This window comes from Paraburkholderia panacisoli, from assembly GCF_008369935.1.
Taxonomy (GTDB): Bacteria; Pseudomonadota; Gammaproteobacteria; order Burkholderiales; family Burkholderiaceae; genus Paraburkholderia; species Paraburkholderia panacisoli.
The window spans coordinates 1-56,503 of sequence record NZ_VTUZ01000043.1; the positions used below are offsets into that span (position 1 = coordinate 1).

Genomic DNA, 56,503 nt, shown 5'->3' on the forward strand with positions numbered 1-56,503 from the left:
CTCGCACCAGTGGGTTGTCGGTCATCGCGGCGCTGCTACCCACGTTATAGCTCGTCGCCATTGTGAAATCGTTTCTTCAGGAACACCGTACCCGGCACGGGTTTGGGAAGCTGAGTATTCGTTATCGGACGCAGGCGCACCCGTAGACTCGAAGCTAAAACGGCAATCGTCTAGCGTTTGGGTCGACTTATTCGTAGTCCACGGGTGCATGTCCCGCCTCGACTGGCAGCTCGCTGCCAGTCCCACAGTATCGATGAAAGCGGGACGGACTATCTATACAGGGTCGATTCCGGCGACTCGTCGGGAGCCCAGGTTCGCCCGTCAGCGGATCGGTAACTCAGCTGTCCGGTGAATGGCATTGCGCATCCGTCGGCATTCGCCGGCCCCAACCGATTGATGCCGATTCCCTTTATCCATTACTCTGGCGAATACCTGCTTATCGCGATCGGCGGTTGTGATGAATCTGGATTTTCGGCTGGCCGTCCCCGGAGACTCGGAATGGCTATTTGACACGTACCGGCGAACGATGAAACGTTTCGTTACCTCAGCGTACGGCTGGGACGACGACGTGCAGCAAGCGGGGTTTGCAAAAAGCCTTCGCCAAGGCTCTTGTCAAATAGTTACATGGGAAGGCAGTCGATGCGGGTTCATGCACTGGGACGTCGAACCGGATCTCATATGGCTGAGGATGCTGTGCATCGTGCCGGAGATGCAACACAAGTCGATCGGCAGTGCGGCGCTTGCCAAGGTCATGTCGTTGTCCAGTCACTTACAAAAACCGCTGTACTTGAATGTCTTCGTATGCAACCGGGCTGCCTATAACTGGTACAGCAGAATCGGGTTTGTCGAAATCGACAACGACGGCAAGGTTGCCACTTTGGTGCTTGCTCCTTCGTCGTCACCGGCTCTTGTGGAACGGCATGCGTAGTTTCTCAAGCACCGTGTCTCCATCGGGAACAGCCAGGTTCGGCCCGATTTAAGACGTTCGGCGTCGCTGCCCGGGTCGTTGATAATCACTTGCTTGTTGCGAACCGCCGCGCGTATTCTTTTGGGCTCACCCCGAAGCGGCGTGTAAAGGCCTTCCTTAGTACGTCGACGCTGTGGTAACCACTCCGACGACAGATCTCTTCCATCGATCGCTCCCCGAGCTGAAGCGAACGACAGATCGCTTCGAGCCGGACGTCTTCGACGTATCTCGCGGGAGTGGTCTGCAATTCTCGCTGGAACATGCGTATCAGCGTCCTGACGCTGGTTGAAAGTCGGGCTGCCAGTATCTCGACGGTAAGGTCCCTCTGCAGATGCTCACCGATCCAGAGGCACAATTCGTCCAGACTTGAATTGTGTGTACGCTGTGACTGAAGTGCGACGCTAAACTGCGCCTGTCCGCCGGGACGGCGCAAAAACAGAACCAGATTCCTGGCAATCTCCAAAGCGAAGTCATTTCCCAGATCTTCGCTCACCAGGGCAAGCGCGAGGTCTATTCCCGACGATATGCCCGCCGACGTGTACACGTTACCGTCTTTCACCCAGATCGGAGCCGGATCAACCTGCACCTGGGGGTAGCGCTCCGCCAGGCGCTGTGCCGCGCCCCAATGAGTCGTCGCCCTGCGTCCGTTCAGAAGGCCTGCTGCAGCCAGGGCAAACGCTCCGACACATATCGAGCACACGCGCCGTACTGTCTGCGAGCGCGTTCGGATCCACTCTATGGCTGTCTGATCAAGCTGATCGAACGTCCTGGTGCCCGTAGTCACGAGCAACGTGTCGATCGGCTCGTTCGCGCGACGCTCCTGTTCGAGGGTGCGATGCCCCCTGAGCCCAATACCTGTTTCGCTCTCCAGGTGCACATCGGCAGCCGAGCAAACCAGTTCGAGTGCGTATGGGGCAGTTTTACCACCGTGCAGCTGATTCGCCCACGCGAATACTTCCGCTGGGCCGATCACGTCGAGCGCGTCCACCGGGGGCAAACCCAATATCACAATCCGCTTGGCCGTTGCACCCGCAGGCGGGTCGAGCGGCTTCGTCCGTTTTCTCATAGAGCCGCATTCGCATGTTCAGGCATAGGGCAACCCATTGTGGCATAAATCGTCCATAAGCTGTCATTTATGCCATCCTCGAACTGGCTAGACTGGGCTGCTATGCAACTTCACATGTCCTGGAGGGCATGCCATGCGTGAACCTGTGATTATCGGAGGAGTTCGGGCTCCTGACTCGGATATCGCCTCCAAAGCCGCTTCGCTCGTCGAAAGAGTCCATTCCACGGCGATGATGCATCACGTGCATCGGACATGGTGGTTCGCCGAATTCCTCGGCAAGAAGCGAGGTCTGAAATACGACCGCGAAGTGGTGTACCTCGCCTCCCTGCTTCACGATCTGGGCCTGACGGATGAATTTGCCGCAGACCAACGCTTTGAAGTAGACGGCGCCGATGCGGCCAGCCGCCTTTTGCTGGCCCATGGCTACCCGGAATCGAAAGCGGAACTTGTGTGGGATGCAATCGCGTTTCACTCCGCTGGCGGCCTCGCCGACCGCAAGCAGCCAGAAATCGCCCTCGTCTATATGGGCGCCCATCTCGACGTCTTCGGGCTCTTTCTGGACGAAGTCACGCCCTCACTGATCGATGACACGCTTACGCTTTACCCGCGCGTTGGATTCAAAGCGGCGTTTACCGAAGCGTTGGCTGAAGTCGCCAGAAAGAAACCCCATACGACTGTGGGTACAGGCATCGCCGATATCGGGCGTCGCCACGTACACGGTTTCGACATTCCGAACGTGTGCGACCTGATCCATGATGCTCCGTTTGAAAGCTGACATAGCGCTTCGCTAGCACGCATGCTGCTTGGGCCACTACAGATGTGGCGCGCGAAGCATGTTTCTGCGCTCCTCTCTTTCAGTGGCCGGCCACCGTGTCAGTTGATGTCGGAAGGGCGCGCTTATGAATGAAGGTGCCTGCCCTGAACGTTATGGAAGATCCGCTCATGGCAGCGGTCCGTCTTTACGGAGCGCAAACAGGTAACAGCCGAAGGGCGGCCATTGCCCTGGAGGAGGCTGACATTCCGTATTCCGTCATCCGGGTGGATCTGAGAGCCGGAGAGCACAAGACTGCTGCATTTCGAGCACTTAACCCGCGTGGCCTCATCCCGGTTATGGTCGAAGAACGCGAGGAGGAGGCGGATTTCATCCTCACCCAGTCGAACGCGATCATGCTGTATGCGGCGAGTCGATCTCGCGAAAGGCTAATGCCTGGATCGGGCCCGGCAGCAGGCCTGTTTTTCGATCGCCTGTTCTATTTCGTCACTGAAATTATCGCACCCAACGGCAGCGCTTTCGCGCTGACACAAGAAGGCCACGAACACAGCGCCGCATTTTTAGCCGGCCGCTCGCTCGAGGCTCTCGTTCAGGCCGAACGATTCCTCAGAGACGCGCCATACATGGCGGGCGACAGCTTCACAGTCGCCGACACCGCGGCCTACACGAGCGCCTTCGCCGAGCGGCATGCCCTCGACTGGTCCGGGTTGCCGCTGCTCAACGCGTGGTACACGAGGAACAATGCGCGGCCCGGCGTCGTCCGTGGCATGGGCGCTTTCTAGCGCGGCCCTCATTCAGGACCGGGAGGGTCGAAGGATGCCACCCGGGTTGCCTGCGGAGCCCTCATGTCAAAAAGAACTTGCAACTAAGAGCATATGCTCCTATATTAACTGGCAGGAGCATATGCTCTTAACTTTCTGAGGATCAAGATCATGAACGAAACGACCATTCTTGTAAGCGGCGCGACCGGCCGTACCGGTGGTGCAGCCATCGACGAACTGCTCCAGATGGGCAAGCGTGTACGCGCTTACGTGCGCTCGGACGACGAGCGGGCAGCGGCGCTGAGGGCGCGCGGCGTTGATATCGCCGTCGGGGATTTCTCCGACATCGATGACATCCGTGCGGCCATGGAGGGTGTCAGCTCCGCCTACTTCCTTCACCCGATCGCACCGGGGATTCTCGGGGCCGCAGCCTATTTCGCGCAGGCCGCGAAGGAAGCCGGCGTCACTGCGATCGTCAATATGTCGCAGATTTCGGCGCGGCGAAGGTCGACCAGCCATGCGGCGCAGGACCACTGGATTTCGGAGCAGGTCTTCAACTGGTCGGGTGTGCCTACGACGCATCTGCGGCCCACCTTCTTTGCGGATTGGCTGGTCTACCCGCATTTTGCAAAGCAAATCTGGGCCAGAAAGAAGATCGATTTTCCGTTCGAAAACGGCCGTCACGCTCCGATCAGCTCGGACGACCAGGGCAGGGTCATCGCTCACATTCTGGCGAATCCAGCAGACCATGGCGGCAAGACTTACACTCTCCACGGCCCGGTCGAGATGAACCACAGGGAAATCGCTGCAGCCATGAGTGAGGTGCTCGGCGTGACGATCGAATACGCCCCGGCTTCGATCGAAGATTTCAAACGCCAGATGGAGCAGGTGTACAAGTTCCCTCCGTTCCTTGTGCAGCACCTCGTCGAAGTCGCGCAGCACTATCGGGAAGGGGTGTTCCAGGGTACTAACGATGCCGTCGAGAAAATCACCGGGACGCCGGCGCTTTCTGTCCCGGCTTTCATCGAGAAGTATCGGAGCGCTTTTGCCTGACGAACGCGCGAGGCAGCCTGGGCAATTTGATCAACATTGAGGAGGACACGAGATGCTGCCGGAAAACCAACCCATCGGGGTCGATCAATGCAACTGCTTTACGGTGAGGAAAGCAGCCCGTCAGATCTCGCGACTTTACGACGCCTGTCTCCAGCCGTCCGGCCTTCGCATCACGCAGTTTCTTATCCTGGCGACCCTGAATGAACAGCAGAGCGCCTCGGTCAATGCTCTTGCCGAACGCCTCGACATCGAACGGACAGCGATGGGAAAAATGATCGGTTTTTTGGAGCGCGATGGTTTTGTGACGATGCGGCCGTCTCCCACGGACGGTCGCATCCGTATCGTCGAACTCACTCCGGAGGGAACGGATCTTTTTGAACGGGCGGCGCCGCTTTGGCTTGAAGCGCAGCATCAGTTCAGCATCATGAACGGGCCAAAAAATGTGGCCGTGATGCGCCGGAGCCTTTCGCAGATGAAGGTCGACAATGGTGCGACATCTTCCGCCGAATAACCGCTTGTCTGTCTGTTTCGTCGACTGTGCAGTTCGCATCGACAGTACCCAGTGGCCGAAGCGTGCCAGGAAGCGGCCCGTCGTAATCCGACTAACCCGAGGTCCCCTCCTATGCCCGTCATCGTTTCACAGAGACGGTAAAACTCACCGGGGCGCCATGACACGCAGCACCGGACGTCCGTCGACGTTTTTCAGCGGGAAATAGGCACGATGCGTCGATGGATCGACACTAACCACATGCGCGTTGGGCCCGATCCGACCTTCGCCGATTTTCGACACGGTTGAGAGACCCACGGTAAACATCGACACGATGCCTGCTTCGCCAGCAACATAGAGCGTGCCCGGACCTGGATCGAAGGCGAGCACATCGGGATCACCGCCAACGTCGAATGACTGGACGAGATGCCTGGTGAGCAGGTTCAGCGTCAGCAGTCTGTCGTTGCCTTCGCACGCGACGAACGCGAGGTGTCGTTGCGCAACGATATAGAGGCCGTGGTTGCCGCGTGCGCCCGGCAGATCGATCCGGGCGACGATTGTGTCGGTCGATGGATCGATTTCGACGAGTTGTCCTCGCGACTGGACATTGACGAAGATGTGACGGGACGCTGCATCGTACTGGGTGTTGCCGACTTCGCCACCCAACGGGATCGCGTTGGTGCGGCGATTGGATCGGGTATCGATCACAGTTTCGGTCCCACCCGTCTCGTCCGATACATAGAGCTTCCGGGTGTCCGGTGCATATGCCATCCCGTCCGGATAAACGCCACCCTGCATGCGTGCGGTGATTTTCAGGGTGGCCTCGTCGATGGCAACGACTTCGTTCGTGCCGGTCGCGGACGCGTACACGCGCAACAGTTCAGGTATCACCAGGACGCCATGAACGGCAGCGATGTTGCCAATGCGGGCAACGACACGTGAGTTTTTCGTGTCGAAGACGATTACTTCGTTGTCGCCCAGGTGTGCGATGAACAGCAGATGCCGGTCGGGGTCGTAGCTTTCGTAATCGAGCCGGGAGGCGCGACCCGGCAGCGGGATGTCGGCGACATGCGTCAGCGGCAGTTCGACCATGGGTGAAGTGCCAGCAGCGGTCGCACTGTGATGGACGACGAGTGCCGCCGCAATCGCGACCATCAAAGGAACGACGAATAACATTGCAGCGTAGTGACGGTTCGTGTCGATTCGATCGTTCATGACGAGCCTCCGTCGGGCCTGACATGACGAAATGCGACGAGCAGCGAAAGATCGTAGGCAATCTTCAGCGCACCGCACGCGACAAGTGGAGCACCGAGCCACCCAAGGCCCAGCAATACGCCTGAAAGGGTGGGCGCGAGCGCTGCAGCCAGGCTTCGCGGAACCGCAGTAAAGCTCGCCGCCGCCGGACGCTCCCCGGACGTGACGACTGACATCACGTAGGCGCTGCGTGTGGGCACGTCCATCTGCGAAAGTGCACTGCGTGCGAGAAGCAGCGCGAGGGTCAGCGTGAGGGTAGGCGCAAACGCTGCGGCAATCAGGCATAGGCTCGAGGGGATATGCGTGAACACCATTGTGTTGAGCAGGCCGATGCGGCGCGACAACGGTGCCGCGGCCAGTTGAGAGCCGGCGCCAAGCAGCCCGGCCCAAAAAAAGAACTGACCGGCCGCGCCGAGCGAAAGTCCGAACCGCTGGATCAACCACAGGGTCAGCAGCGAGTTGACGAGAAGTCCGCCCGCGAAGGCGTCAACGCTAAAGAGCAGCGCAAGGCGGATGACAATCCCGCGTGAAGGACCAAGCGGTACGCGCGGCGCGTCGGTCCTGGACTCGCGTGCCGGCAGACGCCGGTAGAGCAGCAAGATAACGAATCCTGCCGTCGCGTAGACGATGAACATCACGCGTATCGCCGTGAGTGGCGAAGCACCTGAGTGGGCGCTGATTGAACCGGGCAGGCCAGCCGCGAGGGCGCCGACAGCGGCGGACAGTCCACCGACCAGGCTATACCGTGCAAACAGGGCGGTCCGTGCGTCGCCCGTTGCGGCTTCCGCGAGCCTTGCATGCTCGAGCGGAAGAAACAGGCTGACATCGCCGGAACTCGGGTTCAGCGTGCCGATGAACGCGACGACGAGTAGCGGCCACAGCGAAGACAGTCCTGCGAAAGCAAGACCTGTAGCCATCATCAGCACCGCCGCGAAGAGCAACAGGCCCCGCTGCGCAATGCGATTGCCTACGAGACCCACCAGGGCCGTCGCGATGGCCGACCCGAACAACGTGGTTGTGCTGATGAGCCCGACAGCCAGTTGCCCAAAGCCGAGCACCAGCAGATAGCCGGGTAGCAGTACTGCGATAAAACCATCGCAGATGCCGCGCAGACCACGGGCAACAAGCAGGATCGAGGCGCCCTCGTCGACTCCTTCTGGAAGGAGCAATGTAGACAACCGTGCCCTGACTGCTCGCTTGGCCATGCATCCAGGTATGCGCATTGTCCTTGCACCATGTAAAGAGTGCGTCATGGAACAGCATGCCATAACGCAGCTGTTCGTGACTGTTCGCAAAGGTGCGTGACAACCCGATGTATATCGCGAAATGGCCAACTGCTTCCGGGACAAGGTTTTTGGATATCGAGCGCATTACCTTCAAAAGGCGCGGGGCTGACAGGTTCAAAAGCGATTGGATGTCTCGTGTACCCGAGTGGCTGCAGAGGGGCGACACCGCTCTGATGACTCATTGATTTTTCTGTTGCGGTGATAACCGGCCCATTACCCCGTCAGTTTGTCAGACCCACGCGCCAACGTGACAGTGCCATCAGGCGAGTAGCCGCCGCATCTAGCCACCCGCACATGGGGCGCGAGCCCGTTCTTAACTTTGCGCGATTCCTCGGGTTCGACTCGTAGTCGAATGCGTGTATCGACCCTCGCAGCCGCACGTTTTTTAGCGGGCACTCCAACTGAATTGACGTCCCGTCATCCGGGCCGGGGTTGCAGCGACAGTAAGCGCATACAGGAATTTACCCGGTGCAACTCCTTCGTCAAGAATGACGCATTTAAGGAAATAAAAAAGCTTGCATTCCGCCAGCGGAAAACTATCTTGAGTTAACAAAATGACTCTTGGCTCGGCACCGGAGGAGACCCATGCCGGCTACACGTATGATGATTGCGCGTCGCGCCGGCGTCAGCGTTGCCACGGTAGACCGTGTGCTACGCGACGACCAGGGGGTTCGCCCCGAAACAGCCGAACGCGTCCATCTCGCGCTTGCGACGCTGCGTGACGAGCGTGCAAGCCGCGGCCGGCCCGCGAAAACCACTTCGTTCCGGGTCGCGTTCGTTTTGCCGCAAATCAACTCCCGCTTTCTTGATCAGGTCGAGCGCGATATCGCGCTGTCGGCCAGCTTCTTCCGCGAGCACCGCATCGTGCCGTCGTTCTATCGCTGCGACCTGTCCAGCCAGCGAGACGCCATGTCATTCGCCCAGCAACTGATCGACTACGATGCGCTTGTACTCGTGCCGCTCGATTACCCGTGGGTCGAGCGGATGATTCAGGACATGACGGATGCGAACGTGCCCGTCGTCACGGTGTTCTCTGACTTGCCGTCGAGTGCTCGTGCTGCGTACGTCGGCGTCGATAACCGCATCGCGGGACGAACTGCCGGCCTGCTCATGGGGCGCTTTGTCGGTTCGCGCATCGGCACCGTTGCAGTGTTGTCCGCGTCGTCGCGGCTGCACGATCAGCTCGAGCGGCGCACCGGTTTCTCTCAGGTTCTCGAAGAAGATTTCCGCAACCTGCGCTGGGTCACCGAACCCGATTTCGCCGAAGACGACGATAGCGCGGGCCTCGCCGTGCAAGGGCTGATTGCCGGACACCGCGATCTGGTCGGCGTGTATGTGACGGGCGGCGGCATTTCCGGCATCGCGTCCGCGTTGCAGGAGTCGGGCGACAAGGCGCGCGTCGTCCTGATCGGCCACGAATGCACCACCGACACGCGCGTGCAATTGTCCGGGCGCGCGATCGACGTGATCCTCGATCAGGACGTGCGCGGCATCGTCCATTGGGCGGGCCTTGCGGCGATCAATTTCCTGAACGACGTGCGTGGTGTGCTGGTCATTCCGACGCCCGAAACCCGAATTTATCTTCGTGAGAATGCGCATGCCTGACGCTCGCGACACGCGGACCGCGTTCTGAATCCGCCAGAGCCCAAATACAGCGCCTGGCGCATGGGTGCTGTCTGTCATCAGGTTGGAGACCCGAGAGAGACAAGGAGAAAACAAATGTTACGTCTTACGTCAGCAAGGGTAGTCGCGGCGGTTCTAGCGTCGATGGGGCTTTGCTTCGGATCGGCTGCGCACGCGCAAGGCAAGCAGTTGACGCTGTGTTGGGCCGCGTGGGATCCGGCCAACGCACTCGTCGAATTGTCTAAAGATTTCACAGTCAAGACCGGCATCGCGATGAAGTTCGAATTCGTGCCATGGACGAGCTACGCGGACCGCTTCATCAACGAGCTCAATTCGCATGGCAAGTTGTGCGACCTGATCATCGGCGATAGCCAGTGGATCGGTGGTGCGGCCGTCAATGGGCACTACGTGAAGCTCAACGATTTCTTCGCGAAGAACAAGATATCGATGGACGATTTCGTGCCGGCAACGGTTGTCGGCTACGCGGAATGGCCGAAGAACACGCCGAACTACTGGGCTTTGCCAGCGATGGCAGACGCGGTGGGATGGACGTATCGGAAAGACTGGTTCTCAAGACCTGAACTACGCGCCGAGTTCAAGCAGAAATACAAACGTGAACTCGAACCGCCGACCACGATGGCTGAACTCAAGCAAACCGCCGAATTCTTCCAGGGGCGCAAGATCGACGGAAAGACGGTATACGGTGTGTATATCTTCACTGAGCGCGGCTCGGAAGGCATCACGATGGGCGTGACCAACATGCTCTACAACTATGGCTTTGAATATCAGGATCCAAAGAAGCCATATCACCTCGATGGGTTCGTGAATTCGGCTGGAGCAATCAAGGGGCTTGAGTTCTATAAGGCGCTTTACAAGTGCTGCACCGCGCCGGGCATGACGAACGCCTACATGCAGGAAGGACTCGATGCGTTCAAGTCCGGTCAGGTCGCGATGCAGATGAACTGGTTCGCTTTCTTCCCCGGACTCTATAAGGACCCGAATGTCGGTGGCGACAAGATCGGATTCTTCGTCAATCCAAAGGACGTCAAGCAGTTCACGCAGCTTGGCGGGCAAGGCATATCAGTCGTTTCGTATTCGGATCACAAAGCGGATGCGCTCGAATACATCAAGTGGTTTGCGCAAGGCGATGTGCAGAAGAAGTGGTGGCAACTCGGCGGTTATTCGGCGGCGAAGTCGGTTGTGGATGCACCGGACTTTCCAAAGAGCGCGCCGTTCGCGCCGGCCTTCCTGACGTCGATGTCGATCGTGAAGGACTTCTGGGCAGAGCCAGCCTACGCCGAGTTGCTGCTCGACATGCAAAAACGCGTGCACGACTATGTGGTGGCCGACAAGGGTACCTCGAAAGAAGCGCTTGATTTGCTGGTCAAGGACTGGAACAAGGTCTTCAAGGCGGAAGGGAAGAACTAATACTCAAGGGACCTCAACGCGCGGAGCTCCGGGCTGCCTGAGATGGGCAGTCCGCGCAAAGGAGTCAGTCATGTTGGCGAACAAGCCTTTTCCTCCGGAAGGGTTGCAGTCGAAATCGCAGGCGCGCGCGGCGGCGCGCCTGCGCGGGCTGTCCGACCGGACAATCGCGTGGCTGTTCATCCTTCCGACCATCGTACTGCTGCTTGCGATCAACATCTTTCCGTTGATCTGGGCGTTGCGCCTATCGTTCACGAACTTCAAGTCGAACATGCCGAGCGTACCGGCGCGTTTTGTCGGCATCGACAACTACACGGACATCCTGACCGACGAAGACATCTGGTACGCGATGCAGGTCACCGCGCGCTTTGTGTTCTGGTCGGTCGGACTCGAAGTGTTGCTCGGGTTCGGGCTGGCGCTTCTGATCAACCGGCAGTTTCGCGGCCATAGTTTCTGGACGACGCTGATCCTGCTTCCGATGATGTTGTCGCCCGCCGTCGTCGGCAACTTCTGGACTTTCCTGCTGCAACCTCAAACGGGCCTTTTCAACGACATCGTCAGTTTCTTCACAGGCATTCCGCCCAACTCGTTCCAGATGATCGGCGACGTGGCGCTCGCTCCGTGGACCATCGTCATGGTCGATACATGGATGTGGACGCCCTACGTCATGTTGATCTGTCTTGCCGGCCTGCGTTCGATTCCCGACTACATCTACGAGGCGGCCGAAGTGGACCGTGCTTCGCCGTGGCGCCAGTTCTGGTCGATCACGCTGCCGATGACGCTGCCGTTCCTGATGCTGGCGGTTCTGTTTCGCGGCATCGAGAACTTCAAGATGTTCGACATGGTGAATCTGCTGACGTCGGGCGGTCCTGGTTCCGTGACGGAAACCGTGTCGATCACCCTCAAGCGCGCGGCGTTCGAGAAGTGGCAAACGGGTTATTCGTCTGCGTTGGCGATCATTCTGTTCGTCGTCGTGTTCGGCGCCGCGAATATCTATGTGAAGGCACTCAACAGGGTGAAACAGCGATGACAGACCTGGCCCTTCAACAATCGGTCGTAGCCGCGTCGCCGCGCGGCAAGACGTTTGCGGCCATCGTCGTGGTCGCGTACGCACTCGTTGCGACGTTGCCCATCGTGTGGATTATCCTGACGAGCTTCAAGACGCAGGAGGACGCAATTGCGTATCCACCCGTCGTGATGTTTCAGCCATCGATGGAAGGCTACGTGAATCTCTTCACGATCCGCTCGCGGCAGACGCCGGAGTTCATCGCGAGCCTGCCTCCGGCGCAGACCTGGTATGACCGTGACGTCCGCAAGCGCAGTATGGTGATTGCGGGACCGTCGAAGGTCTTGCCGCGTTTCGTCAATTCGCTCGTGATCGGCTTCGGCTCGACGTTTCTCGCGGTGTTTCTCGGCACGCTGGCCGCGTATGCGTTCTCGCGTTTCAAGGTGCCGCTGGCGGACGATCTGCTGTTTTTCATTCTATCGACACGGATGATGCCACCCATTGCCGTTGCGATTCCCATCTATCTGATGTATCGCGCACTCGGGCTGGCCGATAGCTACCTGGGCATGATCGTGCTGTACACGGCCGTGAATGTGTCGCTGGCAGTGTGGTTGCTGAAGGGCTTCATCGACGAGATTCCGCGCGAATATGAGGAAGCCGCGCTCGTCGACGGTTACACGCGGCTGCAGGCTTTTATCAAGGTCGTGTTGCCGCAGGCGATCACGGGCATTGCCGCAACCGCGATTTTCTGTCTGATCTTTGCCTGGAACGAGTACGCGTTTGCCTTATTGCTCACAAGCGGCGACGCGCAAACCATGCCCCCGTTCATTCCGTTCATCATCGGCGAGGGCGGCCAGGACTGGCCAGCCGTCGCGGCCGCGACGACACTGTTCGTGCTGCCGATCCTGATCTTCACCGTCGTGTTGCGCAAGCACCTGTTGCGCGGCATTACTTTCGGAGCGGTGCGCAAATGAAAGTGCAAACCACCTTGCCAAGCCGGCGCTTTTTCCGTCGGCGCTACTGTGAAGGCGCTTCGACGGTGCTCATCGGCGTCGGCATCGCGATGCTTGTTCAACCGTTCACGGTCGATCTCTATACGTGGTCGTTTCCTGTGATCCTGGCGGGCGCGCTGGCTTTCGTCGTGACCAGCCACTTTCCGGACTGAGCCATGTCGACGATCGTTCTTTCAAATCTTCACAAACGTTTCGGCGATTTCACGGCCGTGCGCAATACGAATCTGACGGTGAGCGCTGGCCGCTTCGTTGTGCTGCTCGGACCTTCCGGCTGCGGCAAGACGACGACACTGCGCATGATCGCCGGGCTCGAGTTGCCGACGTCGGGGCAGATTCATATCGACGGCAAAGATGTCACGGCGCTGCGCGCGCGTCAGCGCGACATTGCGTTCGTGTTCCAGATGTTCGCGCTCTATCCTCACATGAGCGTGCGCAACAACATCGCATTTCCGCTGAAAAACGAGGGCATTTCGCGGCGGGAAATCGCAACGCGCGTCGAATCCGCCGCCCATATGCTGCGCATCGAAAGCATACTCGACCGCAAGACGGGCGGACTCTCGGGCGGCGACCGTCAGCGTGTCGCATTGGGGCGCGCGATCGTGCGGCATCCGAAGGCCTTCCTGATGGATGAGCCGCTCGGCACGCTCGATGCCGATTTCCGCGAGCTGATGTGCCTCGAGCTGCGCAAGCTGCACAACACGCTTAACGCAACCACCGTCTACGTCACGCACGATCAAAGCGAGGCGATGGCGATGGCCGACGACGTCGTGGTGATGAATCAGGGCGAAGTACTTCAGTCCGCGTCGCCGCATGAGATTTATCACTTTCCTGCCACCGTTTTCGTCGGCAAGTTCATCGGCAGTCCGCCGATGAACTTCCTTTCTGTCGACGCCGGCGTCGAAGCGGGTGCGGAACGGGTGTCGCTTGGCGGTGCGCCGGTCCCGGTGCCGCGCGTTGAGGCCTGCGCCGCAAAGGCGCTGCTGGGCATCCGGCCCGAGCACGTCCTGATCGACGCGCGCGGTGCCTTGCGTGGCCGCGTGATCGCCGACGAGTATCTCGGCTCGCATCAGATCCTCGTCGTGGATACATCGCTTGGCATTGTGCGCGTGAGGGTCGGCAAGGACGAAGGGCGGGCGGCCGGGGCACAGGTCGGTCTGTCGTTTCGCAAGGAACGCACGCTGCTGTACGACGCAGCGAGCGGCAAGATGCTCCCGGGCGCGGCGCGGCAGATGGCTGTCAATGGGAACGGCAATGGGGACGCTTATGTCTGAGATCCGTTTGCACCACGTGACGAAACGCTTCGGCGATATCGTCGCCGTAGACGACGTGTCGATCGACGTGAAGGAGGGCGAATTCGTCGTGTTGCTCGGGCCGAGCGGCGCAGGCAAGACGACGACGCTGCGCCTGATCGCCGGGCTCGAAAAGCCCGACGCTGGGGAAATCTTCATCGACGGCAAAGCGGCGACGGATTCGCATCCGGCGGATCGCGACGTTGCGTTCATCTTTCAACAGTATTCGCTGTATCCCCATCTGACCGTGTTCGGCAATCTTGCTTTTCCATTGCGTTCGCCGCGGCGGCGCGTGAGCGAGGCGCAAGTCACCGCGCGCGTGCAGGCGGTGGCCGAGATGCTGCACATGGAGTCCAAGCTCGGCAACATGGCGACGCATCTGTCGGGCGGCGAAATGCAGCGCGTTGCGATTGGGCGCGCGCTGGTGCGCGAGCCCAAAGTCTTCTTGATGGACGAGCCGCTGTCGTCGCTCGACGCAAAACTGCGCGAGGAACTGCGGATCGAACTGAAGCGGCTGCATCGCACGATCGGCGCGACGATTATCTACGTGACGCACGATCAGGTCGAAGCGACGACGCTCGCCGATCGCATCGGCATACTCGAGCATGGCCGCATCGTGCAGATGGGCGCGCCGCGCGAAGTGTATGGCAATCCGGCTTCCCTCAGCGCGGCTCGCCGCCTCGGCTCGCCGCCCATCAACTTGCTGCCCCCCGCGCTGTTCGATGCCGCCGCGATGCCGGCGGGCACGTCGACGGTCGCGATCCGTCCTGAAGATATCGTGCTGCACGCCCCCGATGCGCGCGACGTGCTCAACCTTCGCGTGCTCGAGTATTCCCCGCTTCGGCATCTGCTGATTCTGGACCGCGATGGCACCGCAATTGTCGCGACGACGATGACCGAACGCAATTTCGCGCCAGGGCAAACGGTCGGCGTGTCGCTGCCGCCGCGCAGCCTTCTTTATTTCCGCTCCGATGGCAGGAGGATTCCGGCATGAACGGCAAAACGGTCATGGCGTGCATCGAGGCTGCGCATGCCACGCTGAAGGAACACACCGACGAAATCGCGGCGCTTGATCAGCAGATTGGCGACGGCGATCATATCTTCAACTTGTTACGCGGCATCGATGCGCTGCTCGCGATGCGCGCGGAGATAGAGGCGCAAGCGTTCGCATCCGCGCTGGACCTTGCGGCGTCGAAACTGCTGTCGACGGTCGGCGGTTCGTCCGGGCCGTTGTTCTTTTCGTTGCTGCACGGAATGGCGAAGGCCTCGGCCGAAAGTGCGCACGCGCTGAGCCTGGAGGACGCGGCGCGGATTTTCGCCGCAGGTGTCGATGCCGTCGCTCAGCGCGGCAAGGCGGGCATCGGCAGCAAGACGATGATGGACGTGCTCATCCCCGTCGCGTCGCGTTTTGCAGAACTGGCTGACACCAACGCGGCGCCGGAAGCCGTGCTCGATGCGTTGCCGCTGGTCGCCGAAGCGAGCATGCTGGCCACGCGCGACATGCTCGCGACGAAGGGGCGCGCGTCCTTTCTCGGCGAACGCTCGCGCGGTCACATCGATCCGGGCGCGCGTTCGAGTCAGTTGATGATCGAGGCGGTATGTGCGCGGCTCGCGCAAGACAGAGAGTGAAAGGAGCGTAGGCCATGAAGAAATTTATCAATCACGTCGACGACTTTTTGACCGAGAGCCTCGCCGGATTCGCCGCCGCGCATAGCGATCTTGTCGTGCTCAATCAGGAACCGGTATTCGTGCGGCGCAAGACACTGAAGCCGGGCAAGGTTGCGCTGGTCTCAGGCGGCGGCTCGGGACACGAGCCTTTGCATAGCGGCTTTGTCGGCTACGGGATGCTCGATGCGGCGTGCCCTGGCCAGGTTTTCACTTCGCCAACGCCCGATCAGATGATGGCTGCCGCGAAGGCCGTCGATACCGGCGCGGGGACGCTCTTCATCGTAAAGAACTATTCCGGCGATCTGATGAACTTCGAAATGGCGTCGGAGATGTCGGAAGTACCGAATGCAATGGTGTTGATCAACGACGACGTCGCCGTCGAAAACTCCAGTTACACGACGGGCCGACGCGGTGTGGCGGGTGCCGTGATCGTCGAGAAACTGGTGGGCAGCCTTGCCGAAAGCGGCGCGGACCTCGAACAATGCAAGGCGTTCGGCGACCGCATCAACAAGAATACGGCGTCGATGGGCGTTGCGTTCTCGAGCTGCACGGTGCCCGCAGCGGGCACATTGACGTTCAAGATCGGCGACGATGAAATCGAAGTCGGTGTCGGAATTCATGGCGAGCCGGGGCGGCGGCGCGCGCGTTTTGCCGCGGCCGACGCGATTGCGGGAGAACTGCTGACGGCGATCGTCGCCGATCTGAAACCGCGGACTGGCTCGGAATTGCTGGTCCTGATCAATGGGCTAGGTGGCACGCCGCTCGGCGAACTGTATCTGTTGTTCAATTCCACGCGCTTATGGCTGCAACAGCGCGACCTGAAGATCGCGCGCGTGCAGGTCGGTTCGCTGACGACCTCGCTGGAAATGGCCGGTGCGTCGATCACCGTGTGTGTGATGAACGACGACATGACGCGGCATTGGGATAGTCCGGTGCATACGCCGTCGCTGAGGTGGGGGATATAGCGCGTCCGGCCGCGTTCGGGCCAGAACGTGTCAAAACGCCTGGCCACAGGGAATTGACGAGACCAGTCTCGGCGCAGGTCGCGGCGTGTGAATTGCGGGAACACAAACCTCTAATCACAGCCGCACATATTGCAAAGGCTCTACAACCGCGTGCGGGTATCACGCCGCATCACCTTCATAAGGGTTTCTGAACCGGGTAGCTTGATCACCGCTTCATGTTGTTCCAGGCGCCGCGTTGAAGGGTTAATACCCTTTCGTATAGAGCGACAGATGGTTACTCACCGACGTTACACCCGGCACGCCCTTCGCCACGTCCGCGGCCTGCTGGATCTGAGGACCGTCCGGCACGCTGCCGGATAGTGTCACGACACCTCCGCGCGCCTTGACGAATACGTTCGACACGTTGAAGTTGGGCGCTTTCGATAGCGCCTTGCGTACATCGCGAGCCAGCATCTTGTCCGCTGCCGTCGCCTTGCCTGAACTTGCAGCCGGACTCGACGCCATCGGCATGGCGTTGCTGGTTTGCGCGTAGACATTCGACGTCAGCGTCACGCATCCCACGACGATGAGCAGATTCACAACGTTGCATGCTTTCATGATTGCCTCTCTTGTTCGGTTTGGCAGATCGTGAGTCAAAGATAGCCAACATTCCGCTACTAACAAAGCCGCTTGCACGATTAAGGGAAAACCCGTATTCAGGCGGGCGCCCGTTGCGCAGGGCGATCATCCGGCGAGTTCCCGAATGCTGCCGGTGAGCGTTGCCGCGGAGTCCTCGGAGGCGACACCCGCGAGCCACGAAACCAACTTGTTGTCCCCGGGGCGCGTCTGTGAGATCGAATTGAATCGTGCACGCGTTCGGATCTGCGGTGAGGTCTCGCCAGCGATACTGCGGCTGCTCGGTCAATTCGAAACAGCCGCTGACCGCGCACCAGCTCGAATGGCCGGAGAGGGGCGGAAGTCCTCGGGCGTGCGTGAGTCGCGAACGAAGCGATGTTTCGTCGCCGCGACCGTTGTTGCCGTCAGTTACCTTCGTTGCGTGGCTTCGCTCAATGCGACGGATCGAAGTCATATTGCACAGCGGCAGTGCGCGCATACCGAGTGCCGCCGCATAGTAACGCTCGGCTTGGTGACGATGTAATTGCCGATCTTCGTTAGGATGCACGCGGCCGCCGCACGGAGCCACACCGTTTTGGGCGACTAGCGTACCGGAAGACCCCAATGTTCAGGTGCGGAAACCATTCGCTCGAAGCACACTGTTCATCGGAACGTCACCGTCAAGACATGAGCCCCGATCGGCGAGAAGCAGCGGTTCAGTCGCGGAGTACCAGCGAACTGGCGCTGCGCGAACAGACTCATCAACCACCGCGATACATTGGGTCGATGCTATCAGCGGGGGCACGCCGGCCAGATTGCGACTTGCCCGATTCCGCACCGCCGACGCCACTGCGGCTCCCGTCAACCGCGCTGCCGTGGGCTTTTACCGCGGCCTTCGTTTGAACGGCGTGACCGCGATGCGATACTGGCGAACCGACATCGGCGCGATAGAGGGAAGTCTGCCCGTCACCGCCCGCGAACGCGGGGGCCGCCAACGATGCGCAGCTTGCGACTAACAGAACGGCGAGAGATTTCGCTTTCATGACGACTCCAATATGCTTGTTGAGCGTTCGAATGCAGCCGGATCAAGTCCGTTGCGGCGCGCTATGGTCAACGGTGATGGGACGATGTGTGGGGCCGTGCCGCGCGCTAACAAAGAAGCTCAACGAACAACACATTTCTCGGGAGCTGAGCAATGCTGCCGACGCCGTCGCGGTAGCAACAGACCGGTCGTGCCCGCAGCGACACGTGCACGGGTTATGCCAAGCCTGATTCGCGCGCCCTCCGAGTGATGCTAACCATCGGAAAATAAACAATATTTTCCCGACCACGAGGGTTACCACAGCTCGATGAGGAGCGGCAGATGTCAGTCTGTCGACAACTTTTTTTGAGCCTCTGTGTGCGGTCACCCAACAGAACAAACACTGCGCGCACAAGCGCGAGGAACTCGAGATTGCGAGCGATGACCTCGGCTGGTCGGGGGAAATATTGCGTCGCCTTGAAACAGGCGTTTTCTATTGAGCAACCGGTTCAGGACCCAAACACTCATGTATTCATCAGCCTAACTAAACAGATGCCGTGCAGGAATTGGGTCTTCACGTGAAGAACGAAGGGTAGTGTTTGCCACGGAGGATTGACGGACTCCGAACGATCTTTTGAAAGCGGACCCAGGCTCGCGCCCGAAGTGCGACAGAGCAGACCTTCGCAACATGACTGTTCAATTTGTCCCGCTGTGCCTAAGATTGCCGCAAGAGCAAGAAGGAGGCGCATGGACAGCTTTGCTACCGACACTCGCTTCGCCGGCTCGATCCCCGAGCTCTATGACAGTCACCTTGTTCCGCTGATCTTCGAACCGTACGCCGCAGATCTCGCGAAGAGAGTAGCTGTGCAACATCCGTCGCGCGTGCTTGAGACCGCAGCCGGCACTGGCGTAGTGACCCGCGCGATGGCGTATGCGTTGCCCATGCATGTCGACCTGGTTGCGACCGACCTGAATCAGCCGATGCTGGATCGTGCGGCCGCAATCGGCACTCCAAGGCCGGTAAAGTGGCAACAGGCGGACGCGACCCGGCTGCCTTTCGACGATGCGAGTTTCGACATCGTCGTCTGCCAGTTCGGGGTCATGTTCTTTCCGGACAAAGCGCGCGCGTTTTCCGAAGCTCGGCGCGTACTTCGGCGCGGCGGCGTGCTGTTGTTCAACGTCTGGGATCGCATCGAGGAAAACGAGTTTGCCGATACCGTTACGGCGGCGCTGGCGGGTCTCTTCCCTGCGGACCCGCCACTTTTCATGGTGCGCACGCCGCACGGCTATTTCGACCCGCAAGTGATTTCACGCGACCTCGCGGATGCGGGCTTCAGCGCGGCGCCACGCTTCGAGACGATTGCGGCGCGTAGCCGCGCGGCATCGGCTCGCGTGCCAGCCGTCGCCTATTGCCAGGGAACGCCCTTGCGCGGTGAGATTGAGGCCCGGTCTGGCGCAGGTACGGAGAACGCTACGTCAGCGTGCGCAACTGCGATCGCTGAGCGATTCGGCACGGGACCGGTCGACGGCAAGATCCAGGCGCACGTGGTCATCGCCCAGCGCTGACAGGCCCAGCATTGCCGCCCTTGGGGCCTTCAGTCATAGAAGACCCAAACCACTAGCGCCTGCTTAGTTGTCCTTGTCCGGAGTGGTCAGGCGTTTCTGGACGGCGAGGCTGCCTGGGATCACCTGCATCCTCATTCACCTTGGGCGCGCGTGAAGCGCAACCTGGCTTCAGGCTGCACGGGCTGCGTAACCCTGAAACGACCATGCATCGTGCGGAATGGATTGACGGGTATGACGCCACGCAGCGATAACGCGGGCTCGCGCTGGTTCGACTATCCGCGGCTGCGGGTCGTGGGCCGCGCATCCTTGGTCCGTGATTGCGGCGTTGCGTGCTCGGGCTCTTCGAGTCCGGGGAGCACCAACTCTTCCATCAACGCCAGCGTGCGCAAGCAAAAGGCATTGCCGGCGGCGCGCTCTTCCTCGGAAAAATGCGCCATCGCCGGTGCGATCGACGATTCCTCCGCGAGCTTCACGATCGCCTTCTCGACGAGGTCGAGGCCTTTCCTCGTCAGGTGCACGATGAACCCGCCGCCGTGGCTTGGATCGGCCTGCCGTTCCACCAGGCCGAGACTGGCCAGTCGGTCGATCTTCTTGGTGATCGCGCCCGAGGTCACGAGCAGCGCCCGATACAGGTCGGTTGGGCGCTTCGCGTACGGATGACCGCTGCGGCGCAGCGCGAGCAGCACGCGCATGTCAGATCCGCTGATCCCGCCGAGACGCTGGCACATTTTGTCAAAGGCCTGTTCGACGAGCGTGCCCAGGCTCATGAAGTAGATCGCGAGCAGGAAGTTCGACAGGTCGAGATCGCTATGTTCGCGTTGCCACTGCAAGGAAATGAACTCGATGTGGCTGCTGCCGGGACGATTGGGCTTCCTCGCGGATTCCCCCGGAGCCGTTGGCGCCTTCTTGCTGGCTCGGGGACGCGCGGGTTGCTTGGTGGCGGCAGTGCTCATCTTGTTGACTTCCTTGCGATTCATGCGATCTCGGCCGATGGTAGTGGGTGGGCCGCCCATAGGTAGCGGGCGGGCCGCCAACTATTGTACGTAATTCCCCGACGCGCACGCATCGGGCGTCGCCGGCGCGAACCGCCTCGGGGTCTCGGTGAGTCGAACGATCGCGATGGCACCGCGCGTCGCGCGGGTGCCTGATCGGCATGGTCAGGCTGCCCGCACCGCTGCGCTCAGCATATCGGCCACCTGACGCTGGGCCAGCGCGGCGGCGCCAACCTCACCCCGCATGCCGTAAAACGTGTGCAGCATGCCCGCGTACCGCACGCTGGTCGTCGGGACACCCGCTTCGGCCAGTTTTTGCGCATAGGCCTCACCGTCGTCGCACAGAACGTCGCACTCGGCGGTGATCACGAGGGCCGGTGGCAAGCGCGAATGGTCGTCCGCGAGAAACGGCGAGAGTTTCCACGTCGTCGGCGGCACGCCGTGATCGAGCGCATACGTGCGAAACGCGTACGCGACGTCGGCTGTGCGTTGCATGAAGCCTTCCGCGTAAGCCGACATCGATGCGCGTTGCTGTCGAGCGTCCGTCGCGGGATAGACCAGCGCCTGCGCGAGGATGCGCGTGCTCGCGTGCTCGCGTGCGAGCAGGCACACGACGGCGGCGAGATTGCCCCCCGCCGATTCGCCGAACACTGTCAGGCGCGACGACGGAAGCCCATGCTCATGACCGTGCTCGGCGACCCAGCGGGTCGCCGCCCACACGTCCTCCAGCGCCGCGGGGAACGGATGCTCGGGGGCGAGCCGGTAGTCGACGCTGATCACGGCCAGCCCGGAATCGTTGGCCAGATGCCGGCACACCGAGTCGAAGCTGTCGAGATTGCCCATCAGCCATCCGCCGCCGTGAATTGCCATCGTCACCCCGGCAGCGCCTTCGGGATGATAGACGCGCACCGGGATGCCGCGGCCAGGGCCTGGAACGGCGAGATCGAAAACTTTGTCGATGCGCGGGCCGGGTGCGCGTGCAGCCGTGCGCGCGGCGACGCCGGCGCGCGCTTCTGCGGGGCTCACCTGCGCCATGCTCGGTTGCGCCGCGGCCGCCGCGGCGATCGCACGAAGCGACGGGTGGATCTGGCTTTGAGAGGAAGAAGACATCGTGAATCTCAAGGAGTCGGGGTTGCCGAGGGCGCGAACGTGATGCTGGGAATCGCGGCCAGCACGCTGAGGCCGCCATCGACGGTGACGATTTCGCCGGCCATATGGGCGCTCAGGTCGGACGCCAGAAACAGCAGGTGGCCCGCGATTTCCGCTGGCGTGGCCGCCCGTCCAATCGGGATCGCGGCGCCGACTCTCGTCCACGTCGCTTCATCCAGACGCTGATTCAGTCGCGGTGTGCGGACGAAACCCGGTGACACCGCATTGATGCGCACGTTGTGCGGCGCATACTCGACGCCCGCGGTGCGCACGAGGTGATGCAGCGCCGCCTTCGACGCCGCATAGGCGACCTCGTTCGGCACTGCGCGATCGCCGGCGAGCGAGCCGACGAACGCGAAGGTGCCGCCGCCATCGGCCTTCATCATCTCGCCGCCGATCTGAATCGCGAGGTACGCATGGCGCACGACGATGTCGAATTGCTGGTCCCACGACGCATCGTCGACGGCGGCCAGCGGCTTGATGCCCGCGACGCCGATGATGTCGACAACGCCGTGGATGCGGCCGAACTGCTTGCGCGCCGTGTCGAACACGCGCTGCATGTCCTCGCGCGAGGTCGCGTCCGCCACGCAGGCAATCCCGTCCACGGCTGCGGCGATGTTGTGGGCGAGCTGCTCGTCGCGGTCGACGCAGAGCACGCGCGCGCCGGCCTGTGCAAGCGCATGGACTGTCTGCTCGCCGATACCTTGACCGGCGCCGAGTACCACGAAACCCCGGCCGTCGAGCCGCAAAAGAGACAGGTAGTCCGGCGTGTTGCTGTGAGTTTGATTGATGGTCATGACTATTCTCCTTAGGCTTCGATCGCTTTGCGATGCGCCGGCAGCAGATCCTGCCAGGCCGTTCCTTCCTCGAGTTCCCGGTCGCAGGCGCTCACGCCGCGCAAATCGAGGCCGAGTGCCGGGGGCTGCTGGTTCTCCATGACGCGCTTGATCGATTCCAGCAGCACGCGGCGCACACGCACGACGGCCTGGTCCGCGGGCACCAGGTGCTCGCGCGAACGATCGTAGAGGGGGCCTTGGGACAGTCCGATCGTCGCGTCCTCCACCTCGACGCCGCGCAGTCCGGTCCAGTTCTCCTTCATCAGCTCGCGGTTCTGGCCGAACGAATCCGCCCAGCTGGCCGTGAAAGTGCAATTCTTGCGGTCATAGTACTTGGGGTCATTCAGGCCGAGCAACTCGATGATTTTCTCTTCGGTCACCGGCACGTCTCCGTGAACGACGATGTAAGTGCTCGTGTGCGTATCGTCTTCGGGCACCTCGAGGACCGTGAACTGGAACGCCGGAGCAGGGATGATGCGGCCGTACGGCACGATGAACGGGACCACGCGCGCGTTGCGGACCTTCGCGTCGGTCGTCTTGCGCAGCGCGACGTAGTGGAAGCCGAACGCCGTATCCTCGATTTTCAGCGCCGGCTCCAGGTCGTTGGAGGCCAGCGCGGCGGGATTGACCACGTCGGGGTTGGGCGTGAACTCGTTCTCTTTCCAGCCGGGGCGTGCCATGTTGGTGTGCAGCACGCCGACGTGCGAGCTGTCCTCGCCGCCTTCGACCAGTTGCAGATAGTTGCACGAGACGTTGATGCGCAGCACGACGCGGTGGCTCGGTTCCGCGTCCATGAACGCGTAACGCGAGAACGCCGGCAGCAGTTCCTTCGGCCCGACGTACGCCCATACGATGCCGCCGGCCTCGCGCGCGGGAAATGACGGCGCCTTTAGCCGTGAGGCGTACTTGGGATCCGCATGGTTCGGCGTTTCCATCACGTCGCCCGACGCGCTGAACTTCCAGCCGTGATACAGGCAGCGAATGCCGCCTTCCTCGACGCGGCCAAGCGCGAGCGACGCGCCGCGGTGCATGCACAGCTCCTCCAGGAAGCCGACGTTGCCGTCGGTGTCCCGGAACGCGACATAGTTCTCGCCGAGCAGACGAACGCGCAACGGCGCGCAGTCTGGATGCGGCAATTGCGCTGACGTGCACACCGGATGCCAGAAACGTCGCATCAACGCGCCGCCAGGCGTACCCGGGCCGACGCGGCAAATCATTTCATTGTCTTTTTGGCTCAACATATCGGAACTCCTGTCTCAAGCTAAGTTATCGGTTGCGCTGGGTGCGGGCGCCGGCGGACGAAATGATCCGATGGTGCGGAACCAGCTGTCGCCAGTCTTCGTGGGGGCCAATCTCGCCGGATCTGCCGACTGCACCGCCCGCGTCCGCGTGCAGCGCCGGGATGTCCTGCTGATCCCGTTCGGCGCGGGCACAGGCGAGCAGGGTGCGATGCAGGCGGCTGATCGCGAGGTCCGCGCTCGTCAACATTTCCTGCGACCGGTCGCGGATCGGGCCGCTCGAAATGCTGCACGCGGCGTCTTCCTGGGTGATGCTGTCGAACCCGGTGAAGTGGCCGGTGCGTTGCAACTGGCGATCCTGGCGGTAGCCGTTGACGAACGACATGGCCGCCGGCGAGTCGCATGTGTCGAGCGTCATGCCGTATTTGCGGAGCGTCGGCTCGTCGAGGCCGACGAAGGTGAGCTGCGCGCTGCGCAGTGGCTCTTCGCCGACGGGCTTTTCGGCATCCCACCACACGTGAAAGAAGTAGCAGCGCTCGTCGTCGATGGGGACCGCGGCAAGCCACACGTCGCCGTTCGCATTGGCGATGAAGCATGGCGCGATGAACGACGTGACGCGAGCGATACGGCTCTCGCCGCTCTGGCGGATCGCCGCGTAGTGAAAGCCGAAGTCCGTCTCTTCCGCCTCGATTGTCGGGGCCGCATCGAATTGCATGTGCGTGATCTTTCCCGCGTAGTCCAGATCGGAGCTACTGGTCTGGGCCAGCGCGGAGCTGTGAAGCACGGTCAGATGCGACGAGTCGACGAGCCCCTCGATCACCTGCACGAAGTTGCAGTTGACGATCGCGCAGACGTTGATGCGATGGGAATCCGGCTGGTCCATGAATGCCCGGTGCGGGAACGGCGGTTCCTTGCCCTGCGGACCCAGATAGGCCCAAATCAGGCCACCCGCCTCACGCACCGGATAGGTCCGCGCCTTGATGCGGTCCTTGAATTTCGGGTCGGCGACGTTCGGCGTCTCGAGCACCGTCCCGTCCACCGCGAATTTCCAGCCGTGGTAGATGCAGCGCAGACCGTCGCCGTCCGCACGGGCCAGTTGCATCGACGCGCCCCGATGCAGGCAGCCCTCGTCGTAGAGCCCGGGCCGGCCTTGCTGGTCGCGCCAGACCACGAACCGCTGCCCGAGCAGCTCGATCGTTTTCGGGTCGGCGTTCGGCTGCGGCATATCCGACGACTGGATCACGGGCAGCCAAAAGCGGCGCATCGCATTGCCCATCGCGGTGCCTGCACTGGTACGGCACATCATTTCGTTGTCCTGCTTGGTCAACATATGAATCCCCTGGTTGCGGATGTCGGCGGAGAGTGAAGGGTGGCGTCAGAGGTCGAGCAGCAGTCGCGACGTCTTCGCGCGCGAACAGCACGGCATGAAGCAATCGTTGCGCGTGCGCTCGTCGTCGGTCAGGTAAAGGTCCCGATGGTCGGGCACGCCTGCCAGCACCCTGGTCATGCAGGTGCCGCAGACCCCCTGCTCGCACGACAGCGGCAGGTCGAATCCGGCGTCCAGAAGCGCATGCGCGACGCTTTGATCGGCAGCCACCTCGATCACTTCGCCGCTGCTGTGAATTTCGATTTCTAACGGACCGTCTTCGTCCGACGGCTCGATCGGCGCGCCCGCGAAATATTCGCGGTGCAGATGCGTTTCTTCCCAACCGAGTTCGCGCGCGGTTTGCAGGATGTGATCCATGAAGCCCGTTGGCCCGCAGACGTACAGGCGCTTGTCGGCAGACGGCGCACCGATCGCGGCTCGCGCGTTCAGTTGCTGCTCGGGCGGACCGTCGTCGGCGTGCACATGCACCTGCGCTTCGTCTCCGAGCGACATCTGTTGCGCACGGTCGACAAGCGCCATGCGCGACAGGGAACGGCCGCAGTAGTGCATGTCGAACGGGCGGCCCTCGTGCGCCAACTGCTGGGCCATGCAGATGATCGGCGTGATGCCGATGCCGCCCGCGAACAGGATCGACCGTTCAGGACCACTATGTAGTGCAAAGTGATTGCGCGGGACGCTGATCGTGAGCGTATCGCCCGCGTTCACGCTGTCGTGAAGCGCCACGGATCCGCCGCGGGATTGAGGATCGCGCAGCACGCCGATGCGGTAGCGCGGGCGTTCTGTCGGCAGGTCGTACAGCGAGTATTGGCGTACCAGCCCGCCGGGCAGATGCACGTCGATATGCGCGCCGGCTTCGAAGTCGGGCAACGGCGTATCCGACAACGGCGTGAATTCATAGCCGACGATATCGTCGGCCAGCCACGTCCTCACCGAGACGCTGACCTGCAACGTGGCGTTGATGCTGATAGGGGGCTTTGACGTTTCCATGATGACATCCTGATAGAAGAGGAGCGTGTCAGGCGGCACTGTTCAGACGACGCCGAATGACGACCGGGGCTGCACCCAGTTGCCGCTGAATGAGCCAGCGCGCGAGACCCTGGTCCATGACGCGCACGTGCTCGGGAAACCAATCGATCAGCGCGCGGGCAAACGAGCGAACGACCTGGGGCCGGCCTTCGGCCAGCGCGCTGCGCACCTCGTCGAGCGACCGGAGCACGGCCGCATGCTCGTCGATATGACAGCCGGCCGACCCATAGGCTGTCTCGCGCATCGCGTCGTCCTCCTCGCCGAAGTGGCGCAGTGCGTGCCCGGCAAAGGCTTCGAGCGCGGCCGCGAGCTTGTCGTCCGTCGTCGTGAGCAGTGCGTCGACACACTCGACAAACTCGCGATGCGTGTCGTCCATCGACAGATGCCCGAGCGCGTAGTCATCGTCCCAGACGAAACTTGTTTCCGATGTATTCATTTTCAACGTAGGTCCAATCAGTCAAGCTTGTCGATTAAATGCCTTCCATGGAAGATATATATCGAAGATGATGATGTCGAGATAGGGAAAACGCTGATCGGGTAAAAGTGTGATGAATTGTCGTGTACGGTGCGAAATGCCTGATTTATCGTGAGAAATTCGGTCTCGGTACGCGAAAAATGAGCCGGACTCAGGGAAACTCCGAAGTTTGAAATCAATTGACGTGGAAGATGATTCGCGTATCTTCCACGGAAGATGATAATGATTGACCATATCGGAGGAGATCTATGAGTTCGACGTCGAAGTTATCCGGCCGCACGTTTCCGTTGCGCAAGGCGATCTGTTGGGGACTCGCGTCGCTTGCGGCATGCGCGTCGGGCGCATCGCACGCACAGAGCTCTGTCACCCTGTACGGGATCATCGATACGGGCGTCGAGTGGGTGAATAACGTGGGCGCTAAAAAGTCCAGCGTCGTGCGCGTGCCGACGCTCACGGGATCGATACCGTCGCGGTGGGGGCTGCGCGGCAAAGAGGACCTGGGGAACGGCCTCAGCGCCGTCTTCGTCCTGGAGTCAGGTTTCGCTCCGTCGCAGGGCACGCTGAACCAGGGTGGCCGTCTGTTCGGCCGACAAGCCTATGTCGGGCTTTCGGGGCAGTGGGGGACGCTGACCCTCGGCCGCCAATATTCGCAGATATATTGGGCTATGACGGGCGACACGATGGGGCCGAACATTTATGCGGCCGCCGATCTGGATCCCTACCTGGCCCAGCCGCGACTCGACAACGCGATCGCGTATTCGTTCACTACATCCGGTCTGACCGTGGGCGCGACGTATTCGCTCGGGCGTGACGCGGTGGATCCGGCGGAGGCCGGCGGGTGTGCCGGCCAGTCGCCAACGGACTGGCGAGCCTGCAAGTCGATGTCCGCAATGGTGAAGTATGACGCGGCGACATGGGGCGTCGCGGCGGCCTTCGATCGCAACTACGGCGGCGGAGGCACCGGTTCGCCGCTGCCCAGCAGCTCGCAAACCGACACGCGCGCCGTCATCGACGGCTACGTCAAGTTCGGTCCCTCGACGATCGGTGCGGGATTCCTCCATCGGATCAATCACGGAGTGCAGACGCCGACTCTTTCCGACGCGGTCAGTAACTACTGGTGGCTTGGCGGAACCTATGTCCCCCTGCCACAAGTTGTCCTTGATGCCCAGTTCGGCCATATATCGGTGAACGGTGGGAGTTCCGCGGGAGCCTCCTTGATCGCAGCGCGCGCGACGTACTTGTTGTCCAAACGCAGTTCCGTCTACATCACCGCAGGGCATGTGTTCAATCAGCGCGATGCAGCGTTCACGATTGATGGCGGCGTGATCCCGCCCGCCTCGTCGCCATTGCCCGGCGTGGATCAAACCGGTGTCATGGTGGGTATGCGCCATCAGTTCTGAACGGGTAACGATCGCTCGCCTGGCGGGCGCCGTGTTTGGAATGACACCGAGTCCGGGCAATGAACCCTTTCACCCACGTCACACACTAAAGGAAACCCCAAATGAAATCCGTCCGTTTCGAGCGTCATGATTCCGTTGGCCACATCGTGCTGGGGAGCCCGCCGCTCAATCTCATCGCCACCGAGTTCTCCGAACGCCTGAGCGAGGCCATCCAGGAGGCCAGCGAATCGGAAATCCGCGTCCTCCTCATCCGGGCAGAAGGCCCGAACTTCAGCCAGGGTGGCGACATCCTCGACTTCATCGACAAGGAATTCAACGCCTGGCGCACGTTCATCAGCGATATGCATCATTCATATCGCAAGATCGAGGCGCTGCAGATTCCGACCGTTTGTGCTGTGCGCGGCCGGGCTTGGGGCGGCGCGTTCGAACTCACGCTCGCGTGTGACTTCATCGTGGCTGCGGATAACGCATCGTTCCGCTGCATCGAGCCGTCAGTCGGCACCGCACCCGTTTGCGGAGGCGTGCAACGGATCGCGGAACGTGCGGGACCGGCGCGCGCGGCACGCTACGTCATGCTAAGCGAGGAGATGTCAGGCACCACCGCTGGCGAGTTGGGTATCGCCGCGTTCGTGGCCCCGGAAGCCGATGTGGAAACAACTGCATTGGATCTGGCGATACGGCTTTCTCAAGGTCCCACGCGCTCGTATGGGGCCATTCGTGCGCTGCTGAAAGCCTGGTCGGCGGGCGGCGTGGCGGGCGCGGACCAGGTTGTGCTCGATCTCACGATGCCCCTGCACAATACGGAAGACGCGCGGCGCGGACGCACGGCGCGCGTCGAGGCAATGAAGCGGGGCGTGGAACCGGAACCCGTTACCTTCCTCGGCCGCTGAGCCGAGGCCGAATTGCCGATAGCGTGCGAGCTTTGAGCAATCGCCCCTCGCATCACGGGGCGCTCCCGGCGGAATGAACGGCGAGCCAGCCGCTGCGGGCCCGTCACGAGCTGTCTGACTTTAAACGGAAAATCGACCGCACACCCGCACCAGAACTGGCACGTTTTTTAGTCAGCAAGTTAGACAAAGGCACGCAATCCAGTGATTTCGTTTCGATGCGCAGCGACATGGGGTGCAGGCGGGCGGAGGTTCAAATCCTCTCGCCCCGACCAGATAAATCAAGGCCTTATGGATGTACGTCCATAAGGCCTTTTCGTTTCACGCCACGGCCGATCACCGACCCTCAGACCCACAATCGTCGCCGCCCATCGAATCCACAGAATCCTGCCTCGCTCATGGCTGCGTGCCCGCCTGCTGGTTCCGGAACGCCGCTTCTCCGGCATCCGACACCTCGACCCACTTCCTGTCGGGCGCCGCGTCGGCGACGTAGCTGTCGTGCCAGTTCCACCACTTGTAGGGCGGGCTCTGGGGATAGCCCTCGGGCGAGTCCTCCCAGACCTCCTGCCGGCCCAGGGGCGTGATATCGAGGTAGTTCCAGGTGCCCCCCATCTGCTCGTCGCCGCGGTTGTTGATGAAGTAGGTGCGAAACACCTGCTCGCCGTCGCGATAGAACACGTTGGTGCCGTGCCAGTCCTTCACGCCGAAGTCGGCGTCGAAGCTGTCCGTGAGGGTGAACCAGGGCATCGTCCAACCCATGCGCGCCTTCAGCCGTGCGATGTCCGCCTGAGGCGCACGCGCGACGAAGACGAGAGTGGTGTCACGGGCGTTCAGGTGGGCGAGATGGGCGACCTGGTCGGCCACCATCGAGCAGCCCCGGCAGGCCTGCTCGGGCCAGCCGAACACGCCCGGTTCGAAGAAGGCGCGGTAGACAATCAACTGACGCCGACCGTCGAACAGGTCGAGCAGGCTGGCTCTGCCTGCGGGTCCCTCGAACGCATACGTCCGCTCCACGGCCATCCACGGCATGCGCCGGCGTTCGGCGGCCAGCGCGTCACGGGCGCGGGTCTGGGCCTTTTCCTTCACGAGTAGCTGCTCGCGTGCCGCCTCCCAGGCCTGCGGCGACACGACCAGTGGTGTGCGCATGGCGGCTTGTCCGTCTTTCCGTCCGTTCTCGGTTGATGTAGTCATGGCTTTTGCAATCTCCTGATTAGGGCGAATTCCGGCGCCATCCGTTCGCGGCTCATCGCGGGTTGTTCGCCGTGAGATAGTCTGGCACTGGAAATCGAACGTCGGGAGTAACAAGTGTGGCGGCATTCCGAATTGCCGGGGGCCTCTCCGCCCGAATGGAACAGTCTTCCGTCGAGTTGTGGCGCTGGGAAGATGCGTACGGCCTGCGCTTCTCGTCCGAGTGCGTGTCGAGTTCTGCGCGGGGGTAAGGGGCGGCGCCAACGCATTGGCTGTGTTTCCGCGTCGGGGAGCAGCGCTGACCTGCGCGCCAAGCGCTCCCTCGCATACTGTTATGGCTGAGCGAATACGTCCGTGCGATTGCCAAGATCCCCCGAGTTCGTTTACACGAAAAACGGCACGAACCACGAGCCGATCGCGGCCAACCCTTGATAGTCCCCGACGAAGAAGCCCTCGGCGTTCGGCGCGGTCTTGAGGTTGAACGACCCCGCCAGATGCACTTCATTGGCGAACGTCACTGTCTCGGCCGATGGGGCGCGGACAACGGGATTGGGTCGATGACGGAAGTTGGCTGACGGGTCGAGGTCGCAAGAGCCGTGGCCAATGTTAATGCGGGTGGCAGGCTCGTCGTGTCTACACCATGACCAATCCGTACCGCATACCGAGCATCACCGCTTCGGTGCGATTGGTCGCGCCGAGTTTACCGAAGATGGAGGAGAGGTGGAATTTCACCGTGTTGTCGGAGATGTCGAGTTGCCGCGCGATCTCCTTGTTGCCGAGTCCGTCGGCGAGCATCGCTAGCACTTCGATCTCGCGTAACGTCAAAGCTTCGAACGGTTCGCCGGATGCCGTCTGGCGCGACGGTTTTCGTCCGGCTAGCAGCCTTGCGAGGATGTCGGGCGATAGCACGCAAAGGCCCGCGGCGACGGCTTCGATGGACGCGACGATTTCGCCAGGCATCGCGTTGCGAGGCAGGATCGCCGCCGCATCGGCCGGCAGAACATCGAGGATCCCGTCGTTGTCCGGGTCATCGCTCAACAGGACGAGCGCCGGTAGCACGTGCCCGAGTGCGAATAGCGTCTTGAGCGGGTCGCTCGCATCCGGCTCGATGTCGGCCACGACGACATCCGGCACCGAACCGGCCAGGCAATCGACGAGCGTTTCGGCGTCGGCTGCGCTACCCACGAACCCAAGTGCCGGGTTCGCCTCGACAAGCATTTGCAGGCTTGCACGCACCTGCGACGATGCCGCAATCACCGCGACCCGCACCGGCCCCATATGTACCCTCTGTCCATCCGACATTTCGCCGCTTCCCGGACCTCACCTGCACGAATTCCGCCGGGGGCGTTCGCTCACTGTTACCGAACTCACGTGGCGTTCGCCACCTCGGATCAACGCGATTTGCAACTGCTGTCCAATGCTTGCGGAGCCCAGCGCGGCGTACACGTCGTCCATGTCGCGGCAAGGCTTGCCGTCCAGTTCGATCAGCACATCGCCTATCAGCACGCCCGCCTGTTGCGCAGGACCGCCCGGCGCAAGCGAATTGATCAGCAAACCGCTACTGAACGGCAGGTTCATTTCGTTGACCCACGCATCCAGCAGGCTGACCTGCTGCGCGCCGACGCCGAGGTAGCCCCGTGCGACGCGCCCTTTAGCCAGCAGTTCATCGGTGACGCGCTCCACGGTCATCGCGGGAATCACCATGCCAGCACCGCGCACAAGCGCCGATGTGCAGATGCCCATGACCTGCCCGCGCATATCCGCGAGAGCCGCCCCGGAGAAACCTGGGCGCAGACCGCCGTCCAGCCGCACGAACGCATCGAGCTGTCCGCCTCTCCCCGTGCGCCAAGGACCCCCTGTGCTGCCGATCACGCCAAAATCAGCGCTGGTGCCGAGCTCGTCTGCACGCGCGACGGCGAGCGCAAGATGACCCGGCTTCAGTGAGCGGGCATCGCCAGAATCGATTGGGTCCAGGTCCACGCCGTCCAGTTTCAGCACGCCCAGGTCGGTGCACCAGTCCAGGCCCGCGAGGACTGCGGTGACCGTACGGCCATCCGTCAATGTGACTTCGATACCGTCCTCACGCCTGATCGTGTGCGCAGCCGTCACGACGACGCCATGTCGCCAGATTACCCCACTTGACGGCATGCGATGCCGTCCGTGTATTGCCACGATGCTCCGCCCGACTCGCTCGACAATGTCTGCCAGATTGTCCGAGAGATCCATCAAAGGATTTCCGCTTGCAGATGTAGTTTCCATTTCAAGTCTCCTGCCATTTGCGATACGACCTACTTGTGCCTCGCGTCGTCGATTCCTGACCTATCCTTGGCCGGTAGCGTGGTGACGACGGGTTCACAATGACAGAAGGACAGGGGGTGCGCACCACCCAAACGGGTAGTCGGGTAGATGCAGTGCGAACTTCACGATGCGGCGTGAGGCAGAGATCGGGCTGCGGATTCAACCGGCGGATGCAATAGTTTGCTGGAATCGTTCGGCCACGGAAGGGAATGCACCCCTTGCGGACTTCGTGCGAAATCTCATATTCTCTCCGAAATATCAATTTGATATAGAACGAAGCGATAGCGTATCATTTTGTGTAGATCTATATTGGTCAAGCGATCGAAACCGGGCTTGAAAGGGCGCGATTGCATCAGAAGTGCATCGCCGCTCGCTATTACGTCAGGCCTGAGATTGCCCGCGGCGTAAAGTGCGAGCGTCGTTTCGATCGTGATTGCTGAGGTCACGTTGGCGCCCGGATTGGCGCGTGGCCAGGAATGACGAATTTACCCATCGGCCGACAAGCTGTGGCGCACGCGGTGCGCTTCGCGCAGGCGATGTTTCACATCGGCAGCGGTGATGGACCCAATCATCACAAAGGAGGCGACTCACGATGTCAGTTACTCAACCACCCAAAGCAGCAATCGAGTTTGTTTCAAAGGTTTATGAAGCGATTGATTCGATGAACGAGCAGGGGTTCGCGAACTGTCTGACTGAGAACTGTACATTCGTCTATGCGAATAGCGATCCTGTCATCGGTCGCGCAAACGCCGCTGCGGCTTCACAGAATTTTCTGAAGCTGCTTGCGGGCATCAAACATCACCTCGTCAATGTATGGGCGTTCGAGGATGTCATCGTTTCCCAGATATCCGTGACTTACACGCGCAAGGATGGATCGACGCTGACGATTCCGGCCGTGACGATCTGGAAGTTGCAGGACAAGTTGATCGATGAATGCCGCATCTACGTTGATATTTCCCCACTGTTCGAGCGTTGATCTCAGGGGCGCAGAAATGAATCTCGAACTTGAAGGGAAGACCGTCATCGTCACCGGTGGTGGCTCGGGTATCGGGCGAGCGGCGGCGCTGGCGTGCTCCGTGGCCGGGGCGCGCGTAGTGGTTGCCGATATTGGTGTTGCGGCGGGAGAGGAGACGGTCTCGGCAATTCGGCGCGCAGGCGGTGACGCATTCTTTCTGGCAACGAACGTCGCCGATGAAGAACAGGTCGAAGCACTCGTGGCTGCGGCATTGAGCAAGTATGGGCGGCTCGATGGCGCATTCAACAATGCGGGTCTTTCTCAGACGAACGTCCTGCTGCACGAACTGACTGCCGAGCAATGGCGCCGAATTCAGTCAGTCAATTACGACGGTGTGTTCTTTTGCATGAAGCACGAGATACGCGCCATGCTGCTAACGGGTGGCGGCTCCATCGTCAATACTTCGTCCACGCTGGGCCGCGTGGCGATGCGCAGTGCGGCAGACTACTGTGGCTCCAAGGGCGGTGTTTTGGGGGTGACAAAAGGCGCAGCAGTCGACTACGGTGACAAGCATATCCGAGTCAACGCCATCCTCCCAGGTGCGGTGGACACGCCAATGGTTCAGGCGCTGGTGTCCGATCCGCAATTTGCCGATTTGATCGAGAAGGTTCGGGCCAGTCATCCACTGGGAAGAATTGGCGTTCCGGAGGAGATTGCTGCCGCCGCCGTCTGGCTTCTTTCGGACAAAGCATCCTTCGTGACGGGAGCCGAACTGGCGGTCGATGGGGGATTCCTCGCCATTTGATGCTCCTGGCCGCCTGATGCGGCCGTCCTGTCAAGCGTGGGCGGGCAGTCTTCCGCGGAACTCTCAGCACATGCAGGCGTGCCGCTTGCTGCAACCGAAGCCATGATCGCGGCCCTATGCCGTTCCTCGCCTCGCCGTCCGTAGAGGCCGCGCTAATCCTGTTGTATGATTTCGCTGCGTTTTGAATCCATTTTGAACAGATAATACCGACCGATGGCTCGATCCCATGGCGAGGAATGAGTGAATGCCCAAATCTAATCCATCTGCAGTCAAGGCAGCCGCGAGCGCTTCAAAGTCAGTAGAGGCAACAGCGGAGAGACCCCTAGACGTTTTCGATGATCGTGGCAGAACCATTCCGTGGATCGCTCGAACGGTTCACCGACTCTACGATGCCCAAGGGCAGAAGCTCCTCGACAGGGAGAGCATTCCGATTGCGTATTGGTACTACCTTCGTGTGCTGGCCGAACGCGGCGAGATCAATCAACTCGAACTCAGTAAGCGCGTAGGCATCGCGTCGACGACTGCGGTCCCCGCGCTCGACTATCTGGAGAAGCGCGGCCTCGTGAAGAGAGTCCGCGATCCAAATGACAGGCGAAAGTATTTCGTCGTGCTACAGGACGAAGGCAAGCGTCTTGTCGACGAAATGCTTCCCGATCTGACTGACATGATTTCGGGGTCGCTCGACGGAATCTCGCAGAAGGACATGCGCGTTTTCTGGAAGGTCATGCACCAGATCGAAACGAACCTGATTCAGATGGCACAAGGCGACACGATCGTAGACTGACTGATTGCGAGTTTCGACGGCGGCATTCCTTCGCGCAGGCTATACGCGTCGCGTTTGCCTGCCACGGCGACATGCTGCTGGCGATCGGGTTTATAGCGGTGAGTGGACCACGCCACGGGATCACGGCACCGACAAGGCCATGATGCATCGCCGCGCGCCGTTCCTGAACTGGCGAGAAGTGATGGTCCCCGCTCGAATTACGCGGCAAGGCGTAGCCAATCTGTTGGCTTCGCTTGATCTCAAATCATCCTTCGCACCTGCGGCGATCCGTTCGTGGATCGTTTCAATGTCCTCCACCGGGAGGCGCCCTCGACTGGCAGGCGTGCCCTAGGCCCTGCTGGACTGTCTCAATCTTCCTGCACTATTGAATATCCTGCTCCGACGATCTGTTCGATCAACGTTGGCGGGATGTTGTATGATTTTCAAGAAGCGGATTATCTTTCAAAAGATAAATCTATATTTGATCGATGTAAGTAGAATGATGTGTTTTGGGATAAACAAAGTCAAAAAGCACCGGAGAATTCCTGGATCGAGCGCATCGGGCATGCCGCCCAGCCCGGTCCGTCCGTTGCCGGCTGTGTGACCCCAGTTGAGGAACGGCCAATGTCAAAGTCGAGTTCAAATGCAGTGCACGAAACGGCTGAAGGGCTGGATGCAGCGAGTGGTCAGCGCTCAGACGTTTTTGACGACCGCGGTCGAACCGTGCCATGGATGGCACGCACGGTGTACCGCCTCTACGACGCCCAAGGCCAGAAGCTGCTGGACAAGGAGGGCGTTTCGGTTGCGCACTGGTTCTATCTTCGGGTTCTGGCCGAACGTGGCGAGATGAACCAGCTCGAACTCAGCAAGCGGGTAGGCATTGCATCGACCACGGCCGTACCGGCGCTCGATAGCATGGAAAAGCGCAATCTCGTGCAACGGACGCGCGACCCTAAGGACAGAAGAAAGTACTACGTCAGCCTGCAGGATGAAGGACGACGCCTTGTCGACGAATTGCTGCCTGAGGTCGCCGGGATGATTTCGGCTTCGCTCGAAGGCATCTCGGCGAAAGATCTCCGGGTTTTCTGGAAAGTCATGCACCGGATCGAAGACAACCTGACCCTGATGTCTCAGGACGACTCCGTGATCGACTAGCCGCCGGCCGGTCGTTGGTACGACGACGATTGCGTGGGGTCATTGCTGACAGGTGTGCGGAGAAGGCCGGCGCGCGGTCGCGCTCACACCGCGCGCATGGTCGAGCGCTCCCGGCTCGGCGGGGAAATACACCAGAGTCCGTCCTTGCGACGAATGAAGAACATTGCTGCGGTTCCTGCGGCCCTGCGTGCCTCGACGCACACATAGTATTGCCGTGTCGCGCGCTGGTTCTTGAATTCGACCACATGCACCATGTCCATCGAGGTGGAAGCAAGCCAATGTTCTACCATCGAGCATAACGACTTTCCTGCGCTAGCCATCATCTGCTTATCACGCTCGTCTCTCCTTTGACCCTTCACCTGTAACCTACCTGCAGAACTCAGCTCCCGGCCCCGGCCGATCATGGACCGGATGGGACGCTGCACACGCATGTTTGCGCGCCTCACGGGCGTGTGCAGCGCATACGAGAGCCGCACACGCTTGCTACTTGCGCACCTCGATCCGATTGCCGGTTTCACTCGACTGCTCGATTGCATAGAGCACTTCGTGAAGTGCGCGTGCGTGATCGAAGCTGGGCGCCTTACGGGTGCCGTGGCGCAGGTCATCGGCGATCAGCCGGTAAATGCCGGCGACATTGCGCGCTGCAACGGCATCGTCGGCATCGATCGGGAACGGATCCGGGACGTCGAGTTCCTCGTAGCCGTTCTGGCCTTGGCGTCCGAACTCGACACGCAAGGGGGAGATGTTGACCGCCGGGACATATTCATTCCTTGCGGTGACGCGCAGATCGCCTTCGCTTCCGTTGATCTCCCACAGCAGCTTCGTCCCGCGCGGCAGGCCACCGCGGAGTTCCAACGACAGCGGCGCTCCGGAGCGCAGAATCGCGTTCGCCATGAGGTGGTCGGGCGTTTTCATCTCGACGGTTTCGCCCGTCTCGATGACGCGCACGGTTTGCCTGCGTTGCGAGAGCACCGCGCCGATCTGTTCGATATCGCCGAGGACGGCATCAATTGCCGAAATCGCGTGCCCACCGATCACGGAAAGCAGTGTGGCGCCGTTCCGGTTGTCCATGGCGTAGGCGTCACCCTGCAGGATGTCGTCGCCCCAGCTGAAACCCGATCCGACGTACGTCGAAGACAGGACATCGCCGATCTTGCCGTCCGCGACGAGCTTGCGCATGAACTGCACTTCGGGGGAGGCGATCGCCTGTGCGCCAACGACGGCCAATGCCTTCTTCTCGCGCGCGAGTTCGGCAAGTGCGATGGTTTCTTCGAGTCCATTGCCAAGCGGCCATTCGCTGTACACGCTCTTGCCCGCGTGCAGGGCCGCCGTGACGACTTCTTTGTGGTGCTGAACCTTGACGGTGACGACGACGATGTCGATGTCCGGCGATGCGGCCAGCGCAGCGGCACTTTCGAATGCCCGCGGGATGCCGAACGCGTCGGCCGCTGCTTGCGCGCTCGCGAGGCTCGTATTCGCTACGCCGGCGAGCTCGAAGACGCCGGACAACGCCCGCAGGGCCGGAATATGAGCTGTCGCCGCCCAACCGCGCCCTGGGCTTAGGCCGACAATACCAACACGATATTTTCCTTCCATTGCTTCCTCTAACCTTTAGGTAACTGCAGTAACGTTGAGCGCCTGATCTCAGAGGTTTCCCCTCTGGAGCCGGCCACAGCAGCCGGCCGCACCCGTCATACGATCTGGTATTTGTACGACGGGTCTTCCTTGTCACGGCGCCCGACAGTGAAATTTTCGAGCGGTGCCAGATCTCCGGGAACCGGGTCCGATCGCTGGGAGTCGAGCACGACCACCCGATCGGCAATGCGCCATTCACCGTTTCGCCGCTCCATGCGGTCCACGTAGCGAATGTTTACCACCCAATCCATCGCAGGCTTGTCGCCGTCGGGTTTCGTACGATGGCTTGCCTGCGCATAGTGTTCCGCAAACGCCACATCGCCGAGGACCTCGACATACTGGTTGCCGGTGAAGTGCTGCGTCGATTCGAAGCTCGGCAACAACTCGGCTGCCCAGTCGATAAAACCTTCGACACCGCCGTTGTACGCGCCGTGCCTGTCGATGGCATCCGGGTGATAACACGACCGCACGAGATCCCAGTCCATCCGATCAATGCCGCGGCAATAGCGGATATGAACGCGGCGAATCTCCGCTTCATCCAGTAGCTGCTGAAGTTTCGCTTCCAACTTTGGTCTCCTTGATTGAATCGTCGCGGCTGAAGTAAATCGATGCCACGCCGCTGGGGTCAGTGGATTGAAGCCGATCGCGAGCGCAATCCACCTGGGAATCCGGAACGTAACCTGACGATCGAGTCGCACTACGCGCCAGCGGTCACTTCGCCGTACTCGGATGCGGTCTGTATTGGCCCGTCTCCATCAGCTCCGAAGCGGCAATGGCCTTCGGTGTCCAACGCATCGTCGCGCGTGTTTCCAGCAACCAGGCCTGATAGCCTTCAGCAACGTCCTCCGACGGCCCGTGGTGGATGACCCCCTTTGGCACACAGGTCAACGTGCCGGGTTCCGTACAACCGCCCCAGGCGCCCGGGCCTCGTACGTAGCAGATCACCTCGTCGAAATCGGCGTTGATGTGAACCGGTGGCCGCCCGCCGGGACGCGCGCTGAGGTTGAACATCAGAAGGTCGCCCGTGCTGGATGACAGAAACTGGCTGGGCGGACCGCCCTCGGGCAGGTAAGCATGCACCTGGATATTGGCCAGATTCAGCTTCCACACCGGGACGGAGTCCGACAAGCGCACACCAAGCGCAAGCGGATCATGCGGCATCGTGAAGACCGTGTTCTCGGGGTCGAGGGTTTTCAGCACCAGCCGCGTCGGGCCGCCCGCCGGCATGGTGGAGTCGACATCGGCAAACTTCAGATCCCGCGCAACGTTGAGCAGGCCACTTGGCGCAGGCGGCGCGAGCTTCAGGGCCGCAGGACTCTCGACGATGATGCTTCGCATGGCATCGCCCGTCGGTGCATAGCGATACGCGACGGCTCGGGGAATGCAGACGAAGTCCCCTTCCGTCGCCGTGAGACAGCCCACGTCCGTTTCGAACCGGACCGTGCCGGATTGGACGAAATGAATCTCGTCCGCTTCGACATTGCGCACCACGTACGGCATGGGCTTGCGCCGTCCCGACACATGCAGTTTGACGCCGAGCCTGGAAGTCGCCACGGTGGTCGGAAGCGCCTCAGGGTCGTCCTGATCGTCAGGCGTCAAGCGCTCAAGGACGGCTCGCCGCGGTGCGTGCGGCCCCTGCACGGAAAGATAATCAGGCGCGTAGGTCGGCCGGGTCACCACCGACAGGGCCCCCTGGAATCCGTCACGGGTCCAGAGTTGCACCGGCGGGGGGCCTGCATCATGCGGCTTGCCACTCATTTGTCACTCTCCTTTTGCTCTCGAACGCTCACATTCGCAATAGACCTGATACTGCGCCCGCCATGTGCTTCCCGGGCAGGGATTCGATCTGCACGACCCTTCATGCGCAAACCATCCCGAAGACGCCGAATGGGCGGACCAAGAGGCCGAAAGGGCGACGGACTCGCGCCGCCTGGGCGTTCGGCGTAGCCGTATCGCACCTTTCTGCATCAAATATTCTATTCATCACGCTTGCCGGTGTGAGAGCGATGTCACTCGCCAATCAGAACAGGATTGCGCTACTCGAAAGCCATCGCCGGTCGCGTGCGTGTTCATCCCGGAGGACCTGGCGACCTCCTTCGTGAGCCACGAGGACGTCGCCCCGTGTGCAACGCGGTACAGCGGTTTCGGCCATGCGGAAAGGGGTTCGTCGGCGTTGATCTTCGCGTCCGTCGCCCACTCCCGCGTGCCTGCGCCGCTGTCCGCTTGCCCGGTCATGGCCGTGCGATCTTTTTAAGTCCGGGCCGGCTTGCCGATCAGTTGCCGGTACTCATTGGCCGTTGCCGGCTTGCGCCCGAGCAGGCCAGCGATGTCCTTCGCCATCTGAAACATCTCGAGATTGCTCTGAAGGCGCTCGTCGCTGTTCGGGTACTTCCACGGCGTGTCTTCCGTGCCGACGCGGATATGCAGACCCATCATGGTGGCGAGGGTGGTCATATAGAGCGATGCGCGGCCCGCCGCGCAGACGCTGATGACCGAGGTCGGATCGATCTTGCGAATCTGGTCGACCATCAGGAACATGTGTTGCGTCATGTCTTGGGCGTCGCTCACCCAGGTGCCCGACACCAGCGTGCGGCCGACGTTGAACGGCAGGCCGTAGAGGATCAGCCAGTTGTACGGCTTCTGGAGAATGCCGGTATCGATCAGCTTACGCTTGGCAAGCTCGATTTCGCCGGAGCTGTGGACCGCCAGCTCTGGCTTGACGCCCAATTCCTCGAGCGTTGTGACGGCCGGCAACGCAAAGGCTTCAGGATGGCCCGGCGCGCACGGTGCCACTTCGGTCAGGCCTTCGCGAGCGGGACTCAAGCACATATCGAACGTCGTGCCGTTCAGCACGTTCACGTTGGGCACGAAATCGTTGCCGAAGCGGGCGCGCAGCGGCTCGATAACCTGCTTGTAGGCCTCGACCGGCAGGATGTCACGATCCATGCGGCGCCCCTGTGCGTCGGTCATGAACGAAAAGTCGATATGAACGCCGCAGGCGCCGGCCTCGATCACGCTGGTCGCTTCATCCACGTACGCCTGAAAGGACGACGTGTCTTCAAAGCGGCCGGAGACCGCGGCGTTGATTGCGACCTTCTCCGACACGTCCCACTTGGGCTGCAGCTCGGCCCCTGCAATGAACTGGTACTCCTCCAATTCGCGTTTGGCGGCTTCCCAGAGTGGCAGTTTTTCCATGATAAATATCCTCGACACAGGTAGTGAATTTAGGTTCGCAAAACTTCCGAACCCACGGCAATCAATTGGAGAGGTTTTGGCGGGGCGGTCCGGAGAAGCCGCGGCCCGTCTCCGCCATGCACGAGACGCGAAACGTTTTGCGCCGCGTGGAGGATTCCCAGGTTGTCCGCATAGGCGCTTCGAGCCGCACGTCGTTGGAGGGGGAGCCCGAAACTCCGCGGCCGGAGTGCTTGCACACCACGGTGACCTCCTCACCACGTCCATATCCACGCATTCGAGATCCTCGAGACCGCGTCTGCCCCCCGCGACCCTTGAGCACTAAAAAGCGCCGGGATGCAAGGAGCTGGTTTCTCTCGCAATAAAATCGCTTTCGACAAGATCATTTCTAAAGCGATCGATTTATAAAGAATCATGCGATATAGAATGAATTAAGTCAAGGGAGCCAGGGAATGCCCTGGTGAGCGGCGCGTGGGCGATGGTCCTGTGTCGCCCGTCGGTGGCGAGTGTTGGGCCAGCGGCGTAAGCGCGAGCCGGGACATCAAAGTGCCGCTCGCCTCATCGTTGAAATCGTCAAGGCGCGGTCGGCCCGGCCCACGGTCCCTGGTTTTTGAAGAGTCGACCGAACACTTGTTTGCGGAAGACGTCGAGCGTTTGTTCGAACGCATCCGCGGCCACCCAGGTTGTCTCGCCACTAATGACGACGTCTCCACTGTCAGGGACGAGGGCGTCCCACCCAAGAGCCGTGAGGGTGGATTTGCCCGCGCCGTTTTTCTCCGACGAGACCCTGTGTTCCTGCGAGCACCGAGAATGTAACGTTGTCGTGCCCGCACGCCGGGAAAGGTCGCCGTGACCGCATCGATCTGCAGCAGGGAATGCTGTTCGTTCACGTCATCAGCTATCAATGCTCGAACACGGCCTTCAGCTTCTCCGGCGGGAGCGCGGAGGTGAGGTCGGCATCCGGTGGTGCCGCGGGGTCGCACTTCGGGTCGACACCCTTCGCGCTGTCCGCATACGGGTACGGAAGGATCGAAGGGGACTCCTTGTTGACGGTTCCCTGGTAGGCAGCTACGCCCTGACGTACCGCAAAGCGCACGTAAGTCGTCGTGCCGTCGAGTGTGTAATAGGGATATGGCTTGCCCGACTGCTTCGCCGCGACAAAGTGGCAATTCACCTGGTTGTCGCTTGCGATCGTCGCAATGGCGGGGACTGGAAGGTGAGCCTGTTCGAATGCTTTTACGGCGGCCAGCGCGGTTTCGCCACCATCCGTCACGATGGCGTCGATCTTCGGATACTGCGCGATGAGACCGACCGTGGCCTTCTGGGCGTCGACGGGATTCCAATTCGTCACGATGTACTGCTCGTTGAGCAACTTCAGACCCGGGTATTTCTTGAGTCCGCTTCTCAGACCGTCCATGAAGTTTTGGGAGGTGGTCGCTCCGGGCGATCCACCCATGAACACAACATTTCCCTTCTTGAGTGTGGTTCCGAGCCAGTCAGCCCACATGACACCGATCTGCTGCGTATTGCCTACTACGTTGACAACGTAGTCACGGCCAGGTGTCCCAGAGAGCTGAGCCGAGTACGGGACGACCGCGACGCCAGCCTTCATGGCCGCTCGCATTGCCGGAAGCTGCACCGCACCGAAGTCAGGAAGCAGAATGAGGACGTTGACGCCCTGCGCCACCATGCTGTTGATGTCGGAGTTCGCCTTCTGGGCATCGCCGTTGGCGTTGCTGTAGATGATCCGCGTGACGTTCTTACACCGACTGAGCTCGTCCTTGACTTCCGCGAGGCCGGTCTTGCGCCACGTATTGCCGCCGTAGCCGTCCGACACACCGACGATCATCGGCTTCGTGCCGCACATCGGCGTGATGTCGCCTTGATGGTTCGTGATGGAATTTTCCGCCGCGTGGGCAACGGTACAGATCAAACCCGTGGAAAGAAGCAGGCTGGCGCTAATTTTCGCAGTCGAAACGAGCATCATTCCTGGCCAGTATCGAAGATCGCGCCGGTTCTTGATGCCGCGCTGATGAGCGGGCATAGTCTCTTGCGCAACGAACGGACTTTGCAGTTTTTGCACTGCGGCTTGTGATGCGCGAAGCTTGAAGAACATGGTGATCCTCGCCGTGGCTGATTGATGAGTAACGGAAATGGGCCGACTAGAAAAATGAACGTTCCTGCGGCGTAATTGATACGCCTTCCTAATTGAAGCTGTGCGCTGTGAGATAGATTTGTATCGAATAATGTTGTTTGGGATGAACGAAGTCAAGCCCCCTTGGGGAAAGTCCCTAACAAGGGCACACGTGAACGCGACGGGTGCGGCTGAATGCGCTTCGCGTGGAGCGGTGAGGAAGGGGCGGCGGGTACCGCGGACCCGCCCGCAGCCTGAAAATGAGACAAGGCAATGACCTGCCATGATTCTTGACATGTTTAATGCTTGATGGGATGATACGATGCAGGATAAATTTATTGCGATCGGACCGGCTTCCAGCCCGTTTCGCTGGCCCGTGCTGACGCTTTCGTTTCGATTGTTTCGCAACAAGGAGAAGAGGCAATGGGAAATCACAAGCTTCGGCTGTCTATCGCCGTTGGCAACTACGACCGCATGCGGCCGCTCGTCGATGGGGATGTTCAGATCGACGGCGTAGATCCGGTCTTCATGCTGCAGGAGCCTGAGGAGATCTTCTTTCGCGCGTTTCGGCACGCCGACTACGACATCTGCGAGCTTTCGCTCAGCAGCTACTCGGTCAAGACGGCTGCGGGCACGTCGCCCTATACGGCCGTGCCGGTCTTTCCGTCGCGGGCCTTCCGGCATACGTCGATCTACGTGCGAGCGGACCGGGGGATCGAGAAGCCTGAAGACCTGAAGGGCAAGCGCATTGGCGTACCCGAGTACCAACTCACCGCTAATGTCTGGGTCCGTCTCTTTCTCGAGGAGGAGTATGGGGTCAAGGCATCGGACGTGACCTGGGTCCGCGGCGGCTACGAAGATCCGGCCCGAGTCGAAAAGATCGCGTTGAACCTGCCCGGCGACATCAGGATTGAAGACGCTCCCGAAGGCGAAACCATCTCCAGCCTTCTGGCGGCGGGGAAGATCGACGCCGTCATCGGGCCGCGTGCGCCTTCCTGCTTTGACCAGGGCCATCCGCAGGTTCGATATCTCTTTGACGATCCACACAAGACCGCGGCCGATTGGTATGCGCGCACCAAGCTGTTTCCGATCATGCACACGCTCGGTGTCAGAAAGACACTCGCCGATGAGCATCCGTGGCTGCCAGGTGCACTCGTCAAGGCATTCGAGAAATCGAAGGCCCTCGCGCTCACGCGGCTCAGCGAGACCGGGGCGACCAAGGTGACCTTGCCATTCGTCGAAGACCAGTTGCGGGCGGCGCGCAAGCTGATGGGTTTCGATTTCTGGCCGTACGGCTTTGCGGAAAACGAGCGGACTATCGACCGCTTCCTTGCCCGGCATCATGGGGAGGGGCTCTCCAGCCGCCGCTTGCAGCCGCACGAGCTGTTTCACCCTGCGAGCCTCGAAAGCTTCAAGATCTGATTTTTACACCTGCTCTCATTCGGGGCGGCGCGTTGTAGGTGCGCCTGCCCCGGCACGTCGTTTTCGCCCCCGAACCGTACACGGTCCGGCATCCTGTCGCGAGTCGCGCCGGCCACGCATCACGCAGCGTGTCAGCCAGCCAGCGGGCGGGTGAGCAAACGCGAGTCAAGGCAACTGAACGCGCCGCTTTCCGCTTGGACAAGCTTGAACTTTCGCGCGAAGAAGGCTGGGGGAATCCGATCTGTTGGCCTCGTGCGGTTCACTATTCCGCGCAAGTGACATGGCGGCCAGGTAACCAAACGTCAACGCCGGGCCTAGCGTGATTCCCGCGCCGATCTATTGGCCACCCACAGGCGAGTTCATATCATTTCCGCAGGCGAAGAGGCCCGGAATGGGGCGATCGTCTTTGTCGAGGACTGCGCCGACAGCGTTCGAGTCCGCGTGGATCGACGCCAATTCTTGCCGCGAGTTCGGTCAGTGTCCGGCCACTAAAAAGGTAACCAACCTCTCAGCGCGGCAGCGAGCTACCGGGCAGGATGACGCCGATCCCATCGCTCTTGACGGCTGACGCGTCTGCGATCAGGTAGGCGCGCCTCAGCCTCGAACATGCCGAGGGTGAAGGCATGGTACGAAGCCGCCTCGTTGGTGAACCGGTTTCCATCCTTGTCGACCGCGATGAAACCGGGTTTGGGGAGGTCGAGCATGAAGTGTCCCCATCGCACCTCATGGTCCGCTTTATGCAGAGACTGACATTGGAACGAAGTAGGCGGGTACTGGAGCCGACGGTTGCGGCAAAGAACTGGCGTGCCGATTCGGTCGAATCCTTGAAGCCCGCCGCGTGCATTGGCGATCTGTCGACGAACCAGATCACGCCGAGGGACCACGCGCTGGTACCCTCGACCTGGTCCGTTTTCTCCAGCAGGAGAGGCTCGAGCCCCTCGTTCTTCGATACGATCGCAGCACTCATGCCAGCCGCGCCGCACCAATGATGATGAAGTCAACCTCGTTATCCCGGTGTCGCTTCGCAGCGGTATTCAAGGTGTATGGCCTGTAATTAGCGCTCACTCTGGAGGACCCGGTTTCAAAAAAGTAGCGTGCCGAGGTTGACGCTTCCAGCACGGTCTCTTGTAGCGAGGACCTTTTCCGTTCCATCCTTTCTCACCCGCAGCTCGATACGCGAGGACGGCGCAATCAGCCCGGAGAATCGGAAGTCGCCGAAATGGTCGGTCCTGGTCTTGCGTTCGCTCCCATCGGAGGCGTCGCGCAGGATGACTTCGGCGCCTTCCAGATTGCGCAGTTGACCACCGCCCACGTCCTCGCAGACATTGCCTGCCACCAGGTGGCTGAGCGCATCGTCCAGATTCTTGTAGAAGACGCGCGGCTTGGTGCCGAACTCGGGGTGAATGACGGACAGGTGCTCTTTCTCGACCATTTCCGCCAATTGGGCGTCCGCGACATTCAACGCGCGGATCGCCTTGGTGGGGCAGGCTTGCGTGCAGCGCGGCTCTTTCCAGCCGGCGTCGAGCAGGTGCGCGTCGAAGTTCCAGTTCTGCGGCACCTGTTCCTGTTCGTTCCATTCGATCATGTCGTAAGGGCATGTCCGGACCAGATCGCGCCGGCCACGCGACTTGACCGGGTCGATCACGACGACGCCGTCCGGACGCTTGTAGATCGCGCCGTCCGAAGCCGCCTTGACGCAGGGTGCGTTGTCACAGTGATTACAGGTCTTCGGGATATAGGTGACATCGACGAGCGAGCCCTCTCCGCGAACGTGACGTTCGATCCGGATCGTTTCCAGGCCTTCCGGCGGATGGGGCGCGGAATAACCCGGAAAAGCATTGCCGGAATACTCGTCCTTGGTCGCGAGGACGCAGTTTCTGCAATTGATGCAGAGTGAAACGTCAACGACCAGCGCCCAGCTGCTCACGCTGCTTTCTCGAGTTTTTGGTCCCATTTTTCCACCTCCACCCAGCAAGTATTGGGCATGATTCCGTCTGCGGTCTGACTCATTTTTCCACCCGGCGTCAGGAGATTGAGACAGCCTCCGCGATCTACCAGGCCCATCGAAGTCTCGATCAGGTCGAGCTCGGCACACGACTCGTTGCCGCGCGTCACCCCCGCCTTGACGAGCTGAGAAACGTCCACGGCACAAATGACCGACGCCTGCGCGTTGTAGACCCGAACCAGATCGCCACGTTGCAGGCCTCGAGTCTGCGCATCCTGGGCACTCAATCGCAGGACCCAGTATCGATATCCGCCTACTTCCATCCGGTGTTCGTCGATCGTGCTGATGTGACTGTTCTTTCCGTCCGCATGCGTATGGAAGCTGTAGACCGGATGATTGGTCACGAGCTGCAGCGGAAACGGTTGTTTCACGGTGCTGGCGCGGTTCATGTATCGGTTGACGGCCGGCCTCGCGGGATCAATCTGTTCGATGCGACGCAGGCTCGACGGCACGAACTCGAATTTGCCTGACTGCGTCGGCAGCCCATCGCCGAAGCCGACCGAATACGTGGCAGGTAGCGGATTCGGTTCGGGCAAATCCTTCAGACGGCCTTCTGCAAACCAGCGCATGTCGACAGGCGGCTTGTCGTCGTCCTTTGGCGGCGGCACTACGTGATAGCCTTTTTGCAGGAACTTCTTCCAGGTGGTCTGCTTGGGCAAGTCCGTTGAATTGAACATCCGTTCGCACCAGGCCAATTCGGAGCAACCGCCTTCCGAGAACATCCCGCCGTATCCGAGTCTTGTCAGGATGTCCAGAAAGATCTGATAGTCCGACTTCGATTCGCCCAGCGGCTCGATGCATTTGTGCTGCATGGTCACCACTCGATGATTGAGCTGGCTCTGTGCATGCTGGATGTAGCCGCCGCAGTTCGCCCATTCGGAGATGTCATCACGTTCGAGCGCGGTACACGCAGGCAGAATGAGGTCTGCGAACTGGGCCTCGTTCTCCATCCAGATCGACTGGTTAACGATAAATTCGAGCGACGGATGACGATACGCTTCAACGAGCCTGTTAGATCCCGGAGTTGTGCCGAACGATGACGAGCCGTAGCGGTACAGCATGTGGATGCGGGAATGGCCCGGCCTCGGATACGAGTATTCGGCAAATTGTCCCTCGATCGAGAAGCCGTCCCACGCGTAGCCTTGCGCGCTTCCCTCCACGATGGCTTCGGCAAGCCGTTGCCGGGGGACGGACTGCTTCACTGGGTTGATCGTGATGATGTGAGGCATGCGGCAGTAGTTGTTGGCCGCGCTCGCCGTGTTGTTCAGATCACCCGAGATTCCGCCCTCGGCGTACCCAGGAAAGTAAAAATTGAGGTCCTGCGGTGCACCGATCTGCAAATTGCCAAAGTTGATCCCGGGTTTCCCCCAGCCCTGCATCGCCATCATCATGACGACGCTTCGCGCCCATTGAGCACCCGTCTCGGTGCGGCATGCGCCGCCAAAGCCCGCGCCCAGTCCACCGGCCGCGAGATAAGTCTTCTTTGACGCCCACAACCGCGCAAGACTGCGGACGTCCTTGGCGGGCACACCGGTTTCCGCTTCTTGCCACTCCGGCGTCTTCGGTATGCCGTCCTCTTTGCCGAGGACGTAAGCGCTCCATTCATCGAATCCCGTCGTTTTCGATGCCACGTACTCCTTATCGTAGCTGCCGCTTACCATCCACTCGTGCATGATGGCGATCGCCAGCGCCGAGTCAGTGCCGGGTCTGATCGGCAGCCATTTCCCGCCAAGGAACTGAGCGGAGTGCGTCAGATAGGGATCGATATGCACGAACTCAATGCCGAGCTGCTTGGCCCACAGCCGGCGCTCGGTGCCTTCGAATCCGCCGTAAACACCACTGGTCGATTCGGGATCGCTCGACCAGAACACGATCACCTCGGCGTGCTGAAGGCAGTCCTCGGTCGTGCCGTAAAAGCTCGGCGTGCCCAGGCGCAGGCTGTTGCCGTAGTGATGCATGGCTCCCCAGTACCAGCCTTCCCAACTGATTGGACTCGGCTCGACGCGGGTAAAGCCGATCAGGTTGCCGAAACGCAGCATTGCGCTCAGGTAGTAGTTGATGTTCCCCCACTGGTGATGTGCGCCCGTGACCATGGCTATGGCCCCGGGGCCGTAATCCTTCTTCATGCGGCGGATTTCTCCCGCCACGATATCGAGCGCATCGTCCCAACTGATACGTTCATATCCCGAGATCCCGCGATTCTGGGGATTGCGTTCACCGTTGGGGTCGAAGTCGACGCGCTTCATCGGATAGAGGAGGCGCTTTTCGGAGTACACCAGCGATTTGAGGGAGAGCGCGTGCGGGCTGACCGTCGCACGCCGTGCCGGCGAAAACCGGCGATCTCTCGCCGTGATACTCCAGCTCGGTCCATCGTCTTCTTGGAGATCGATGGGCGTGGTGCGGACGATCTTGCCGTTCTTGACGAAGACGAACACGGGTCCGCCATTGGTGAGGGTGACGTAGCGCGTGGTTCCGTCCTTCATTTGCATGCCCTTGCGCCACGCAGCCGTCTTCATCGTATTGACGAGTTGGCCGAACCACACGAGCTTCTGGTCGCTTCCGCCTTGCGTGATCTTGAAGTTCTTGAGCGCATCGATCAGGAACGCATGATCGGTGTTCGGCGCGAGCATCCGGCGGGCCGTCGCCACATCCATGAAGACAAGCTCGGCGTCGGGTTTGGGATTCACCCCCCAGCTTCCCGACACGGTGCCGTTTCGGAAATGGAGCTGCCTCGAGAGGGTGTTGTCTCTGAGCCGCAGCTGGATGACTCCGCTTCCGTTGGCGAGATGCGCGCGCATGGACGGAAACTTGCGGGCCGCCATACGCAGGACGGTCGGCATGAGCCAGAGGATAAGTACGAGTATTTTTCGCTGCATGAGAATGTCACCTCGGAGCAGAACTGCGCTTTGAATGGACACGACGAGTGTCGGTCAGGCATCGGCCGACCAGCCTGCTACCGGTGCCGGCCCGAGGCGTCGTTTCCGATAGGTAAAGATTTGCTTGCGCGAATAGGCGTAGGCGGATCACGAAGTCCACGCCTGTTTCAGGCGGCCGTGACATCGCGCGGTCTTTCGGTTCGCGGCTATGCCGTGAGAAATTGGCGATCTTTCTCATTTATAGATCCACCTGTGTCTCCATGTTTCCGGAACGATCCGCGGCGTAGGTCCAGTCTGTTCCGAATTCCGCCTCGATGAGTGGATTTCGCGGAGCGGCGCGACGCAGCGGTCGATTGCGTTGTATGATCTTACCTGCAGCGGATCATCTGTATAGCAATGATACCACTGAAAATAAACCTATATCGAACGATATTATTTGGTATAAATAAAGTCAAGGGTTCCTATGATGGGGTTACCCTGAGTTCCGTCTGTCTGTTCGCGGCCCGGAAATCTGCCCCGTTTGCCCATACATAAAGGAATGAGGAAATGCCCAAGTCGACTCCCGGCGTCACCAGGACAACTTTGGATCGCGAGCCGCCAGGCGAGGCAGCCGCGAAGCTGTCGCCCGAACTATTTGATGAGCGTGGCCGAACTGTGCCGTGGATGGCCAAGACCGTGCGTCGCCTCTATGATGCACAGGGCCAGAAAATTCTCGATCGGGAAAACCTCGCCATTGCGTATTGGTATTACCTCCGCGTACTGGCCGAGCGCGGCGAGTTGAATCAGCTCGAATTAAGTAAGCGAGTGGGGATTGCCTCGACGACCGCAGTGCCGGCACTCGACAACCTGGAAAAGCGCGGGCTGGTCCAACGGATTCGAGATCCTAAAGACCGAAGAAAGTATTACGTCAGTCTTAAGGAAGAGGGCAGGCGTCTGGTCGACGAAATGCTGCCGCAGCTCGTGGACATGTTCTCGGCCTCGCTCGACGGAATTTCTCCGCGGGACATGCAGGTGTTCTGGAAGGTCGCGCACCAGATTGAAAAGAATCTGATTCAAATGTCCAAGGACGATGCGACCTTGGACTGACTGAGGGCTTCGAGCGGATAATTGCGTATGCGACATGGGGGCGCGATTGCCGTGACGGGAGGGTGTTCAGAAGTAGTGTCTGGTCCCGGAATGGCCTTCTTACCGATCATCCCGAAGCAGCGGCGCCAAATCTTCGGTCTCGGCCGGGAAGGCTGCATTCCGGCACACGTCCAGAGCGCCGAATACAGCAGCCCCTGCGATCAGCGGCCCGGCAATGCCACCCAGCCGGCCGATGCCTCGCGCCCAGCCCACGCCGCTCGAGCGCGGACTGCTGCTGGCTCCTTGTTTTGTACTGTGGCAACGTCAGGAACTGGCGAGCACGGGCGCGGATTCAGGCGTGTCACCCCGTATGGACGAACGCGTCGCTGAAGAAGTTGTCTTCGGGTAAGCCGGCCTTCACGAAGGTGCCGCGCGCGGCGCTCGTCATCGAGGGGTTGCCGCATGCGTACACCTCATATTCCGCGAGCGAGGCGAAGTCTTCGAGCACGGCCTCGTGCACGAAGCCGTGCCGGCCCGTCCACGCCTCGTCGGCTTCGGACAGTACCGGCACGAACTTCACGCGGCCACTGTCGTGCCATTTCTGCGCGAGTGCCGTGAGATAAAGGTCTTCCGCGCGGCGTGCGCCCCAGTACAGATGCAGCGGTCGTTCGAGCCTGCGCTTGATGGCGTCCTCAACGATCGACTTCACCGGCGCGAACCCCGTGCCTGTTGCAAGCAACACGGCGGGCCTGTCCGATCCTTCGCGCAGCGTGAACTCTCCGAACGGGAGCTCAATGCGTAGCTTATCGCCCTTCGCGATGCGGCCCAGCATGCCTTCGGAGAACCGGCCTCCGGGCACGTGGCGCACGTGCAGCTGCACGCTGTCGTTTTCGTGCGGCGCATTCGCCATCGAATAGTTCCGCCGCGTGCCGTCCTCCAGCTCGATCTGCAGATACTGGCCGGCACGAAACTTCGCGCGCACGCCCGCGGGCAGCCGCAACTGCAGGATGCTGACGTCGGCGGCCGGCTGTGTGATGCGGTAGACGGAGGCGTCGAGCGTCCTGCGCGCGACGGGGTCGCGCCTCTCGATGCGACGCGGCGCGATCGTCAGGTCCGTGTCGGGGCGCAGGCAGCACAGCAGCGCGCGCTCGGCCGGCGCCACCACTGTGCCCTGGACCGGCGAGCGCCCCTCGCCCGCCACGAGGTGTCCTTCGCAGGACGCGCAGACGCCCTTGCGGCACGAGTACGGCACCGCATAGCCGGCGCGTTCGGCCGCGTCGAGCACGGTTTCACCGGGCGCACACGGGAACGTTATGTCGCTGTCAGCGACGGAAATACGAGTATCCAAGATATGAACTCCATGCGTTGTCAGCCGGTATCGGGCCAAGTTCGGGTCGGTTCAGCCGGCGGGAGCCGGCATCGTACGCGCCCCGTCGGGCAGGCTCGCGGGCGTCATAGTGGCAACGCGAGCAGCGTCTCGATACGCGAGCTATCGCACACGACGACGCGCTCGCGTAACCGCACGCCCGCCTCGTCGCGCACGTACACGTCGCAATAGCGGCCGGTCGCGAACAGGTCGGTGGTCCCGTCGCGCATGATGCGCGTGACCATGAACGAGGTTTCGCTGCGCGCCTCGGCGCCGTCGTCGCTAATCACGTACGGCTGCCCGAGCAGATGGCGGTAGGCGTGCCGTTCATAGATATTGGCGTCGCGCAGCGACGCGACCCGGTCGACCAGCATGCCGTGCGAGGCCAGGTAGATCATGCTGCCCAGAAGGCCGCGGCGATGGTTGTCTGCGGTCGTAACCCTGTATACGCACGACGCGGTGAAGAACCCGGGCCACTGCGCGAGGTCGCCGTCGTCGATGCAGCGCACGTATTCGGCCTGCGTGCGGGCGATCAGTTGATGGATGTCCTGCGTCATCGTCAATATCCCATTGCGTTACGGTAGGCCTTCCAGAAGCCGCGAATCGAGGCTTCCGTCACGCGACTCGAGCTGCTGCTCGTGCCGTCGCCACCCATCTCGATCACCGAACGTGCGTCGCTTGCCCCGTCGATGCCGCGCTGCACGAAGCCGCCCACGCAGCCGTCTTCCATCGAGACGTAGCCGGCCGGGCCCACGAGATTCGACTGGCGCAGACGCATTTCCCGCAACGCGGGCGTATCGTCCTCGAAGCCGAGATAGATCCAGTTCAGTTCGGTCTGGCGCGCGCCGCGTGGCAGGATCTGACGCACCGCGATGGCGTTCTGGATCTGCTGCAGCACGAAGCCCGGAAACACTGAAAGAATCTGCAGCGTGATGCCGTCGCCGAACTCGTCGGTGCCCGCGAGCACCGAGGTGTCTTCGAGGCGGTGGCCGCTCTCCGAGCGGATCTTCTGGCCCGCGTAGTCGTTCGTGGCCGCCTGCGTCGCCGCTTCAGCCGCGTGATCGACTGCTGAATAGCTGACGTGATGCCCGCCGCTGGGGTCGACGATGATGCCGCCGCGCTGCGACAGCTTGTTCAACTGGAAGGTTGTGAAGAACAGATGCAGGATGCTCGCATGATAGGAGTCCTTGACGTTTTCGAAATAGAGCTTCCAGTTGTTCGGCAGCATCTGCGTGAAGCGGCCGAGCACGACGGGCGTGCGGTTTTCGAGCACGCGCGCGATGCGTTCGACGATCTCCTCGCCGAGGTATTCGTCAAGCGGCGGCACGTCATCAGAGAAGCTGCCGAACACGAGACCGTGCAACGTCGCCACGCGCAGCTTGCGCAAGCCGTGATCGCCGAGGCAGAAGTCTTCCTTCATGCCGCCTTGGCCGTTGAAGCCGTCCCGGAACGCGACGCCGAGCAGATCGCCCTGCAGGCTGTAGGTCCAGGCATGGTAGACGCAGCTGAAGTCCTTCGCGTTGCCCCCGTCCTCCAGGCAAACCATCGCGCCGCGATGCGCGCAGCGGTTTTCGAATGCATACAGATCGCCGTCCTTGTCGCGCGTGACCACCACGGGAGCATCGCCGACGAACGTGCTGCGGAAGTCGCCCGGATTCGGCACCTCGGCTTCGAGGCACAGATAACTCCAGTTCGGACCACGAAAGATTGCTTCCTGCTCGTCCGCATAGACTTCGTCACTCTGGAACAGCGCATAGGGCACGCGCGTGACGCCCTCGGCGGGCCACTCGATGCTGGCGCGGCGCGCCGGCTGGATGGGGATGATTTTCAAGTTGCTGACTCCGTAGCTGGCGTTGACTGAACGCAGATTGCCGGGGACCGCGGCGGAACTGCCGTTGACAGCTCCGTCCGAGTGTGTTCGAATATCGTACATTGTTCGATATTGGAACCAATATGACACCCACCAAAAGTCCTGTCAATACAGAGGCCGACGCCTTGTCGCCCGTCGAGGACGGGGCCGGGGCTCACCAGGCCCGAGCGAAGGAAGGCATGGGGGGGCTAGCCAAGGGGCTGGCGATCATCGAGGCGTTCGGTGCGAATACAACGCGCATGACCGTCTCGGATGCGGCACATCTGGCTGACCTGAGCCGCCCCGCGGCGCGGCGCTGCCTGCTGACGCTCGTCGAGCTCGGCTATCTCGCGCACGACGGCAAATTCTTCACGCCGCTGCCGCGCATGCTACGGCTCGGTGGCGCCTATCTCAGCACGTCGTCGCTGCCGCAGATTGCGCAGCCGCTGCTGGCGAGCGCGCGCGACAAGCTGCAGGAATCCGTCTCGCTGGCCGTGCTGGACGAGGGTTATGCGGTGTTCATCGCACGCGCCGAGGCGGTTCGTATCGTGTCGACGGGCGTGAAGCTCGGTGGCCGCCTGCCTGCCTATTGTTCAGCCACGGGACGCGTGCTGCTCGGCGGCCTGCCTGAACAGCAGGTGCGCGCGCATCTCGCAAGCGTGCCCATGAAGCGGCTCACTAATCGCACGGTGGCAAATCTTGACGGCGTGCTGAAGGCGATCCGGCGCGCCGTTGAGGACGGCTACGCGATCAGCGACGAGGAGCTGGAAATCGGTATGTCGGCAATGGCGATACCGGTCAGGAACAGCGCCGGGGAGATCGTGGCGGCGCTGAGCGTGAGCGTATTTTCAGGGCGCGTGAGCATCGAAACGTTGCGGGAAAACTTTCTGCCAACGCTGCGTGAAACGGCCGGGCGCCTGCAACGCTCGCTGTAGGCCGGCTGCCAACTGCGCGAGCGCGCGTCGTGCAGGCTCGCTGACTTTGCCTGGCAGGAGAAGCTAAGCGCTACAACAAGGCGGCAAGGTGACGGCGTGCGATTTCAAGTTCTGGCAGCAGGTGTTCCACAACGCCTTCGCGCGTCATGCGGCTTGTGGACACCGAAAGGCTCATAGCCGCAATCATTTCACCACGTGCGTTGCGGATCGGAACGGCGATTGAGCGAATACCGATCTCCAGCTCTTCATCGATGATCGTGTATCCGTGCTTGCCCACAAATTCAATCTCTTTCATGATGCTGCTCGTCGTAGTACGGGTGTGAGGTGTCAGAGCGGGGCGCGCCATTCTGTTCAGCATGAATCTCACCTCGGCCGGTGGCCGGCCTGACAGCAGAACGCGCCCTGTGGCGCTACAGTAAGCAGGCAAGCGCGAGCCAACACCCAAACCGCTGGACAGGCTGCGCCGATGCGTTGAGCGCGCGACAAAAACTGCATCCTGCGAATCCAGTACGGCGATCGAGGCAGCCTCTTGCGTGCGTTCGCTGGTGATCTCCAGTATGGGTTGTGCGACCTTGGTCAACGGATCTGAGACTACATATGCGTAGCCCAGCCTGAGAGAGCGCGGCGCCAGGACAAAATCGTGACCTTTCTGCACGGCATAGCCCAGCCTGCACAGCGTCAGCAAACTGCGCCGTACCGAACCCTTCGTATGGCCAGTTATCTCGGCGGCCTGTGTCAATGTCAACGGCCCCTTTTTCATACCGAATGCTTCGATGACGGAGAGCCCTTTTTCGAGCCCCATCACGTATTCCGGTTCGTTTTCCCGGGATTCTTTTCCGCCCGCATGAGACACCATAAAGTCCTCGCGAAATTCGAATTTCGTACAAAAGTCCGGTATCCGGAAATTGTAGTCGGGATCTTTGACTTCTGATCAGGTATGTAGCGAAATACCAGCAAAGGGCCCGCGATTCCTCGATGAACGTCGCCTCACTTGTTGCTACCTGAAGTCTTTTGGCATGCGAAGGAAACCATGAAACCTGAAATACCCAAGCGCCTTATTGTCACCGGCGGCGCCAGCGGCATTGGATACGCCTTTAGCGAACACCTTGCACAGTTGGGGCACCGTGTCGTCATCGCCGACCTGCGTGGCGCCGAAGAGGCCGCGGCACGGCTTCGTGAATCCGGATATCAAACCATCGGCGTGCGCACGGACGTTGTCAGCGAGGCGGATGTCGCTGATATGACGGCCGCAGCAGTCTCGGCGTTCGGCGGAATCGATGGCCTGGTCAATAACGCCGCACTATTTAGCACCCTGACGCTCAAGCCGTTTGAGCAGATCACCAATCAGGAATGGATGCGGGTGATGGAAGTCAACACGCTGGGCCCATTCAACTGTGCCAAAGCGGTGTTGCCGCAACTGCGCCAAAGCGGCCGGGGGCGCGTGGTGAATATCGCTTCCACCGTGCCGATCAAGGCGCCGCCGAATATGGCGCACTACGTGGCCAGCAAGGGGGCTGTCATTGCCTTCACGCGCTCACTGGCGCGGGAACTGGCGAAGGACGGCATTACGGTCAATGCGATTGCCCCGGGCTTCACGCTAAGCGACGGCGTGCTGCAGACTGATCTGCAAGACCGCATTGGTGAAAACGCCCGT

Annotated in this window: 53 protein-coding genes and 2 pseudogenes (1 of these 55 cut by a window edge); 25 read left to right on the plus strand and 30 right to left on the minus strand. The window is 61.0% G+C overall.

The features are described 5' to 3' along the window. Window positions 1-457 precede the first annotated feature (457 nt). On the plus strand, window positions 458-928 hold the full coding sequence (locus FVF58_RS39600; RefSeq protein WP_149675112.1) for a GNAT family N-acetyltransferase: 471 nt from the start codon (window positions 458-460) through the stop codon (window positions 926-928). Between the two features lie 85 nt (window positions 929-1,013). Here FVF58_RS39600 and FVF58_RS39605 read toward each other — a convergent pair whose 3' ends face one another. Further along, window positions 1,014-2,033 (minus strand): GlxA family transcriptional regulator, encoded by a 1,020-nt coding sequence (locus FVF58_RS39605; protein ID WP_149675113.1) that lies wholly within the window; start codon window positions 2,031-2,033, stop codon window positions 1,014-1,016. Window positions 2,034-2,166: 133 nt separating this feature from the next. Between FVF58_RS39605 and FVF58_RS39610 the strand changes: the two genes are divergently transcribed. From FVF58_RS39610 to FVF58_RS39625, 4 genes are all read left to right on the plus strand, one after another. Next, window positions 2,167-2,808 carry an HD domain-containing protein gene (locus tag FVF58_RS39610; protein ID WP_149675114.1) on the plus strand — a complete coding sequence of 214 codons (642 nt, stop codon included), beginning with the start codon at window positions 2,167-2,169 and terminating at the stop codon, window positions 2,806-2,808. A gap of 128 nt (window positions 2,809-2,936) precedes the next feature. Continuing rightward, window positions 2,937-3,587, plus strand: a complete 651-nt coding sequence (locus FVF58_RS39615; protein WP_149675115.1) for a glutathione S-transferase family protein — start codon at window positions 2,937-2,939, stop codon at window positions 3,585-3,587. A gap of 150 nt (window positions 3,588-3,737) precedes the next feature. Beyond that, window positions 3,738-4,619 carry an NmrA family NAD(P)-binding protein gene (locus FVF58_RS39620; RefSeq protein ID WP_149675116.1) on the plus strand — a complete coding sequence of 294 codons (882 nt, stop codon included), beginning with the start codon at window positions 3,738-3,740 and terminating at the stop codon, window positions 4,617-4,619. Between the two features lie 52 nt (window positions 4,620-4,671). Continuing rightward, window positions 4,672-5,130, plus strand: coding sequence for a MarR family winged helix-turn-helix transcriptional regulator (locus FVF58_RS39625; protein ID WP_149675117.1), 459 nt, complete (start codon window positions 4,672-4,674; stop codon window positions 5,128-5,130). Window positions 5,131-5,274: 144 nt separating this feature from the next. Here the strand turns inward: FVF58_RS39625 and FVF58_RS39630 are convergent, their stop codons facing one another. Both FVF58_RS39630 and FVF58_RS39635 read right to left on the minus strand, forming a co-directional pair. Then, entirely contained in the window at window positions 5,275-6,321 is a 1,047-nt protein-coding gene (locus FVF58_RS39630; RefSeq protein WP_149675118.1) for a YncE family protein, read from the minus strand. Then, a complete protein-coding gene (locus FVF58_RS39635; RefSeq protein WP_425469010.1) occupies window positions 6,318-7,583 on the minus strand; it encodes an MFS transporter in 1,266 nt (421 codons plus the stop codon). Before FVF58_RS39635 ends, FVF58_RS39630 begins: the two co-directional genes overlap by 4 nt. 648 nt (window positions 7,584-8,231) lie before the next feature. Between FVF58_RS39635 and FVF58_RS39640 the strand changes: the two genes are divergently transcribed. The 9 genes from FVF58_RS39640 (at window position 8,232) to dhaK (ending at window position 16,635) form a co-directional block, all read left to right on the plus strand. Continuing rightward, window positions 8,232-9,251 carry a LacI family DNA-binding transcriptional regulator gene (locus FVF58_RS39640; RefSeq protein WP_188131081.1) on the plus strand — a complete coding sequence of 340 codons (1,020 nt, stop codon included), beginning with the start codon at window positions 8,232-8,234 and terminating at the stop codon, window positions 9,249-9,251. 114 nt (window positions 9,252-9,365) lie between these two features. Then, a complete protein-coding gene (locus tag FVF58_RS39645; RefSeq protein ID WP_149675120.1) occupies window positions 9,366-10,697 on the plus strand; it encodes an ABC transporter substrate-binding protein in 1,332 nt (443 codons plus the stop codon). Window positions 10,698-10,767: 70 nt separating this feature from the next. Beyond that, a complete protein-coding gene (locus FVF58_RS39650) occupies window positions 10,768-11,724 on the plus strand; it encodes a carbohydrate ABC transporter permease (RefSeq protein WP_149675121.1) in 957 nt (318 codons plus the stop codon). After that, window positions 11,721-12,674, plus strand: a complete 954-nt coding sequence (locus FVF58_RS39655) for a carbohydrate ABC transporter permease (RefSeq protein ID WP_149675122.1) — start codon at window positions 11,721-11,723, stop codon at window positions 12,672-12,674. Before FVF58_RS39650 ends, FVF58_RS39655 begins: the two co-directional genes overlap by 4 nt. Beyond that, a complete protein-coding gene (locus FVF58_RS39660; protein WP_149675123.1) occupies window positions 12,671-12,865 on the plus strand; it encodes a hypothetical protein in 195 nt (64 codons plus the stop codon). The genes FVF58_RS39655 and FVF58_RS39660 overlap by 4 nt, the downstream gene beginning before the upstream one ends. Window positions 12,866-12,868: 3 nt before the next feature. Beyond that, a complete protein-coding gene (locus FVF58_RS39665) occupies window positions 12,869-13,984 on the plus strand; it encodes an ABC transporter ATP-binding protein (protein ID WP_149675124.1) in 1,116 nt (371 codons plus the stop codon). Further along, window positions 13,977-14,996 (plus strand): ABC transporter ATP-binding protein, encoded by a 1,020-nt coding sequence (locus tag FVF58_RS39670; RefSeq protein ID WP_149675125.1) that lies wholly within the window; start codon window positions 13,977-13,979, stop codon window positions 14,994-14,996. The genes FVF58_RS39665 and FVF58_RS39670 overlap by 8 nt, the downstream gene beginning before the upstream one ends. Then, window positions 14,993-15,631: a dihydroxyacetone kinase subunit DhaL gene (gene dhaL, locus FVF58_RS39675; protein WP_149675126.1), complete on the plus strand. Its 639-nt coding sequence runs from the start codon at window positions 14,993-14,995 to the stop codon at window positions 15,629-15,631. The genes FVF58_RS39670 and dhaL overlap by 4 nt, the downstream gene beginning before the upstream one ends. A gap of 14 nt (window positions 15,632-15,645) precedes the next feature. Further along, on the plus strand, window positions 15,646-16,635 hold the full coding sequence (gene dhaK / locus FVF58_RS39680) for a dihydroxyacetone kinase subunit DhaK (RefSeq protein WP_149675127.1): 990 nt from the start codon (window positions 15,646-15,648) through the stop codon (window positions 16,633-16,635). A gap of 243 nt (window positions 16,636-16,878) precedes the next feature. Here the strand turns inward: dhaK and FVF58_RS39685 are convergent, their stop codons facing one another. Further along, window positions 16,879-17,232, minus strand: a complete 354-nt coding sequence (locus FVF58_RS39685) for a BON domain-containing protein (protein WP_149675128.1) — start codon at window positions 17,230-17,232, stop codon at window positions 16,879-16,881. A gap of 1,765 nt (window positions 17,233-18,997) precedes the next feature. Here FVF58_RS39685 and FVF58_RS39695 point away from each other — a divergent pair. Beyond that, entirely contained in the window at window positions 18,998-19,816 is an 819-nt protein-coding gene (locus tag FVF58_RS39695) for a class I SAM-dependent methyltransferase (RefSeq protein ID WP_149675130.1), read from the plus strand. Window positions 19,817-20,088: 272 nt separating this feature from the next. Here the strand turns inward: FVF58_RS39695 and FVF58_RS39700 are convergent, their stop codons facing one another. The 7 genes from FVF58_RS39700 to FVF58_RS39730 all read right to left on the minus strand — a co-directional run bounded on the left by FVF58_RS39700 (window position 20,089) and on the right by FVF58_RS39730 (window position 26,880). Continuing rightward, a complete protein-coding gene (locus FVF58_RS39700; RefSeq protein WP_246217407.1) occupies window positions 20,089-20,793 on the minus strand; it encodes a MarR family winged helix-turn-helix transcriptional regulator in 705 nt (234 codons plus the stop codon). A gap of 180 nt (window positions 20,794-20,973) precedes the next feature. Then, the gene (locus tag FVF58_RS39705; protein ID WP_246217408.1) at window positions 20,974-21,918 is read right to left on the minus strand and encodes an alpha/beta hydrolase; all 945 of its coding nucleotides are present in this window, start codon (window positions 21,916-21,918) and stop codon (window positions 20,974-20,976) included. Between the two features lie 8 nt (window positions 21,919-21,926). Next, window positions 21,927-22,754: an SDR family NAD(P)-dependent oxidoreductase gene (locus tag FVF58_RS39710; protein WP_149675131.1), complete on the minus strand. Its 828-nt coding sequence runs from the start codon at window positions 22,752-22,754 to the stop codon at window positions 21,927-21,929. A gap of 11 nt (window positions 22,755-22,765) precedes the next feature. Next, the gene (locus FVF58_RS39715) at window positions 22,766-24,034 is read right to left on the minus strand and encodes a Rieske 2Fe-2S domain-containing protein (RefSeq protein WP_149675132.1); all 1,269 of its coding nucleotides are present in this window, start codon (window positions 24,032-24,034) and stop codon (window positions 22,766-22,768) included. 25 nt (window positions 24,035-24,059) lie between these two features. Beyond that, complete coding sequence (locus tag FVF58_RS39720) at window positions 24,060-25,361, minus strand: Rieske 2Fe-2S domain-containing protein (RefSeq protein WP_149675133.1); 1,302 nt, start codon at window positions 25,359-25,361, stop codon at window positions 24,060-24,062. A 45-nt stretch (window positions 25,362-25,406) separates the two neighbouring features. Continuing rightward, window positions 25,407-26,405: a PDR/VanB family oxidoreductase gene (locus tag FVF58_RS39725; RefSeq protein WP_149675134.1), complete on the minus strand. Its 999-nt coding sequence runs from the start codon at window positions 26,403-26,405 to the stop codon at window positions 25,407-25,409. Window positions 26,406-26,433: 28 nt separating this feature from the next. After that, a complete protein-coding gene (locus FVF58_RS39730) occupies window positions 26,434-26,880 on the minus strand; it encodes a bacteriohemerythrin (RefSeq protein WP_149675135.1) in 447 nt (148 codons plus the stop codon). Between the two features lie 287 nt (window positions 26,881-27,167). Between FVF58_RS39730 and FVF58_RS39735 the strand changes: the two genes are divergently transcribed. Both FVF58_RS39735 and FVF58_RS39740 read left to right on the plus strand, forming a co-directional pair. Continuing rightward, the gene (locus FVF58_RS39735; RefSeq protein ID WP_149675136.1) at window positions 27,168-28,319 is read left to right on the plus strand and encodes a porin; all 1,152 of its coding nucleotides are present in this window, start codon (window positions 27,168-27,170) and stop codon (window positions 28,317-28,319) included. Between the two features lie 101 nt (window positions 28,320-28,420). Further along, entirely contained in the window at window positions 28,421-29,209 is a 789-nt protein-coding gene (locus FVF58_RS39740) for an enoyl-CoA hydratase/isomerase family protein (RefSeq protein WP_149675137.1), read from the plus strand. A gap of 393 nt (window positions 29,210-29,602) precedes the next feature. On the opposite strand, the gene FVF58_RS39745 is transcribed toward FVF58_RS39740, so the two are convergent. The 4 genes and pseudogenes from FVF58_RS39745 to FVF58_RS39760 form a co-directional block, all read right to left on the minus strand. After that, window positions 29,603-30,397 carry a DUF899 domain-containing protein gene (locus FVF58_RS39745; RefSeq protein WP_149675138.1) on the minus strand — a complete coding sequence of 265 codons (795 nt, stop codon included), beginning with the start codon at window positions 30,395-30,397 and terminating at the stop codon, window positions 29,603-29,605. Window positions 30,398-30,777: 380 nt separating this feature from the next. After that, window positions 30,778-30,909: pseudogene (locus FVF58_RS54340) on the minus strand (exo-alpha-sialidase); the annotation flags it as partial. Between the two features lie 118 nt (window positions 30,910-31,027). Further along, window positions 31,028-31,696 (minus strand): response regulator transcription factor, encoded by a 669-nt coding sequence (locus FVF58_RS39755; protein ID WP_149675139.1) that lies wholly within the window; start codon window positions 31,694-31,696, stop codon window positions 31,028-31,030. An 18-nt stretch (window positions 31,697-31,714) separates the two neighbouring features. Beyond that, the gene (locus FVF58_RS39760) at window positions 31,715-32,620 is read right to left on the minus strand and encodes a S1C family serine protease (RefSeq protein ID WP_149675181.1); all 906 of its coding nucleotides are present in this window, start codon (window positions 32,618-32,620) and stop codon (window positions 31,715-31,717) included. A gap of 664 nt (window positions 32,621-33,284) precedes the next feature. On the opposite strand from FVF58_RS39760, the gene FVF58_RS39765 reads away from it, so the two are divergent. The 4 genes from FVF58_RS39765 (at window position 33,285) to FVF58_RS39780 (ending at window position 36,370) form a co-directional block, all read left to right on the plus strand. Then, window positions 33,285-33,668, plus strand: a complete 384-nt coding sequence (locus FVF58_RS39765) for a nuclear transport factor 2 family protein (protein WP_149675140.1) — start codon at window positions 33,285-33,287, stop codon at window positions 33,666-33,668. A 16-nt stretch (window positions 33,669-33,684) separates the two neighbouring features. After that, a complete protein-coding gene (locus FVF58_RS39770; protein WP_149675141.1) occupies window positions 33,685-34,452 on the plus strand; it encodes an SDR family NAD(P)-dependent oxidoreductase in 768 nt (255 codons plus the stop codon). 244 nt (window positions 34,453-34,696) lie between these two features. Then, window positions 34,697-35,236, plus strand: coding sequence for a MarR family winged helix-turn-helix transcriptional regulator (locus FVF58_RS39775; RefSeq protein WP_149675142.1), 540 nt, complete (start codon window positions 34,697-34,699; stop codon window positions 35,234-35,236). Between the two features lie 483 nt (window positions 35,237-35,719). Further along, complete coding sequence (locus tag FVF58_RS39780; RefSeq protein ID WP_246217410.1) at window positions 35,720-36,370, plus strand: MarR family winged helix-turn-helix transcriptional regulator; 651 nt, start codon at window positions 35,720-35,722, stop codon at window positions 36,368-36,370. Between the two features lie 83 nt (window positions 36,371-36,453). On the opposite strand, the gene FVF58_RS39785 is transcribed toward FVF58_RS39780, so the two are convergent. The 6 genes from FVF58_RS39785 to FVF58_RS39810 form a co-directional block, all read right to left on the minus strand. Further along, a complete protein-coding gene (locus FVF58_RS39785; RefSeq protein ID WP_246217411.1) occupies window positions 36,454-36,660 on the minus strand; it encodes a hypothetical protein in 207 nt (68 codons plus the stop codon). A 193-nt stretch (window positions 36,661-36,853) separates the two neighbouring features. Next, complete coding sequence (locus tag FVF58_RS39790; protein ID WP_149675144.1) at window positions 36,854-37,966, minus strand: Gfo/Idh/MocA family protein; 1,113 nt, start codon at window positions 37,964-37,966, stop codon at window positions 36,854-36,856. Window positions 37,967-38,061: 95 nt separating this feature from the next. Continuing rightward, window positions 38,062-38,571 (minus strand): nuclear transport factor 2 family protein, encoded by a 510-nt coding sequence (locus FVF58_RS39795; RefSeq protein ID WP_149675145.1) that lies wholly within the window; start codon window positions 38,569-38,571, stop codon window positions 38,062-38,064. A gap of 145 nt (window positions 38,572-38,716) precedes the next feature. After that, on the minus strand, window positions 38,717-39,763 hold the full coding sequence (locus tag FVF58_RS39800; RefSeq protein ID WP_149675146.1) for a homogentisate 1,2-dioxygenase: 1,047 nt from the start codon (window positions 39,761-39,763) through the stop codon (window positions 38,717-38,719). A gap of 492 nt (window positions 39,764-40,255) precedes the next feature. Next, entirely contained in the window at window positions 40,256-41,200 is a 945-nt protein-coding gene (locus tag FVF58_RS39805; RefSeq protein WP_484217520.1) for a 3-keto-5-aminohexanoate cleavage protein, read from the minus strand. A gap of 898 nt (window positions 41,201-42,098) precedes the next feature. Then, window positions 42,099-43,469: a substrate-binding domain-containing protein gene (locus FVF58_RS39810; RefSeq protein ID WP_246217412.1), complete on the minus strand. Its 1,371-nt coding sequence runs from the start codon at window positions 43,467-43,469 to the stop codon at window positions 42,099-42,101. Window positions 43,470-43,754: 285 nt separating this feature from the next. Here FVF58_RS39810 and FVF58_RS39815 point away from each other — a divergent pair, with 285 nt between their 5' ends. After that, on the plus strand, window positions 43,755-44,753 hold the full coding sequence (locus FVF58_RS39815; protein WP_149675147.1) for an ABC transporter substrate-binding protein: 999 nt from the start codon (window positions 43,755-43,757) through the stop codon (window positions 44,751-44,753). A 336-nt stretch (window positions 44,754-45,089) separates the two neighbouring features. Here FVF58_RS39815 and FVF58_RS53455 read toward each other — a convergent pair whose 3' ends face one another. From FVF58_RS53455 to FVF58_RS39830, 5 genes and pseudogenes are all read right to left on the minus strand, one after another. Next, the gene (locus FVF58_RS53455; RefSeq protein WP_246217413.1) at window positions 45,090-45,209 is read right to left on the minus strand and encodes an FAD-binding protein; all 120 of its coding nucleotides are present in this window, start codon (window positions 45,207-45,209) and stop codon (window positions 45,090-45,092) included. A gap of 68 nt (window positions 45,210-45,277) precedes the next feature. Beyond that, on the minus strand, window positions 45,278-45,457 hold the full coding sequence (locus tag FVF58_RS53460) for an FAD-binding protein (RefSeq protein WP_246217414.1): 180 nt from the start codon (window positions 45,455-45,457) through the stop codon (window positions 45,278-45,280). 137 nt (window positions 45,458-45,594) lie between these two features. After that, window positions 45,595-45,720, minus strand: a pseudogene (locus tag FVF58_RS53465) (FAD-binding protein); the annotation flags it as partial. A 114-nt stretch (window positions 45,721-45,834) separates the two neighbouring features. Further along, a complete protein-coding gene (locus FVF58_RS39825) occupies window positions 45,835-46,728 on the minus strand; it encodes a 4Fe-4S dicluster domain-containing protein (RefSeq protein ID WP_246217415.1) in 894 nt (297 codons plus the stop codon). After that, window positions 46,677-49,634, minus strand: a complete 2,958-nt coding sequence (locus FVF58_RS39830) for a molybdopterin-dependent oxidoreductase (protein WP_149675148.1) — start codon at window positions 49,632-49,634, stop codon at window positions 46,677-46,679. The genes FVF58_RS39825 and FVF58_RS39830 overlap by 52 nt, the downstream gene beginning before the upstream one ends. 546 nt (window positions 49,635-50,180) lie before the next feature. Between FVF58_RS39830 and FVF58_RS39835 the strand changes: the two genes are divergently transcribed. Further along, window positions 50,181-50,720 carry a MarR family winged helix-turn-helix transcriptional regulator gene (locus FVF58_RS39835; RefSeq protein WP_149675149.1) on the plus strand — a complete coding sequence of 180 codons (540 nt, stop codon included), beginning with the start codon at window positions 50,181-50,183 and terminating at the stop codon, window positions 50,718-50,720. Window positions 50,721-51,060: 340 nt separating this feature from the next. On the opposite strand, the gene FVF58_RS39845 is transcribed toward FVF58_RS39835, so the two are convergent. The 3 genes from FVF58_RS39845 to FVF58_RS39855 all read right to left on the minus strand — a co-directional run bounded on the left by FVF58_RS39845 (window position 51,061) and on the right by FVF58_RS39855 (window position 53,896). Continuing rightward, on the minus strand, window positions 51,061-52,047 hold the full coding sequence (locus tag FVF58_RS39845) for a 2Fe-2S iron-sulfur cluster-binding protein (protein WP_149675150.1): 987 nt from the start codon (window positions 52,045-52,047) through the stop codon (window positions 51,061-51,063). A 104-nt stretch (window positions 52,048-52,151) separates the two neighbouring features. Beyond that, window positions 52,152-52,622, minus strand: a complete 471-nt coding sequence (locus FVF58_RS39850; protein ID WP_149675151.1) for an aromatic-ring-hydroxylating dioxygenase subunit beta — start codon at window positions 52,620-52,622, stop codon at window positions 52,152-52,154. Window positions 52,623-52,624: 2 nt separating this feature from the next. After that, a complete protein-coding gene (locus FVF58_RS39855; protein ID WP_149675152.1) occupies window positions 52,625-53,896 on the minus strand; it encodes an aromatic ring-hydroxylating oxygenase subunit alpha in 1,272 nt (423 codons plus the stop codon). A 122-nt stretch (window positions 53,897-54,018) separates the two neighbouring features. Between FVF58_RS39855 and FVF58_RS39860 the strand changes: the two genes are divergently transcribed. Next, entirely contained in the window at window positions 54,019-54,849 is an 831-nt protein-coding gene (locus FVF58_RS39860; protein WP_149675153.1) for an IclR family transcriptional regulator domain-containing protein, read from the plus strand. A gap of 70 nt (window positions 54,850-54,919) precedes the next feature. On the opposite strand, the gene FVF58_RS39865 is transcribed toward FVF58_RS39860, so the two are convergent. Next, the gene (locus FVF58_RS39865) at window positions 54,920-55,705 is read right to left on the minus strand and encodes an IclR family transcriptional regulator domain-containing protein (protein ID WP_149675154.1); all 786 of its coding nucleotides are present in this window, start codon (window positions 55,703-55,705) and stop codon (window positions 54,920-54,922) included. 174 nt (window positions 55,706-55,879) lie between these two features. Here FVF58_RS39865 and FVF58_RS39870 point away from each other — a divergent pair, with 174 nt between their 5' ends. Continuing rightward, on the plus strand, window positions 55,880-56,503 hold the 5' portion of the coding sequence (locus FVF58_RS39870; RefSeq protein ID WP_149675155.1) for an SDR family NAD(P)-dependent oxidoreductase. The gene runs 135 nt beyond the window's last position; 624 of the gene's 759 nt are visible here — the first part of the coding sequence; its start codon is at window positions 55,880-55,882; the stop codon falls past the right edge of the window.

What these genes read in the sequence shown, in the direction of transcription:
- FVF58_RS39600 (WP_149675112.1), top strand. Translation starts at nt 458, where the DNA reads ATGAATCTGGATTTTCGGCTGGCCGTCCCCGGAGACTCGGAATGGCTA.
- FVF58_RS39605 (WP_149675113.1), bottom strand. Translation starts at nt 2,033, where the DNA reads ATGAGAAAACGGACGAAGCCGCTCGACCCGCCTGCGGGTGCAACGGCC.
- FVF58_RS39610 (WP_149675114.1), top strand. Translation starts at nt 2,167, where the DNA reads ATGCGTGAACCTGTGATTATCGGAGGAGTTCGGGCTCCTGACTCGGAT.
- FVF58_RS39615 (WP_149675115.1), top strand. Translation starts at nt 2,937, where the DNA reads ATGAAGGTGCCTGCCCTGAACGTTATGGAAGATCCGCTCATGGCAGCG.
- FVF58_RS39620 (WP_149675116.1), top strand. Translation starts at nt 3,738, where the DNA reads ATGAACGAAACGACCATTCTTGTAAGCGGCGCGACCGGCCGTACCGGT.
- FVF58_RS39625 (WP_149675117.1), top strand. Translation starts at nt 4,672, where the DNA reads ATGCTGCCGGAAAACCAACCCATCGGGGTCGATCAATGCAACTGCTTT.
- FVF58_RS39630 (WP_149675118.1), bottom strand. Translation starts at nt 6,321, where the DNA reads ATGAACGATCGAATCGACACGAACCGTCACTACGCTGCAATGTTATTC.
- FVF58_RS39635 (WP_425469010.1), bottom strand. Translation starts at nt 7,583, where the DNA reads ATGCGCATACCTGGATGCATGGCCAAGCGAGCAGTCAGGGCACGGTTG.
- FVF58_RS39640 (WP_188131081.1), top strand. Translation starts at nt 8,232, where the DNA reads ATGCCGGCTACACGTATGATGATTGCGCGTCGCGCCGGCGTCAGCGTT.
- FVF58_RS39645 (WP_149675120.1), top strand. Translation starts at nt 9,366, where the DNA reads ATGTTACGTCTTACGTCAGCAAGGGTAGTCGCGGCGGTTCTAGCGTCG.
- FVF58_RS39650 (WP_149675121.1), top strand. Translation starts at nt 10,768, where the DNA reads ATGTTGGCGAACAAGCCTTTTCCTCCGGAAGGGTTGCAGTCGAAATCG.
- FVF58_RS39655 (WP_149675122.1), top strand. Translation starts at nt 11,721, where the DNA reads ATGACAGACCTGGCCCTTCAACAATCGGTCGTAGCCGCGTCGCCGCGC.
- FVF58_RS39660 (WP_149675123.1), top strand. Translation starts at nt 12,671, where the DNA reads ATGAAAGTGCAAACCACCTTGCCAAGCCGGCGCTTTTTCCGTCGGCGC.
- FVF58_RS39665 (WP_149675124.1), top strand. Translation starts at nt 12,869, where the DNA reads ATGTCGACGATCGTTCTTTCAAATCTTCACAAACGTTTCGGCGATTTC.
- FVF58_RS39670 (WP_149675125.1), top strand. Translation starts at nt 13,977, where the DNA reads ATGTCTGAGATCCGTTTGCACCACGTGACGAAACGCTTCGGCGATATC.
- dhaL (WP_149675126.1), top strand. Translation starts at nt 14,993, where the DNA reads ATGAACGGCAAAACGGTCATGGCGTGCATCGAGGCTGCGCATGCCACG.
- dhaK (WP_149675127.1), top strand. Translation starts at nt 15,646, where the DNA reads ATGAAGAAATTTATCAATCACGTCGACGACTTTTTGACCGAGAGCCTC.
- FVF58_RS39685 (WP_149675128.1), bottom strand. Translation starts at nt 17,232, where the DNA reads ATGAAAGCATGCAACGTTGTGAATCTGCTCATCGTCGTGGGATGCGTG.
- FVF58_RS39695 (WP_149675130.1), top strand. Translation starts at nt 18,998, where the DNA reads ATGGACAGCTTTGCTACCGACACTCGCTTCGCCGGCTCGATCCCCGAG.
- FVF58_RS39700 (WP_246217407.1), bottom strand. Translation starts at nt 20,793, where the DNA reads ATGAATCGCAAGGAAGTCAACAAGATGAGCACTGCCGCCACCAAGCAA.
- FVF58_RS39705 (WP_246217408.1), bottom strand. Translation starts at nt 21,918, where the DNA reads ATGTCTTCTTCCTCTCAAAGCCAGATCCACCCGTCGCTTCGTGCGATC.
- FVF58_RS39710 (WP_149675131.1), bottom strand. Translation starts at nt 22,754, where the DNA reads ATGACCATCAATCAAACTCACAGCAACACGCCGGACTACCTGTCTCTT.
- FVF58_RS39715 (WP_149675132.1), bottom strand. Translation starts at nt 24,034, where the DNA reads ATGTTGAGCCAAAAAGACAATGAAATGATTTGCCGCGTCGGCCCGGGT.
- FVF58_RS39720 (WP_149675133.1), bottom strand. Translation starts at nt 25,361, where the DNA reads ATGTTGACCAAGCAGGACAACGAAATGATGTGCCGTACCAGTGCAGGC.
- FVF58_RS39725 (WP_149675134.1), bottom strand. Translation starts at nt 26,405, where the DNA reads ATGGAAACGTCAAAGCCCCCTATCAGCATCAACGCCACGTTGCAGGTC.
- FVF58_RS39730 (WP_149675135.1), bottom strand. Translation starts at nt 26,880, where the DNA reads ATGAATACATCGGAAACAAGTTTCGTCTGGGACGATGACTACGCGCTC.
- FVF58_RS39735 (WP_149675136.1), top strand. Translation starts at nt 27,168, where the DNA reads ATGAGTTCGACGTCGAAGTTATCCGGCCGCACGTTTCCGTTGCGCAAG.
- FVF58_RS39740 (WP_149675137.1), top strand. Translation starts at nt 28,421, where the DNA reads ATGAAATCCGTCCGTTTCGAGCGTCATGATTCCGTTGGCCACATCGTG.
- FVF58_RS39745 (WP_149675138.1), bottom strand. Translation starts at nt 30,397, where the DNA reads ATGACTACATCAACCGAGAACGGACGGAAAGACGGACAAGCCGCCATG.
- FVF58_RS39755 (WP_149675139.1), bottom strand. Translation starts at nt 31,696, where the DNA reads ATGTCGGATGGACAGAGGGTACATATGGGGCCGGTGCGGGTCGCGGTG.
- FVF58_RS39760 (WP_149675181.1), bottom strand. Translation starts at nt 32,620, where the DNA reads ATGGATCTCTCGGACAATCTGGCAGACATTGTCGAGCGAGTCGGGCGG.
- FVF58_RS39765 (WP_149675140.1), top strand. Translation starts at nt 33,285, where the DNA reads ATGTCAGTTACTCAACCACCCAAAGCAGCAATCGAGTTTGTTTCAAAG.
- FVF58_RS39770 (WP_149675141.1), top strand. Translation starts at nt 33,685, where the DNA reads ATGAATCTCGAACTTGAAGGGAAGACCGTCATCGTCACCGGTGGTGGC.
- FVF58_RS39775 (WP_149675142.1), top strand. Translation starts at nt 34,697, where the DNA reads ATGCCCAAATCTAATCCATCTGCAGTCAAGGCAGCCGCGAGCGCTTCA.
- FVF58_RS39785 (WP_246217411.1), bottom strand. Translation starts at nt 36,660, where the DNA reads ATGGTAGAACATTGGCTTGCTTCCACCTCGATGGACATGGTGCATGTG.
- FVF58_RS39790 (WP_149675144.1), bottom strand. Translation starts at nt 37,966, where the DNA reads ATGGAAGGAAAATATCGTGTTGGTATTGTCGGCCTAAGCCCAGGGCGC.
- FVF58_RS39800 (WP_149675146.1), bottom strand. Translation starts at nt 39,763, where the DNA reads ATGAGTGGCAAGCCGCATGATGCAGGCCCCCCGCCGGTGCAACTCTGG.
- FVF58_RS39805 (WP_484217520.1), bottom strand. Translation starts at nt 41,200, where the DNA reads ATGGAAAAACTGCCACTCTGGGAAGCCGCCAAACGCGAATTGGAGGAG.
- FVF58_RS39815 (WP_149675147.1), top strand. Translation starts at nt 43,755, where the DNA reads ATGGGAAATCACAAGCTTCGGCTGTCTATCGCCGTTGGCAACTACGAC.
- FVF58_RS53460 (WP_246217414.1), bottom strand. Translation starts at nt 45,457, where the DNA reads ATGCTCGACCTCCCCAAACCCGGTTTCATCGCGGTCGACAAGGATGGA.
- FVF58_RS39830 (WP_149675148.1), bottom strand. Translation starts at nt 49,634, where the DNA reads ATGCAGCGAAAAATACTCGTACTTATCCTCTGGCTCATGCCGACCGTC.
- FVF58_RS39835 (WP_149675149.1), top strand. Translation starts at nt 50,181, where the DNA reads ATGCCCAAGTCGACTCCCGGCGTCACCAGGACAACTTTGGATCGCGAG.
- FVF58_RS39850 (WP_149675151.1), bottom strand. Translation starts at nt 52,622, where the DNA reads ATGACGCAGGACATCCATCAACTGATCGCCCGCACGCAGGCCGAATAC.
- FVF58_RS39860 (WP_149675153.1), top strand. Translation starts at nt 54,019, where the DNA reads ATGACACCCACCAAAAGTCCTGTCAATACAGAGGCCGACGCCTTGTCG.
- FVF58_RS39865 (WP_149675154.1), bottom strand. Translation starts at nt 55,705, where the DNA reads ATGGTGTCTCATGCGGGCGGAAAAGAATCCCGGGAAAACGAACCGGAA.